The sequence below is a fragment of the Marihabitans asiaticum genome, from assembly GCF_007828725.1.
Lineage (GTDB): Bacteria > Actinomycetota > Actinomycetes > Actinomycetales > Dermatophilaceae > Marihabitans > Marihabitans asiaticum.
Genome location: NZ_VIUW01000001.1, coordinates 574,670 through 629,686, shown reverse-complemented (window position 1 = coordinate 629,686; position 55,017 = coordinate 574,670). Strand labels below are relative to the sequence as shown.

At 71.2% G+C, this 55,017-nt stretch carries 56 protein-coding genes, 1 tRNA gene and 1 pseudogene (2 of these 58 only partly in view); 14 read left to right on the top strand and 44 right to left on the bottom strand.

Annotated features, from left to right (window positions below):
• Both FB557_RS02990 and FB557_RS02985 read right to left on the bottom strand, forming a co-directional pair.
• A protein-coding gene (locus FB557_RS02990; protein WP_144855451.1) for an alpha/beta fold hydrolase crosses the window boundary here: on the bottom strand, positions 1-547 show its 5' portion. It extends 419 nt beyond the left edge of the window; only the first 547 of its 966 coding nucleotides appear in the window; the start codon lies at positions 545-547; its stop codon lies off the left edge, out of view.
• Positions 540-1,370 carry an esterase/lipase family protein gene (locus FB557_RS02985; RefSeq protein WP_144855450.1) on the bottom strand — a complete coding sequence of 277 codons (831 nt, stop codon included), beginning with the start codon at positions 1,368-1,370 and terminating at the stop codon, positions 540-542. Before FB557_RS02985 ends, FB557_RS02990 begins: the two co-directional genes overlap by 8 nt.
• 75 nt (positions 1,371-1,445) lie before the next feature.
• On the opposite strand from FB557_RS02985, the gene FB557_RS02980 reads away from it, so the two are divergent.
• The gene (locus FB557_RS02980; protein ID WP_144855449.1) at positions 1,446-2,210 is read left to right on the top strand and encodes an SDR family NAD(P)-dependent oxidoreductase; all 765 of its coding nucleotides are present in this window, start codon (positions 1,446-1,448) and stop codon (positions 2,208-2,210) included.
• Positions 2,211-2,278: 68 nt separating this feature from the next.
• Here the strand turns inward: FB557_RS02980 and FB557_RS14100 are convergent, their stop codons facing one another.
• The 14 genes from FB557_RS14100 to FB557_RS02915 all read right to left on the bottom strand — a co-directional run bounded on the left by FB557_RS14100 (position 2,279) and on the right by FB557_RS02915 (position 17,425).
• Positions 2,279-3,007 carry a class III extradiol ring-cleavage dioxygenase family protein gene (locus FB557_RS14100; RefSeq protein ID WP_170236160.1) on the bottom strand — a complete coding sequence of 243 codons (729 nt, stop codon included), beginning with the start codon at positions 3,005-3,007 and terminating at the stop codon, positions 2,279-2,281.
• Entirely contained in the window at positions 3,004-3,870 is an 867-nt protein-coding gene (gene folP, locus FB557_RS02975) for a dihydropteroate synthase (RefSeq protein WP_144855448.1), read from the bottom strand. Before folP ends, FB557_RS14100 begins: the two co-directional genes overlap by 4 nt.
• Positions 3,867-4,841: a glucosyl-3-phosphoglycerate synthase gene (locus FB557_RS02970; RefSeq protein WP_144855447.1), complete on the bottom strand. Its 975-nt coding sequence runs from the start codon at positions 4,839-4,841 to the stop codon at positions 3,867-3,869. Before FB557_RS02970 ends, folP begins: the two co-directional genes overlap by 4 nt.
• A 92-nt stretch (positions 4,842-4,933) precedes the next feature.
• The gene (locus FB557_RS02965; protein ID WP_211356465.1) at positions 4,934-5,512 is read right to left on the bottom strand and encodes a DoxX family protein; all 579 of its coding nucleotides are present in this window, start codon (positions 5,510-5,512) and stop codon (positions 4,934-4,936) included.
• 136 nt (positions 5,513-5,648) lie between these two features.
• The gene (gene gabT, locus FB557_RS02960; RefSeq protein WP_144855446.1) at positions 5,649-6,989 is read right to left on the bottom strand and encodes a 4-aminobutyrate--2-oxoglutarate transaminase; all 1,341 of its coding nucleotides are present in this window, start codon (positions 6,987-6,989) and stop codon (positions 5,649-5,651) included.
• A gap of 10 nt (positions 6,990-6,999) precedes the next feature.
• Positions 7,000-7,839 (bottom strand): glycosyltransferase family 2 protein, encoded by an 840-nt coding sequence (locus FB557_RS02955; RefSeq protein ID WP_144855445.1) that lies wholly within the window; start codon positions 7,837-7,839, stop codon positions 7,000-7,002.
• The gene (locus FB557_RS02950) at positions 7,832-8,824 is read right to left on the bottom strand and encodes a glycosyltransferase (RefSeq protein WP_144855444.1); all 993 of its coding nucleotides are present in this window, start codon (positions 8,822-8,824) and stop codon (positions 7,832-7,834) included. Before FB557_RS02950 ends, FB557_RS02955 begins: the two co-directional genes overlap by 8 nt.
• Positions 8,821-9,909, bottom strand: coding sequence for a glycosyltransferase (locus FB557_RS02945; protein WP_144855443.1), 1,089 nt, complete (start codon positions 9,907-9,909; stop codon positions 8,821-8,823). Before FB557_RS02945 ends, FB557_RS02950 begins: the two co-directional genes overlap by 4 nt.
• The gene (locus tag FB557_RS02940) at positions 9,909-10,667 is read right to left on the bottom strand and encodes a glycosyltransferase family 2 protein (RefSeq protein WP_246074342.1); all 759 of its coding nucleotides are present in this window, start codon (positions 10,665-10,667) and stop codon (positions 9,909-9,911) included. Before FB557_RS02940 ends, FB557_RS02945 begins: the two co-directional genes overlap by 1 nt.
• Entirely contained in the window at positions 10,664-12,118 is a 1,455-nt protein-coding gene (locus FB557_RS02935) for a PIG-L family deacetylase (protein WP_144855442.1), read from the bottom strand. The genes FB557_RS02940 and FB557_RS02935 overlap by 4 nt, the downstream gene beginning before the upstream one ends.
• Positions 12,115-13,146, bottom strand: coding sequence for an acyl-CoA dehydrogenase family protein (locus FB557_RS02930; RefSeq protein ID WP_144855441.1), 1,032 nt, complete (start codon positions 13,144-13,146; stop codon positions 12,115-12,117). The genes FB557_RS02935 and FB557_RS02930 overlap by 4 nt, the downstream gene beginning before the upstream one ends.
• 1 nt (position 13,147) lies before the next feature.
• Positions 13,148-14,137, bottom strand: coding sequence for an SDR family NAD(P)-dependent oxidoreductase (locus FB557_RS02925; protein ID WP_144855440.1), 990 nt, complete (start codon positions 14,135-14,137; stop codon positions 13,148-13,150).
• A complete protein-coding gene (locus FB557_RS02920; protein WP_144855439.1) occupies positions 14,134-15,315 on the bottom strand; it encodes a zinc-dependent alcohol dehydrogenase in 1,182 nt (393 codons plus the stop codon). Before FB557_RS02920 ends, FB557_RS02925 begins: the two co-directional genes overlap by 4 nt.
• Positions 15,316-15,331: 16 nt before the next feature.
• On the bottom strand, positions 15,332-17,425 hold the full coding sequence (locus FB557_RS02915) for a catalase (RefSeq protein ID WP_144855438.1): 2,094 nt from the start codon (positions 17,423-17,425) through the stop codon (positions 15,332-15,334).
• A gap of 161 nt (positions 17,426-17,586) precedes the next feature.
• On the opposite strand from FB557_RS02915, the gene FB557_RS02910 reads away from it, so the two are divergent.
• Both FB557_RS02910 and FB557_RS02905 read left to right on the top strand, forming a co-directional pair.
• Positions 17,587-18,285, top strand: a complete 699-nt coding sequence (locus FB557_RS02910; RefSeq protein ID WP_144855437.1) for a response regulator transcription factor — start codon at positions 17,587-17,589, stop codon at positions 18,283-18,285.
• Positions 18,286-18,355: 70 nt separating this feature from the next.
• Positions 18,356-18,431 (top strand) — tRNA-Thr (locus FB557_RS02905).
• Between the two features lie 42 nt (positions 18,432-18,473).
• On the opposite strand, the gene FB557_RS02900 is transcribed toward FB557_RS02905, so the two are convergent.
• From FB557_RS02900 to FB557_RS02885, 4 genes are all read right to left on the bottom strand, one after another.
• Positions 18,474-19,664: a site-specific integrase gene (locus FB557_RS02900; RefSeq protein WP_144855436.1), complete on the bottom strand. Its 1,191-nt coding sequence runs from the start codon at positions 19,662-19,664 to the stop codon at positions 18,474-18,476.
• A gap of 83 nt (positions 19,665-19,747) precedes the next feature.
• Positions 19,748-21,247 (bottom strand): replication initiator, encoded by a 1,500-nt coding sequence (locus FB557_RS02895; RefSeq protein ID WP_144855435.1) that lies wholly within the window; start codon positions 21,245-21,247, stop codon positions 19,748-19,750.
• A complete protein-coding gene (locus FB557_RS02890) occupies positions 21,247-21,528 on the bottom strand; it encodes a WhiB family transcriptional regulator (protein WP_144856040.1) in 282 nt (93 codons plus the stop codon). Before FB557_RS02890 ends, FB557_RS02895 begins: the two co-directional genes overlap by 1 nt.
• 104 nt (positions 21,529-21,632) lie before the next feature.
• On the bottom strand, positions 21,633-22,247 hold the full coding sequence (locus FB557_RS02885) for a hypothetical protein (protein ID WP_144855434.1): 615 nt from the start codon (positions 22,245-22,247) through the stop codon (positions 21,633-21,635).
• Positions 22,248-22,293: 46 nt separating this feature from the next.
• On the opposite strand from FB557_RS02885, the pseudogene FB557_RS02880 reads away from it, so the two are divergent.
• The 3 genes and pseudogenes from FB557_RS02880 to FB557_RS02870 form a co-directional block, all read left to right on the top strand.
• A pseudogene (locus FB557_RS02880) lies at positions 22,294-23,400 on the top strand (ISL3 family transposase); the annotation flags it as partial.
• 153 nt (positions 23,401-23,553) lie between these two features.
• A complete protein-coding gene (locus FB557_RS02875; RefSeq protein WP_144855433.1) occupies positions 23,554-24,393 on the top strand; it encodes a hypothetical protein in 840 nt (279 codons plus the stop codon).
• Positions 24,394-24,865: 472 nt separating this feature from the next.
• Positions 24,866-25,153, top strand: coding sequence for a transposase (locus FB557_RS02870; protein ID WP_144855432.1), 288 nt, complete (start codon positions 24,866-24,868; stop codon positions 25,151-25,153).
• Positions 25,154-26,331: 1,178 nt separating this feature from the next.
• Here the strand turns inward: FB557_RS02870 and FB557_RS14700 are convergent.
• The 5 genes from FB557_RS14700 to FB557_RS02845 form a co-directional block, all read right to left on the bottom strand.
• Positions 26,332-27,057: a transglycosylase family protein gene (locus tag FB557_RS14700; RefSeq protein ID WP_144855431.1), complete on the bottom strand. Its 726-nt coding sequence runs from the start codon at positions 27,055-27,057 to the stop codon at positions 26,332-26,334.
• Between the two features lie 194 nt (positions 27,058-27,251).
• Complete coding sequence (locus tag FB557_RS14695) at positions 27,252-28,022, bottom strand: transglycosylase family protein (protein ID WP_144855430.1); 771 nt, start codon at positions 28,020-28,022, stop codon at positions 27,252-27,254.
• Between the two features lie 151 nt (positions 28,023-28,173).
• Entirely contained in the window at positions 28,174-29,763 is a 1,590-nt protein-coding gene (locus tag FB557_RS02855) for a threonine/serine exporter family protein (protein WP_144855429.1), read from the bottom strand.
• Between the two features lie 26 nt (positions 29,764-29,789).
• Positions 29,790-31,547, bottom strand: coding sequence for a serine/threonine-protein kinase (locus FB557_RS02850; RefSeq protein ID WP_144855428.1), 1,758 nt, complete (start codon positions 31,545-31,547; stop codon positions 29,790-29,792).
• Positions 31,548-31,676: 129 nt separating this feature from the next.
• Positions 31,677-32,105, bottom strand: a complete 429-nt coding sequence (locus FB557_RS02845; RefSeq protein WP_144855427.1) for a CBS domain-containing protein — start codon at positions 32,103-32,105, stop codon at positions 31,677-31,679.
• 100 nt (positions 32,106-32,205) lie between these two features.
• On the opposite strand from FB557_RS02845, the gene FB557_RS02840 reads away from it, so the two are divergent.
• The 4 genes from FB557_RS02840 (at position 32,206) to FB557_RS02825 (ending at position 36,898) form a co-directional block, all read left to right on the top strand.
• The gene (locus FB557_RS02840) at positions 32,206-33,633 is read left to right on the top strand and encodes an alpha,alpha-trehalose-phosphate synthase (UDP-forming) (protein ID WP_144855426.1); all 1,428 of its coding nucleotides are present in this window, start codon (positions 32,206-32,208) and stop codon (positions 33,631-33,633) included.
• A complete protein-coding gene (gene otsB / locus FB557_RS02835) occupies positions 33,630-34,394 on the top strand; it encodes a trehalose-phosphatase (RefSeq protein ID WP_144855425.1) in 765 nt (254 codons plus the stop codon). The genes FB557_RS02840 and otsB overlap by 4 nt, the downstream gene beginning before the upstream one ends.
• Positions 34,395-34,559: 165 nt before the next feature.
• Positions 34,560-35,666 carry an ABC transporter ATP-binding protein gene (locus tag FB557_RS02830; RefSeq protein WP_144855424.1) on the top strand — a complete coding sequence of 369 codons (1,107 nt, stop codon included), beginning with the start codon at positions 34,560-34,562 and terminating at the stop codon, positions 35,664-35,666.
• Positions 35,667-35,677: 11 nt separating this feature from the next.
• Positions 35,678-36,898 (top strand): DUF4032 domain-containing protein, encoded by a 1,221-nt coding sequence (locus FB557_RS02825; protein ID WP_144855423.1) that lies wholly within the window; start codon positions 35,678-35,680, stop codon positions 36,896-36,898.
• Between the two features lie 131 nt (positions 36,899-37,029).
• Here the strand turns inward: FB557_RS02825 and rlmB are convergent, their stop codons facing one another.
• The 4 genes from rlmB to FB557_RS02805 all read right to left on the bottom strand — a co-directional run bounded on the left by rlmB (position 37,030) and on the right by FB557_RS02805 (position 41,268).
• Complete coding sequence (gene rlmB, locus FB557_RS02820) at positions 37,030-37,980, bottom strand: 23S rRNA (guanosine(2251)-2'-O)-methyltransferase RlmB (protein ID WP_144855422.1); 951 nt, start codon at positions 37,978-37,980, stop codon at positions 37,030-37,032.
• Positions 37,980-39,413 carry a cysteine--tRNA ligase gene (gene cysS, locus FB557_RS02815; RefSeq protein ID WP_144855421.1) on the bottom strand — a complete coding sequence of 478 codons (1,434 nt, stop codon included), beginning with the start codon at positions 39,411-39,413 and terminating at the stop codon, positions 37,980-37,982. The genes rlmB and cysS overlap by 1 nt, the downstream gene beginning before the upstream one ends.
• Before the next feature lie 107 nt (positions 39,414-39,520).
• Complete coding sequence (locus FB557_RS02810; RefSeq protein WP_144855420.1) at positions 39,521-40,180, bottom strand: MBL fold metallo-hydrolase; 660 nt, start codon at positions 40,178-40,180, stop codon at positions 39,521-39,523.
• On the bottom strand, positions 40,180-41,268 hold the full coding sequence (locus FB557_RS02805) for an S-(hydroxymethyl)mycothiol dehydrogenase (protein ID WP_144855419.1): 1,089 nt from the start codon (positions 41,266-41,268) through the stop codon (positions 40,180-40,182). The genes FB557_RS02810 and FB557_RS02805 overlap by 1 nt, the downstream gene beginning before the upstream one ends.
• Before the next feature lie 95 nt (positions 41,269-41,363).
• On the opposite strand from FB557_RS02805, the gene FB557_RS02800 reads away from it, so the two are divergent.
• Positions 41,364-42,086, top strand: a complete 723-nt coding sequence (locus FB557_RS02800; protein ID WP_144855418.1) for a type 1 glutamine amidotransferase — start codon at positions 41,364-41,366, stop codon at positions 42,084-42,086.
• Here the strand turns inward: FB557_RS02800 and FB557_RS02795 are convergent.
• The 6 genes from FB557_RS02795 to FB557_RS02770 form a co-directional block, all read right to left on the bottom strand.
• Complete coding sequence (locus tag FB557_RS02795) at positions 42,083-42,364, bottom strand: YrhK family protein (protein WP_144855417.1); 282 nt, start codon at positions 42,362-42,364, stop codon at positions 42,083-42,085. The two genes, FB557_RS02800 and FB557_RS02795, sit on opposite strands and share 4 nt — an antisense overlap.
• Positions 42,365-42,369: 5 nt before the next feature.
• The gene (gene ispF / locus FB557_RS02790) at positions 42,370-42,876 is read right to left on the bottom strand and encodes a 2-C-methyl-D-erythritol 2,4-cyclodiphosphate synthase (RefSeq protein ID WP_144855416.1); all 507 of its coding nucleotides are present in this window, start codon (positions 42,874-42,876) and stop codon (positions 42,370-42,372) included.
• A 21-nt stretch (positions 42,877-42,897) separates the two neighbouring features.
• On the bottom strand, positions 42,898-43,323 hold the full coding sequence (locus FB557_RS02785; protein ID WP_170236158.1) for an LppA family lipoprotein: 426 nt from the start codon (positions 43,321-43,323) through the stop codon (positions 42,898-42,900).
• Between the two features lie 74 nt (positions 43,324-43,397).
• Positions 43,398-44,918 (bottom strand): alpha/beta hydrolase, encoded by a 1,521-nt coding sequence (locus tag FB557_RS02780; protein WP_170236157.1) that lies wholly within the window; start codon positions 44,916-44,918, stop codon positions 43,398-43,400.
• Between the two features lie 108 nt (positions 44,919-45,026).
• On the bottom strand, positions 45,027-45,752 hold the full coding sequence (gene ispD, locus FB557_RS02775; protein WP_246074341.1) for a 2-C-methyl-D-erythritol 4-phosphate cytidylyltransferase: 726 nt from the start codon (positions 45,750-45,752) through the stop codon (positions 45,027-45,029).
• On the bottom strand, positions 45,749-46,231 hold the full coding sequence (locus FB557_RS02770) for a CarD family transcriptional regulator (RefSeq protein WP_144855413.1): 483 nt from the start codon (positions 46,229-46,231) through the stop codon (positions 45,749-45,751). The genes ispD and FB557_RS02770 overlap by 4 nt, the downstream gene beginning before the upstream one ends.
• A gap of 378 nt (positions 46,232-46,609) precedes the next feature.
• Here FB557_RS02770 and FB557_RS02765 point away from each other — a divergent pair, with 378 nt between their 5' ends.
• Positions 46,610-47,131 carry a hypothetical protein gene (locus FB557_RS02765; RefSeq protein ID WP_144855412.1) on the top strand — a complete coding sequence of 174 codons (522 nt, stop codon included), beginning with the start codon at positions 46,610-46,612 and terminating at the stop codon, positions 47,129-47,131.
• 63 nt (positions 47,132-47,194) lie between these two features.
• Here the strand turns inward: FB557_RS02765 and FB557_RS02760 are convergent, their stop codons facing one another.
• Together FB557_RS02760 and FB557_RS02755 are read right to left on the bottom strand one after the other, a co-directional pair.
• The gene (locus FB557_RS02760; RefSeq protein ID WP_144855411.1) at positions 47,195-47,875 is read right to left on the bottom strand and encodes a response regulator transcription factor; all 681 of its coding nucleotides are present in this window, start codon (positions 47,873-47,875) and stop codon (positions 47,195-47,197) included.
• A complete protein-coding gene (locus tag FB557_RS02755) occupies positions 47,872-49,059 on the bottom strand; it encodes a sensor histidine kinase (RefSeq protein ID WP_144855410.1) in 1,188 nt (395 codons plus the stop codon). Before FB557_RS02755 ends, FB557_RS02760 begins: the two co-directional genes overlap by 4 nt.
• A 185-nt stretch (positions 49,060-49,244) precedes the next feature.
• Between FB557_RS02755 and phoU the strand changes: the two genes are divergently transcribed.
• On the top strand, positions 49,245-49,901 hold the full coding sequence (gene phoU / locus FB557_RS02750; protein WP_144855409.1) for a phosphate signaling complex protein PhoU: 657 nt from the start codon (positions 49,245-49,247) through the stop codon (positions 49,899-49,901).
• Between the two features lie 39 nt (positions 49,902-49,940).
• Here phoU and FB557_RS02745 read toward each other — a convergent pair whose 3' ends face one another.
• The 4 genes from FB557_RS02745 to FB557_RS02730 are packed head-to-tail and all read right to left on the bottom strand — an operon-like array spanning position 49,941 to position 53,231.
• Entirely contained in the window at positions 49,941-50,672 is a 732-nt protein-coding gene (locus tag FB557_RS02745; RefSeq protein WP_144855408.1) for a phosphoglyceromutase, read from the bottom strand.
• 13 nt (positions 50,673-50,685) lie between these two features.
• Entirely contained in the window at positions 50,686-51,213 is a 528-nt protein-coding gene (locus FB557_RS02740; protein ID WP_144855407.1) for a type III secretion system chaperone family protein, read from the bottom strand.
• 19 nt (positions 51,214-51,232) lie between these two features.
• A complete protein-coding gene (mshA, locus tag FB557_RS02735) occupies positions 51,233-52,486 on the bottom strand; it encodes a D-inositol-3-phosphate glycosyltransferase (protein ID WP_144855405.1) in 1,254 nt (417 codons plus the stop codon).
• Complete coding sequence (locus FB557_RS02730; protein WP_144855403.1) at positions 52,479-53,231, bottom strand: hypothetical protein; 753 nt, start codon at positions 53,229-53,231, stop codon at positions 52,479-52,481. Before FB557_RS02730 ends, mshA begins: the two co-directional genes overlap by 8 nt.
• Before the next feature lie 67 nt (positions 53,232-53,298).
• Here FB557_RS02730 and FB557_RS02725 point away from each other — a divergent pair, with 67 nt between their 5' ends.
• Complete coding sequence (locus FB557_RS02725; protein WP_144855401.1) at positions 53,299-54,099, top strand: class I SAM-dependent methyltransferase; 801 nt, start codon at positions 53,299-53,301, stop codon at positions 54,097-54,099.
• A 12-nt stretch (positions 54,100-54,111) separates the two neighbouring features.
• Here FB557_RS02725 and FB557_RS02720 read toward each other — a convergent pair whose 3' ends face one another.
• The 3 genes from FB557_RS02720 to dtd form a co-directional block, all read right to left on the bottom strand.
• Positions 54,112-54,477 carry a phosphomannose isomerase type II C-terminal cupin domain gene (locus FB557_RS02720; RefSeq protein WP_144855399.1) on the bottom strand — a complete coding sequence of 122 codons (366 nt, stop codon included), beginning with the start codon at positions 54,475-54,477 and terminating at the stop codon, positions 54,112-54,114.
• Positions 54,478-54,547: 70 nt separating this feature from the next.
• A complete protein-coding gene (locus FB557_RS02715; protein ID WP_144855397.1) occupies positions 54,548-54,856 on the bottom strand; it encodes a DUF2516 family protein in 309 nt (102 codons plus the stop codon).
• Positions 54,853-55,017 carry the end of a D-aminoacyl-tRNA deacylase gene (dtd, locus tag FB557_RS02710; RefSeq protein ID WP_144855395.1) on the bottom strand. 294 nt of this gene lie beyond the right edge of the window, so the window shows 165 of its 459 coding nt (coding positions 295-459); the start codon falls outside the window, past its right edge — the gene reads right to left on this strand; the stop codon is at positions 54,853-54,855. The genes FB557_RS02715 and dtd overlap by 4 nt, the downstream gene beginning before the upstream one ends.

Here is a 55,017-nt window from a genome sequence, read left to right as displayed (position 1 = left end):
GCCCCAGGCGCTGGCGCACCGACCGGCGCACGGGCGAGCTGACCAGCGTGAGCAGGCTCTTGGCCGCGTCACCGGGCCGGCTCTTCGGTGCGGCCAGCGCCGGGGCGATGAGCACCACACCCCGGATGCCGTCGCCGGACCGGCTGGCCACCATCGAGGAGATGAGCCCGCCCATGGAGTTACCCACGAGGATGACGTCGTCACCGACGACCTCGTCGAGGAAGCGACGGACCAGCTTGGCGTTGTGCCGCACCGAGGCCGACCTCTCGTCGACCGCGCGGGTCAGGCCGAAACCCACCAGGTCCGGGGCCAGCACCCGGTAGCGCCGGGATAGCCGCTCGCCGAGGAGGACCCAGTTCAGGTGGCTGCCACCCAGGCCGTGCACGAGGACGACCGCGGGCGCCCCCTTCGGCCCCTCCCACTCGACGTAGTGGACATTCCCGTCCAGGTCGACGGTGCGGCTGACCCCGCCCCAGGGCTCGGCGAGCCCCATGCCCTGCCGGCCGACCTCCTGCTGCTGGTCGGGCTGTGCTGCGGCGTCACTCATCGAGGACCTCCTGGTGGGGGTTGTCGGGTGCGGGGAAGAGCGGAGCGAGCGCCTTCGGCGGGGCGAAGGGGGACCACTCCCCCTCGGGCTGCGCCAGCCGGTCGGCGATGGCGTAGAGCACGTGCGGGTCGAAGCCGATGCCGAGATGGCTCGAGCGCACCCGGAGGTTCTCGGACTGCTCGCTCTCGGGCTCGATGCAGTGCTGCCAGGCGACGATCCCGTCCATCCGTGAGTAGATCGAGGTCGACGGCACGCTGAGGGGGTGCGGGCTCATCCCGGTGACCTGGGCGGGGTCCCCCTCGACGGCGTGCAGGTGCGAGTAGCGGTGGTAGGCGTTGTGGGCCCGCGACTGGCCAGGGGTGCGCAGGCGGTAGGGGCTGGCCAGGGTGATCACCTGACGGATGTGCTCGGGGTGCTGGTGGGCCAGGTCCCGGGCGTAGATGCCGCCGAGGCTCCAGCCGATCACCGAGACCGTGGAGCGGTTGCGGCGGCTGATCCGCTCGATCGCCGCCGGCAGCTCGGCACGCACCGCCGCAGTCGGCCCGACGTTGCGCCCCAGGTGCCACTTGTAGGGGTGGAAGCCCTGACGGCGCAGGAACCGGCGCAGCGCCAGCGTCGACCAGTCCCCCGCCAGCAGCCCCGGCAGGACGAGCACCGGGTGCCCGTCACCGCGGGGTGCCAGTCGCAGCAGCGGGGAGGCCAGGACGTAGGCATCGACGGCCAGGACCACCCGCGGCACCTCGGCGGCCGCGACGAGCGTGCTCGGAGCAGCGGCGGCCTCGTCGGCGGCGGAGGGCCGGAACTCCTCGAGCGCGGTGTTCATGCCTTTGAGTAAACAACGGCCAGCGGCCCGGGGCACGCCTTAGCGATAACTGTCGTGTCACTATGCTCGGCTGACATGAAGATCACCGACTCGACCGTCGCGCTCGTCACCGGTGGGGCCTCCGGCCTCGGGGAGGCGACCGCACGCCAGCTGCACGTGCTCGGGGCCGCGGTGGTGATCGCGGACCTGCCCTCCAGCCCCGGGGAGCAGCTCGCCGCCGAGCTGGGCGATCGCGCGCGGTTCGTCCCGACCGACGTGCGGGACGAGACGCAGGTGCAGGCCGCGGTCGACGCCGCCGGTGAGCTCGGCGAGCTCCGGGTCGTCGTCACCTGCGCCGGCATCGGTACGCCGGGCCGCGTGGTGGGCCGCAAGGGCCCGCTGCCGCTGGAGACCTTCCAGCAGGTGATCGACGTCAACCTCGTCGGCAGCTTCAACGTGCTGCGCCTGACCGCCGCCGCGATGGCCGACAACGAGCCGGTCGACGACGACCGCGGGGTGGTCGTCATGACCGCCTCCATCGCCGCCTACGACGGGCAGGTCGGGCAGGCGGCCTACGCGGCGTCCAAGGGTGGCGTCGTCGGGCTGACCCTCTCCGCGGCCCGCGACCTGGCCGACAAGGGGATCCGGGTCGCGACGATCGCTCCGGGCACCTTCGCCACCCCGATGCTGACCGGCCTGCCCGAGGAGGCGACCAAGGCCCTCGAGGTGCAGGTGCCGCACCCCTCGCGGCTGGGCCAGCCCGCGGAGTACGCCAAGCTCGTCGGGCACATCGTCGACAACGGGATGATCAACGGCGAGGTCATCCGCCTCGACGGCGCCCTGCGCATGCCGCCGCGCTGACCCCTTCGCCCGCTCCCGGGCCTCTCGGGTCGCGACCTACCACGCAGTAGTGGTCGTGATCACGACCACTACTGCGTGGTAGGTCGCGATCTGGGGGGCGGGGTCCAGGTGGCGACGAGGTAGCCGACCCCGTACGGCGCCTCGTCGTGGTCGACCGAGGGAGCGAAGGGGGACCCGCCTGCCGCCCCGGCGAGGACCTGCAGGGCGGCGCGGCCGCGGCACCAGAGCTCGTCGGCCAGGACCGGGTCGAGCGCGGCCAGTGCATCGGCGTCTGCCGCCGCGAGCGCCCGTGACAGCCCGGCGTCGAAGCCCTCGGCCCGCTCGTCCAGGTGACCGGGGGCCTTGACCGTGCGCTTCGCGCTGCCGTCGGCGACGACGACGAGCACCGTCGGCCCATCGGCGACGAGGTCGGCACCGAGGGCCAGGCACTCGTGCGGAGCGGCGTCGTCGGCCACCGAGACCAGACGCGCCTCGGTGCCGTCAGCGAGCAGCTGGCGCCCGATCTCCAGACCGGTCGGCAGCGCACCTGGCGGCACCTGCCCGGTGGTGAACCGCTCCGCCCCTGACGGCGCGTCGAGCGGCCAGTCCCGGCGCACGGGGCGACGAGCGGCGCCTCCGCTGTCGCTGTGGCCCCATCCGCTCACCACGACCACCCCTGCCCCGGGAGCGCTCGCGACGGCGTCGGCCACGGCCTCGCGCGAGACCTGGCGAAGAGGGCGGAGCGGGTCGGCGGCGCCACCCATCCGGGGAAGGAGGGCCGGTGCGGCGGGGACGATGGCGGCGGCGACGAGCGTCATGCCAGGCCCCGGATCGTCCGGGTGGGCGGGCGGTCGCCGCGCATGGTGGCGACCATGTCGAGCACCTGCCGGGTCTCGGCGACCTCGTGCACCCGGTAGACCCGCGCGCCGAGCCATGCCGAGACCGCCGTCGTCGCGAGCGTCCCCACCACCCGCTCGTCGACGGGCCGGTCGAGCGTCTCCCCGACAAAGTCCTTGTTCGACAGCGACACGAGCACCGGCCACCCGGTGGCGACGTGCTCGTCGAGGCGCCGGGTGATCTCCAGGGTGTGGTGGGTGTTCTTGCCGAAGTCGTGCGCCGGGTCGATGAGGATCGACTCCTGGGCGACCCCGGCATCGAGGGCACGCTCGGCGTAGCGCACGACGCCCGCGACGACCTGCCCGACGACGTCGCTCTCGTAGCCGGTGCGGAACGGGCGGGTGCGCACCGCGGCGCCCCCGGTGTGCGTGCAGACCAGGGCGGCGTCGTGCTCGGCGGCGACGTCGACCAGCTCGGGGTCGGCGCCGCCCCACGCGTCGTTGAGCACGTCGGCGCCCGCGGCGAGGGCCTCGCGGGCCACCTCCGCTCGCCAGGTGTCGACGCTGATGACGAGGTCGGGATGGCGCTGGCGCACCGCCGCGACGAAGGGGACGACCCGCCCGATCTCCTCAGTGACACTCACCTCACCGCCGGGAGCCGCCTTGACCCCACCGATGTCGACGAGGTCCGCGCCCTGCTCGACGACGGCGTCGACCCGGGCCATCGCGGCGTCGTCGCCGAACGTCGCCCCCTTGTCGTAGAACGAGTCCGGCGTCCGGTTGACGATGGCCATGACGAGCAGGTCCGTGTCGGCGAAGGACCTGCGCCCGAGTCGCAGGGTCATCGCGCCTCCTCGGAGGTGGGGAGGGCACGGCGAAGGGGGCCGGCCGGCGGCCGTTGGACCAGCGGCACCGGCCGCTCGCGCCATCCGGTCTCTCGGGTGAACTGGTGGAGTGCCCCGCCGCGCACGCCGGGATCCTCGTCGCAGCGCGACCGGGCGACCGCGAGCAGCTCGGCGGCCATGACGGCGAGGTCGTGGTCCTTCTGGTGCTCGTGCGCCCGCGCCCCGAGGTCGACCTGGCCGATCGCCTCAAGACCGTGCGCGGCGTGGGTGTCGATGAGGGCGGCGATCTCAACCCCGTAGCCGGTCGGCACCTCGATCGACTCCATCAGCGGACGCCGGGCAGCCCACTCCCCCGCCAACGGCTGGATGACCCCGGCGAGCTCCGGCCACCACAGGTCGAGCACCGGTCTCGCCACGAGCTCGGTGACCCTCCCCCCTTCGACGCTGGGCTCCCCGTCACCGTGGTCGAGCACCCGGTCGTAGAAGCCCTTGACCAGCTGCACCGAGCTCTCCGCGAGGAGCGGACCGAGCAGCCCGGTGACGAAGTGGGGACCCCAGAGCCGCAGGTCGGCGTCGACGAAGACGAGGAGGTCGCCCGTGGTGACGAAGAGCGACTTCCACAGCGCCTCGCCCTTGCCCGGGTGCTCGCCCAGGTCCGGGCGGATCGCGCCGACGGCGTGCACCTGCGCCCCCGCTGCGCGAGCCACCTCGGCGGTCTGGTCGCGCGAGTGCGAGTCGATGACGACGAGCTCGTCGACCAGCGCCGCACCGTGGTCGGCATCTGCCGCGTCGATGAGCTCGCGACGGATCCCCGCGACCACATCGCCGACGGTCGCCTCCTCGTCCCGAGCAGGGATGACGACGCTGATCCGCGAGCCGAGCTCGGACTTGGCCCGCAGCAGCTCGGGCACGGTCCAGTCTGCGTGCGTCCAGGTGCGCGCGGTCAGCCACCGCGTGGTCTCCTCGCGCATCTCACCCCTTCGTCCGTCGTCGCGCCGGCCCGGCACGACGAAGCGGCCCGCCCATCGTAGGGCGAGCCGCTCCGTGGAGGCTGATCAGGTGGTCAGCGCAGGATGCCGTTGCCGACGATCTTGCCCCACCACTTGCCGAGGCCGAGGGTGTCACCGGAGTAGGTGTAGGCCAGCGCGAGGAGCGCGATGCCCTCGATCCAGTGGCTGTCGGTGATCGGGTTGGTGAAGCCCATGTCCGGGCGGCCGATGGGCAGCTCGGCGAGGTACATGAGGGCCATGAGCAGGGCGCCGCCCCAGGCCGCGATCTTCAGACCGCCGCCGAAGAGGAAGGCGATGCCGATGCCCGCCAGGGCGAACATGAAGAGCCAGTCCCAGAATCCCCCGGCGAAGTTGGCGAAGAAGCCGCCCAGCGGTCCCTCGACGACGACCGGGTTCTTGGTGAGGAAGCCGGTCGTAGGCGAGCCGCCGTCCAGCCAGCCGCGGCCGGCCTCGGTCGCGTAGCCGAGCCCGAACAGCTTGTCGATGAAGGGCCAGAGGAAGGTCCAGCCGAGGACGATCCGCAGTGCCGCGAGGAGGTACCGCGCGATGGGAGAGGTGACGACCTCTTCCTGGAAGATGACTCCGCGTCGGCCGTCGTTGACGCGATCCGTGGTGCGTGTTGTGGCGGTCATTCTGTGACTCCCTGTGGCTCGTTCCGCCTGGATGTCCCTGCGCGGCTTACCGTAGTACTACGGGGGTTCGTAGACCTAATCGGGGCACGGCGAAGGGGGAGCGTCGCCGCTCCCCCTTCGTCGCCGTCGGCGCGGGTCAGCCGAGCGCCTCCGCGAAGGCCTCGTCGAGCACGTCCATCGCCTCGCCGAGCAGCTCGTCGCTGATCGTCAGCGGGGGCAGGAAGCGGAAGACGTTGCCGTACGTGCCGCAGGTCAGGGTGACCACCCCGCGGGCGTGGCAGGCCTTGTTGACCGCGGCGGTCAGCTCGGCGGCGGGGGTCTTCAGGTCGAGGTCGCTGACCAGCTCGGCGGCGACCATCGCGCCTCGTCCGCGGATGTCCCCGATGACGCCAGTCTTGTCGGCCAGCGTCTGCAGACGGGCGGTCAGGATCGCCTCGATCTCCTTCGCGCGGGCGCACAGGTCGTCTTCTCGCATCGACTCGATGCTGGCCAGCGCGGCCGCGCAGGCGACGGGGTTGCCGCCGTAGGTGCCGCCGAGGCCGCCACCGTGCACGGCGTCCATGAGCTCGGCCCGACCGGTGACCGCGGCCAGCGGCATCCCGCCGGCGATGCCCTTGGCCGTCGTCATGAGGTCGGGCACCACCCCTTCGTGCTCGCAGGCGAACCAGTCACCGGTGCGGCAGAAGCCGGACTGCACCTCGTCGGCGATGAGCAGGATCCCGTGCTCGGTGCACCACTCCGACACCCGGCGCAGCCACCCCTCCGGCGGCACGATGAAACCCCCTTCGCCCTGGATCGGCTCGATGATCACCGCCGCTGTGTTGTGCTCACCGACCTGCGCGTGCACCGTCGAGGTGAAGGCCTCGAAGGCCTCGTCGGCGCACTGCTTCGGGCCGGTCGGCCAGCGGTAGGGGTAGGCCATCGGCGCGCGGTAGACCTCGGGGGCGAAGGGGCCGAAGCCGTCCTTGTACGGCATGTTCTTCGCGGTGAGTGCCATGGTGAGGTTGGTCCGGCCGTGGTAGCCGTGCTCGAAGGCGACGACCGCCGTCCGGCCGGTGGCGTGCCGGGCGATCTTCACCGCGTTCTCCACCGCCTCGGCACCGGAGTTGAAGAGCGCCGACTTCTTGGCGTGATCACCCGGGGTGAGCTCGGCGAGCGCCTCGCAGACCTGCAGGTACTCCTCGTAGGGGGTGACCATGAAGCAGGTGTGGGTGAAGTCCTCGACCTGACGGCGCACGGCCTCCATGACGCGGGGGTTGCGGTTGCCGACAGTCGTCACGGCGATGCCGGAGGCGAGGTCGATGAGCTGGTTGCCGTCGACGTCGCGCAGGATGCCGCCCTCGGCGCGCTCAACGTAGACCGGCAGCCCGGTGCCGACCCCGTCGGACACGGTCGCGAGCTTGCGTTGCTGCAGCTCGGCGGATCTCGGGCCGGGGATCTGCGTGGACAGGGTGCGCTGCTGGGTGATGTCGCTCACCCTCAGGAGCCTAGTCGGGCGAAGGGGGGTCCCTCAGCACCTTCACATCGTTCCCTTCCCACCGGATGAGTCCGCGCTCGGCGAAGGCGGTCAGCCAGCCGCTCATCGGCCAGCGTCCCCAGCGCCGGTGCGCGATGCGCGCGTTGCGGACGATGTCCTGAAGATGCTCGACCGGGGGCGCCGAGACGGGGTGCCACTGGTGGTAGGCGTGGGCACCGCCGACCCAGCACAGACCGACCCCCCGGTCGCGTGCGCTCCAGGCGAGGTCGGTGTCCTCGCCGCCGTAGCCGACGTACTCCTCGCAGAAGCCTCCGACCCGGGCCCAGGTCGCCGGGGTGACGGCGAAGGACAAGGACCAGAAGAGGTCGTGATCCGCGGTCCGCACGACCTGGTCGTCGGGCGGTGCCGGTCGGGCCGGGTGGGGTGAGGTGAGGGCGGTCAGCTCGGCCGCGCGGGTGGGCCTGACGCCTGCGGCGAGATAGGTCACCGGGCCGCAGAGCATGTCTCCAGGCGCGGCGCGGGCCGCCTCGGCGTACCGGCGAAGGAGATCAGGACCTGGCAGACAGTCGACGTCGAGCAGCACGACGAGCTCGGCCCCCTCGTCGATCGCGGTGGCGACGCCGAGGTTACGGGCCGCCGCGAGCGGAAGACCAAGCGCGTCTGCGGGGACCTCCCGCAGGACGACGTCCGGGTCGCCCTCGAGGAGGCGACCGATCTCGGGGTCCTCCATCGCCACGACGACGTGGGGAACCCCCGCTGCGACCTCGCGCAGCACCTCCCGCTGCCGGACGAGGTGATCGTGGCGGCCGTGCGCGATCGTCACGACCGTCACCGCGCTCTCGTCAGGCATGGCGGCCTTCTCCCGCCGCGAGGACGACCTCGGCGGCGCGGTCCGCCGCGCCCTCGGTGCGCCAGGACGGCCAGCGACGGGCTCGGGCGAGCGCGTTCTCGACCAGCCCGAGCCAGTCGAGGGTGTCGGGCTGCTCGGCAGCGGCACGCCCCACGGTCGCGCAGCACCCGAGAGCCTCGAGCGCGGCGACCATGTGCTCCTGCTCGGCGAAGGGGCGGGGCTGGGCGAGGACCACCGCGGCCGAACCGGTCGCAGCGAGGTCGGCCACGGCACCCTGGCCGGCGTGGCTGACGACGATGCCCGCAGCGGCCATCAGCCCGGCGACGTCGTCGACCCAGTGCTCGCCGCCGGCGAGCTCCCAGTGTCGGTCCGGGACCGCGGCGACGACCCGGCGGGTGAGGTCCGGCTGTGCCCAGCCCTCTCGACCGGCCAGCAGGAGCCCGTCGTCGGTCCGGGCTGGCGACGACCCGTGCCGCTCGAGGGCACTGAGGCCACCGACCCGCTCGACCTTGCCGGGCCAGCGGGCGAGGTGCGGAGCGGGGTCCAGGGGCAGCTCGGGCCACGGGGCGACGATCGCCGCAGCGAGGTCGTAGGCGAGGTGGTGGGCCGGGTCCTCGCGAAGGCCCGGCTGGGCGACGACGACCACCGGCACGCCGTGCAGCCGGACCAGGGCGGTGATCTCGACCGAGACGTCGACGACGACCACGTCGGGTCGGGACTGCGCGAGCCACCCCGACACCGCCGCGGCTCGGCGACGCAACCCGTCGTGCCCCAGAGGCACCCAGTGCAGCCGCCCGCCCCCGTCGGCGTCGACCGGTGAGTCCGCGGCCGGACCGTCGTCGTCCCGGTCGAGGGTGACGTCGACCCCGGGCCCTGAGCCGAGCAGGGTCACCTCGGCCCCGCGCTCCTCCAGGGCGGCGCGCAGGACACGGGCCCGGGCGTGATGGCCGCCGCCGTCGTGGTGGACGTAGACGCCGACCTTCACGGGGGACCCTCCGCACGCGCGCCCTCCGCGGACAGGACCTCTTCGAAGAGCCGCTCGTAGCGCTCAACCATCGTCTCGACCGCCCAACTCGAGCGGGCCCACCGGGCGACCTCGTCCCGGTCGCGCTGCTCTGCGGGCCCGATCGCGTCTGCGAGGCGACGGACGAGCTCGTCCTCGTCACCGTCGGGGACGAGCACTCCCCCTTCGGGTCGCACGACCTCGGTCAACCCCCCGCGAGCGATCCCGGCCACGGGGGTGCCGCGCACCATCGCCTCGGCCGCGACCATCCCGAAGGGTTCCTCCCAGCGTGGGGTGACCAGGCAGACCGCGCTCCGCCCGACGAGCTCGACCAGCCCGGCCGAGTCGAGGTGGCCGGCATGCTCGACGTCGGCTCCGAGCAGGGGACGCACCCTCTGCTGGTAGTAGACCTCCTCGCCCACCGGCCCGGCGAGCACGAGGCGTCGCCCCGCTGCCCGTGCGGCCGCGATGGCCAGGTCAACCCCCTTCTCCGGCGTGATCCGGCCGACCCACACGAGGTCGGGGCCACCGCGGCCCACCGGGCCGTGGCCCGGTACCCCGTTGGGGATGATCGTCGGCGGCGCGGGCAGGCAGGTCCAGTCCCGTGCGCTGGCCTCGCTGACGCAGACGTAGCGCACCCGCTCGTCCGCGAGGGCCACCCCCATCTCCATCCACGGGAAGGGCGGCGTGTGCAGCGTCGTGACGACCGGCGGGAGCACGGCGCTCATCGACAGCGGCAGGTGGTGCAGGCTCTGGTTGTGCACGAGGTCGATCCGGCCGTCCCGCAGCACGGAGGCCACCGCGTGGGTGAAGGCCGCATGGTCGCGGAGGAACTCCGGCTCAGGCAGGTGCGGGTCGAGCGCACTCACAGCCGAGAGCGGCGGGAGGTCGGGATAGGGCACGAGCTCGTCGGCGAGGCTGGCGTCGCTGCCGGCCCGCGCGTGCAGCACCACCTCGTGCCCACGCCTGCGCAACCCCGAGCAGAGCAGACCGGTGACCGCCTCCTGCCCGCCGGTCCACGGCTGGCGGAGACGGTGCCGGGATGTCGCCAGCACCGCGACGCGCATCAGCCGACCTCGCGCACGAGAGCTCCGAGGTAGTCGGCGAAGCCCCCCACGCAGCGGGCCTCCAGCCGTCCGGACGAGGCGACCCGACAGCGGTCGGTCGCCACCCATCTCGGCGAGGTCGACTTGATGCTCGCGACGAGGGTGACGTCCTCGTCACGAGCCAGCGGCGGGTAACCACCTGCGGCCCGGTAGGTCGCCGCACGGACCCCGAGGTTGGCTCCGTGGACGTAGGGGTGGCCCTCGGCGAGGCAGTGGCGCCGACGCCACTCGGCGAGCACCGCTGGGCTGGCGCCGGACGGCTCGACCGTGCCGAAGACGGCGTCGAGGCCGCTCTCAGCCAGCTCGACGTGCACCTGGAGCCAGTGCTCCGGCACCTCGCTGTCCGCATCGGTCGAGGCCAGCCAGAGCGCCCGGTCACCGACGCCGGCGGCCCGTGCCCGGGCGATCGCGTGCTGCGCACCAGCGGCCCGGGCGGTCCCGACGCCACCCTCCGCAGTCAGCGGCACCAGCCCCGCCGACCGGACGACCGCCTCGGTCCCGTCGACGCACCGGTCCAGGACGACCACCACGTCGACCACGATGTCGGGTCGGGAGCGGTGCAGCCGCGCACCGGCGCGCGCGATGGCGTCGAGGCAGGCGGCGATGCGCTCCTCCTCGTCGCGGGCGGGGACGACCACCCCCACCCGGGTGATCGCGTCGAGCGCCCGGGGTGCCCGCAGCGTCGACAGAGACGGGGTCGCCACCACCTGCTGGGTCATCGCACCTCACCGCCGTAGATCTCGAGCAGCAGGTCCGCGTCCCGGTAGACCACCCGCGGCTCACCGAGGACCGCGCGGGCCTGCGCGTGGACGAGCGGACCGTCCAGGGGGATCTCGCGGGTGGGGTGCCGCCAGTGCACGAGCGCGATCTCACCCCCGTCCACCACCAACCGCCGGACGGCCCGCAGCGTCGCGAGCAGCTCGGACCCGGTGAGGAAGTAACCGATCTCGGAGAGCACCGCGAGGTCGTGCTCCCCTGCCCCCGGCAGCCGGCCCAGGACCTCGGGGCAACGGCCCTGCACCCAGGAGATCCGCGAGTGCTCGGGGACCGCACGGCGGCTCGCCACCTCGAGGGCGCGCGCGCTGACGTCGACGGCGACGACCTCGTCGGCCCGGTCCGCGAGGCTGGCGGTCAGCTCACCACTGGCGCAGCCCACGTCGACCACCGAGCGGTAACGGGGGCGCGCCAGCGCGGCGAGCGTGAGTGCGCGCTTACGCAGCTCGTACCAGCTCTGGAAGCCCCAGGGGTCGTCGCCGGTCTCGTACATCGCGTCGAAGGGGGCTGCGGTCGCGTCGTCGTCGGCCGCCCCGGACGCCTGGCCGGCGCCGGGCCGGGAGCCGGCCGCACCGACCGGCTCCTGGCGCACGAGGGTCTCGACGACCCGCTCGAAGCGGGCCAGGACGTGCGTCCCGAGCAGCGCCTGGCCGCCTTCGTTCGGACCGAGGGGGAGGACCTGGCTGCGGTGGGCCGCGACCGCGTGCGTCTTCGCCGCGAGCTCCTCCGGGCCGAGGTCGACCAGCTCGAGGCGCTCCCAGGGCAGCTCGTCGGGCGTACCCCAGTGCCAGAACCACACCGGCGCGTGAGCGACGTCGAGGTCGGCTCGGCCCAGCAGGCTCATGGCCGCCTTGGCGACCGCGGCGTGGTCGTGGTGACCGTCCTGCGCCCACTGGGTCAGCACGAGCGTTCGTCTCGCCTCCGTGATCGAGGTCGACGACCCTGCTGCGGGGCCGAGGCCTTCGGCCGGCCCGACAGCCTCCTCGAGCGCGGCGACCAGTGCGGGCACGTGGTCGGGCAGCCGGCTGTCCGGCAGCCCGAGCCGTCTCAGGGTGATCGGGTGGCCACCGCCGAGCCGGCGGACTGCCTGCTCGACCTCCTCACGGCGGCGGGCAGCGATGGCCTGCGGGTCGACGTCGGAGTGGGGGTGCGAGCCCTCGCCGTCGGAGGCGACGAGCACGGTGACCCGAACACCCCGGGCGGCCGCTGCCGCGATAGTCCCACCGAGGCCGAGGCTCTCGTCGTCGGGATGGGCGGCGAGGACGACGACGTGCCCCACACCGGTGAGCAGCTCGTCGGGGCGGCGGGCCGGCACCTCGTCCCATCGCTGGTCGAGCAGCCAGGTCTGCTCGCTCGTGCCGGGGTCGTGGGGGTCGAAGGCGCGAGGGGCGCTCACCCGCCAGCCTCGTCGGGTAGCGACTCTTCCCGGATCATCGAGCCGAGACGTGCCAGGTCACGCTCCGCGTGGTGCTGACGGACGTAGACCGTGAGGTCGGCGGCCCGGCGGGCGTGCTCCTCGTCACCGGTGAGCGGTCCGGGGCCGAGGGCGTGGCCGACCACGGTGAGCAGCCTCTCGGCGACGTCGGCACACGCCGCCCGGACGCGTGCCGCGAGGACGGCACCCTCCTGCCCGGTGCCCTCCCCGGCGTCGATGCGTTGGGCCGCGTCGTCCAGCGCGGTGCCGGCGGCGTGGACCAGCACGTCGGCGTGGCCGAGGTGCGACAGGGCGATCTGGTCAGGCTCTCTGCGGCCGGCCGCGGAATGGAGGGTGTCACGCAGAGCCGCGGCGGCGCCCCACCAGGCGGCGGCGACACCGATGCCACCCCACGCGAAGCCAGGGCGGGAGAGGTACCACCCGTCCCCGCCGACAGGGACGGCCGGCACGCCGTCGAGCTCGAGGCTCGTCGAGCGGACCCGGCTCAGCCCCCGGGAGACCCACTTATCGTCGGGGTAACTGACCCCGGGGTGGTCCAGGGAGAGCGCGAAGGCGCGGGTCGTGGATGGCCCGGTGTGGGCGGTGATCACGGCGTGGCTCAGCTCCCGCGCCAGCGAGCACCATGGCTTGCGCCCGGTGAGGGTCCAGATCCCGTCGGCCTCGGCCGTCCCCGCGAGGTGGTGGCCTGGAGCGTGCGCGGCATAGACCCCCCACACACCCTCCTCCCCCGGCAACGGCGAGAGGTCGGTCTCGGCCTGGGCGAGGATCGCCTGGGCGTCGAGGTGCGGCTCGACGACCCGCGCGACGGTCAGGTCGCCGTGCGCGAGCGAGGCGAGGGTCGAGAGGTATCGCTGGCTGTCGTCCCCGAGGTCGACGGCCACCGGCGAGAGCTCCCGGGCGATCCTCAGCGCCGGGCCGAGGTCGCCCCCTGCCGCCAGTTCGGCGCCGATGGTGCGGGCTCGCTCGGAGAGCTGACGGTCGAGCTCCACCTCATGCCCCCGGTTCGTTGTTCCGGCGCGCGGCCCGGTCGCCGAGCGTCGAGAGTCCGTTCACCACCCGCGAGCCGAGTCGCCCGCGGGCCGTAGCACCCGTCACGCCAGGGGTGGCGTCCGACATGCCCGGACCGCGTCCGGGGCCGTCCGGGAGCGCCCGGGCAACCAGCCCCAGCACGCGGGTGGTCAGTCCTGGGGCGAGCCCGTGCACCCTGCGACCGATGATCGCCAGCGGGGTCAGCTCGACCTGCGGCTTGCCGGCCAGCACCCCGTCGACGATCCGGGACGCGGCCCGCTCGGCGTCGATCGAGACGACCGGCAGCGACGCGCCGGGAGCGAACCACGCGTAGTCGGCCGGCGCGTCGCCGGCGAACTCGGCGGCGAGGTGACCGCCGGTGCGCATCAGCCCGGGCAGCACGGCCGTCGCGGTGACCCCCGTCCCCTGGAGCTCGGCGGCGAGACCCTCTGCGAGGCCGACGGCGCCGAACTTGGCCACCGAGTACGGCAGCAGCCGAGGCACGCTCACCGCCCCACCGATCGAGCTGACGATGCCGATGTGCCCGGTCCGCCGCTCACGCATCGAGGGGAGCACGGCGAGGCTCAGGTGGACCGGCCCCATAAGCATGGTGTCGACTGCCTCCCGGACGTGCCCGAGGGTCACCGACTCCAACGGCGCCACCTGGATGATCCCGGCGACGTGGATGGCGACGTCGATCCCCCCTTCGTCCCGGATCACCGCCTCCACCCAGTCCTGGACGGCGTCGGCGTCCCGGACGTCGCAGACGGCGGGGACGAAGGGGGACGCGCCCCCTTCGCCGGTCCGGCCGGACCGGGCGGCGACGATCGCCGCCGCCCGGTCCAGGGACTCCCCGTCGCGGCCGCACCCGTGCACGCGGTAGCCGCGGCGGGCCAGCTCGGTGCTCACGAGGAGACCGAGCCCGCGCGACGCCCCGGCGACGAGGGCGACCCCGACAGGTGACGTGGTCACGGCTGGAGCACGACCTTGACGCACCCATCCTGCTTCTTCTGGAACATCTCGTAGCCGCGCGGCGCGTCCTCCAGCGGGAGGTGGTGCGTGGCCAGCGACTCCAGGCCGAGCACGTCGGCGCTCTCCTGCAGCACCGGGACGATGTCGTTGACCCAGTGACGCACGTGGCACTGACCCATCCGCAGGGCGATGCCCTTGTCGAACATCTCCATCATCGGCATCGGGTCGGCCATGCCTCCGTAGACACCGCTGACCGAGACGGTGCCACCGCGGCGGACCGCCCGGATGGCGCCCTTGAGCGCGGCGAGCCGGTCGATCCCGGCGGTCTTCATCATCGGCTTGGCCACGGCGTCGGGGATGAGCCCGACCCCCTTGATCGCGGTCTCGAAGACCGGGCTGCCGTGGGCCTCCATGCCGACCGCGTCCAGGGTCCCGTCGGCGCCCCGACCGTCGGTGAGGTCGAAGATCGCCGAGGGCACGTCGTCCACCTCGCGCATGTCGAGCACCTCGACGCCGTGCGCCTGAGCCGCCGCGAGGCGCTCGGGCACCCGGTCGACACCGATGACCCGGATCCCTCGCTGGTGGGCGATCCGGGTGGCCAGCAGACCGACCGGACCGAGCCCGAAGACCGCCAGGCTGTCACCCTCGGCGACCTCGGCCCATGCCACTCCCTGCCAGGCGGTGGGCAGGATGTCGGAGAGGTAGAGCCAGCGCTCGTCCGGAGCCCCCTCGGGCACCGGGACCGGGCCGAAGTGGGCCTGCGGCACGCGCAGGTACTCCGCCTGCCCGCCCGGGACCGAGCCGTAGAGCTCGGTGTACCCGAAGAGCGCGGCCCCCTTGTCCTGCGAGCGGACCTGGGTCGTCTCGCACTGGGCGGTGTAGCCGCGCTCGCACATCCAGCAGCGGCCGCAGGAGATGTTGAACGGGACGACGACCCGGTCGCCCGGCTTGATGTGGGTGACCTCCGACCCGACCTCCTCGACGACACCCATCGTCTCGTGACCGAGGATGTCGCCAGGCGACAGGAACGGGCCGAGCGGCTCGTAGAGGTGGAGGTCGGAGCCGCAGATCGCGGTCGAGGTCACCTTGATCACCGCGTCGGTGGGCTCCTCGATCCGGGGGTCGGGGACCTCTTCGACGCGGACGTCGCGCTTGCCATGCCAGGTGAGTGCTCTCATGGTGTGTCTCTCTCTCTCAGGCGGTGATGTCGCGGTCCCAGTGGCGCGGTCCCGCGCACCGGGCGACGAAGCTCGTGACGTCCTCGGCGGAGCCGAGGACGAGGATCGCCTCGTCGGTCTTGCCGTCCAGGCCGGTCGCGGCAAGGAGGGCGTCGGCGCCGTGCAGGCCGACGACCTTGAAGTGGTTGAAGGCGTCGGTGAGGAAGTCCCGGGCGGCGGGCTCGTCCGCGAGCTGCTGCCCGCCCTCCTCGCCGGCGAGGATCGCCACCGCGTCGAAGAGCACGGAGGGTCCACCGGCGACCGCGTGGTCGGCCTCGAGGGTCGATCCGTCGGAGAGGCTCTCGCCGCCGACGGCGACGGCGACGACCTGGGTCATGCCGCCGGCCTTCTCCACGGCCTTGCGGAGCCGGTCGACCTGCGCGGCGTCCGCGCCGCGGCCGACGAGGATGCCCAGCTTGCGACCTTCGAAGGTCTCCTTGGCGTTGCCGAGGATGCTCACCGCCGGTGAGGGGTCGAGGTCGACGGGCTGCACGGCGGCCTCGCTGGGTGCAGGCAGCTCCATCCCGAGGCCGTCGGCGACCCGGGAGGCGAGCTGCTCGTCGACGTTGCGCAGGTTCGCCATGACCTGGGTGCGGATCGCCGGGATCTCGCACTTGCCCAGCTCGAAGACGTAGGCCGCGACGATGTGGTCCTGCTCGACCGGGGTCTGACTCACCCAGAACTGCCGGGCCTGGCTGTAGTGGTCGGCGAAGGACTCGGCTCGGATCCGCCTCGTCGTCCCGCTCACCTCCTCGGCGAAGGGGACGTGGCCGGCGGCCCCGGCCTCCCGGGGCCCGCGGTCCTCACCGGTGAAGGAGTTGGGCTCGTAGTTCGCGCGGCCGCGCTGGTGGGCGGTCTGCATGTGCCCGTCGCGCTGGAAGTGGGCGACCGGGCAGCGGGGGGCGTTGATCTCCAGCTGGGTGAAGTTCGTGCTGCCGAGCCGCTTGAGCTGGGTGTCGAGGTAGGAGAAGTTGCGGCCCTGGAGCAGCGGGTCGTTGCTGAAGTCGATGCCCGGCGGGACGTTCTGGGTCATGAACGCGACCTGCTCGGTCTCGCTGAAGACGTTGTCGACCGTGCGGTTGAGGGTCATCGTGCCGAGCACGCGGACCGGGACCAGCTCCTCGGGGATGATCTTCGTCGCGTCGAGGACGTCGAAGTCGAACTCGTCGGCGAAGGCGTCGTCGAAGACCTGCACCCCGAGCTCCCACTGCGGGTGGTCGCCGGACTCGATGGCGTCGTACAGGTCGCGTCGGTGGAAGTCGGGGTCGGCGCCGTTGATCTTCAGCGCCTCGTTCCACACCACGGACTGCAGGCCGAGCTTGGGCTTCCAGTGGAACTTCACGAACGAGCTCGTCCCGTCGGCGGTGAGGAAACGGAAGGTGTGCACCCCGAAGCCCTCCATCATCCGGAAGGAGCGCGGGATCGCCCGGTCCGACATCTGCCAGAGGGTCATGTGGGTGGACTCCGGCATGAGACCGGCGAAGTCCCAGAACGTGTCGTGCGCGCTCTGCGCCTGAGGGAAGCCGCGGTCCTGCTCCTCCTTCACCGCGTGGACCAGGTCGGGGAACTTCACGGCGTCCTGGATGAAGAAGACCGGGATGTTGTTGCCGACGAGGTCCCAGTTGCCCTCGTCGGTGTAGAACTTCGTCGCGAAGCCACGGACGTCGCGGGCGAGATCGAAGGACCCCATGTTGCCGGCGACGGTGGAGAAGCGGACGAAGACGTCGGTCTTCTTCCCCTTCTCGGCGAAGAGAGAGGCACGCGTGATGTCGCTGTGGTCGCCGGAGGACTCGAAGACCCCGTGCGCACCGTAGCCGCGCGCGTGGACCACGCGCTCGGGGATGCGCTCGTGGTCGAAGTGGAAGATCTTCTCGCGGAACGCCATGTCGCTCATCAGCGTCGGGCCGCGCTCACCCGCGCGCAGCGAGTTCTGGTCGTCCTGGACCGGCACGCCGTGGGCGGTGGTCAGCACCTCGCCGTCACCGGCACGCTGGTGCAGCTCGCCACCCTGCCCACGCTCGCTGGCGGGACCAGCCTGGCGGGCATCGGACGTCTTCTTCGAGGGGGACATGCAGCTTCCCTTCCGGGTCGTCAAGGGCGGACGGGGTACGCGCCCTACGGCCACCATTGCACGGAGGGCTCGGGCTTGTGCCAGAGAAGAGCACCCACCTTGGGGTGTACCCCCTTAGCTTGCTCACCTGGCGTTTCGGGAGCACGCAGTAGGTTGCCCCTATGCCCAGGACCCTGAGCACCGAACCCGCTGCCGTGCGTGTCGCCGTCGTCAACGACCACGAGCTCGTGGTCCGTGGCCTCGCGGCGATGCTCGAGCCGTACGCGGAGCGGCTCGCGGTGGTCGAGCTCGACTCCGCGCTACCGGTGCGCTCCACGGTGGACATCGCGCTCTACGACTCCTACTCCATGCCCTCGGTCCTCGACGACCAGTGCGAGTGGATCGTCCGTGACCCCAGCGTCGAGCGCACCGTGCTCTACACCTGGGTGGTGGACGACGCCGTGGTCGACTCAGCGCGGCGCCTCGGCGTCTGCGCGGTGCTGCCGAAGTCCCTCGGGGCGGCAGAGCTCGTCGCCGCCCTGGAGCGGGTGCACGCCGGCGAGGAGCTCTTCGACCTGCGAACCCAGGGGGAGGCCGAGGACGAGGGGCAGCACGAGGGTGGGTGGCCCGGCAAGGCCGAGGGCCTCACCGCCCGCCAGTCCGAGGTGGTCGCCCTCATCACGGAGGGCTTGAGCAACCAGGAGATCGCCCGTCGGACCTACCTCAGCATCAACTCGGTGAAGTCCTACACCCGAGCGGCCTATCGCACGATGGGCGTCAGCTCGCGGACCCAGGCGGTTCTGTGGGGCATCGACCACGGCTTCCAGCGCGACCGGATGCGGACCGTCCTCGACCCGGCGGACCAGACACCGACCCCGTAGGAGCGGGGCGAGGGTCCGCCCTCAGTCTCGTAGGATCGTCGATGCGCACCGCGTGCTTCTCGGTGCGCCCGCTGGAGTGGCGCAATCGGTAGCGCACCTGTCTTGTAAACAGGTGGTTGAGGGTTCGAGTCCCTTCTCCAGCTCCATTTTCAGGGCTTCTCATCCCCGGCCGCCCCCTCGGAACCCGCTTAGTCATCGCTGAGGTCATCGCGTGAACCCAGGAGCGGCGGTGCTACCAGCTCCAACGCGGTCACCACACGAGGGTCCACCGAGCGCCGACCGAGGTACACGTCCTGGGTCATGGACACCCGCGAGTGGCCGAGCTGATCCGCGATGATCCGGGCGCTGATCCCGTGCCCGTCGAGGATGCTCGCCGTCGTCTTGCGCCACACGTGCGAGGTCACCCAGTCAAAGCCGGCCTTCGTCCTGGCCTCGGCCAACCAGCGGGAGACGTTGCGCGGGTCGCGGAAGGTTCCCCGCTCCGAGCCGAACACCGGCTCATCCGGGCCGACGCCCAACGCCTCACGACGACGGAGCATGCTCACGCACCACGACGGCAGGATGAGCGGACGTTGCCCCGCCTCCGACTTCGTGCGCTTGCGGATCAGCCCCTGCCCGGTCACCCGGATGAGGGTCGAGGTCACGTTGACCGTGCCGGTATCGAGGTCGATCTCGGACCAGATCACCGCCAGGGCCTCCCCGATCCGCAACCCGGTGGCCAGCATGAACGACGTCAGCTCGGGCAAGTCCCGACTGACCGCCTCCTCGTCAGCGGCCAGGGCCACGAACCATGCGGCGCGTTCCTCCTCGGTCATCGCCCGAGGCTGCCGCTTGGGCCGCGAGGACAGACGCCGCACGTCACGAGCCGGGTTCAGAGGCACCGCACCCTCACGCACGGCACGCCCCATCGCCCCAGAGATGATCGCCCGCGAGGTGCGAGCCGTCGCCGGACCCACCTCACCGTGCAGCCGCAGCAGCAGGCGATCCACGACCGGCACGCTGACCTGCGAGAGCCGCAGTCCACCAATCGCGGGCGAGACGTGCTTCTGCCAGGCGTGGCGGTACGTCGCGACCGTCGAGGGTGAGCGTTCGTCGAGGCGCACGAGAGCTTCGAGGTCGTCCAGCCACGCCCGCACGGCGTCATCAAAGGTGTCCGAGCGCGAGAGCGTGCCTTGCTCCTCCGAGGCAAGATCCGCCAAGGCTGACTCCAAGGACTCCCGTGCCGCCTTCTTCGTCCGTCCCTGCCTCTCGACCAGCCGGACGCGACCGTCGAATCCACAGAACCGGGCACGGCACCGGTAACGCACCCCCTTCGCCCGTGCGACACGGATGAAGTGGAAGTCGCCCCACTCCCCCGGCTCCAACCGCTCGAAACCCATGACTCAGGCAGCGGTCTGGTCATCGAGCCAGGCGATGACGACGCTCTCTCGATAGCGCAGGAAGCGCCCGACCTTGCACGCGGTCACGGTGTGGTGCGGTGCTGCTCGGCCTTCCACTGGTCGTACTCACGGGCACGGGTCGCAGCCGCGATCGCGAGGGCTTCTTCGGCGTTGTCGCGCCACCCGGTGCCGACGTAGGACCAGGAGCCGATGACCTGGGTGGTCTCCTCGGCATCGTCGGCCAGCAGGCGGGCTTCGAGGTCGCGGGTGTCCAGGGGCTGCCCCGTGCGGACCGCGTCGGCGTGCAGTGCCTGCCAGCGAGCACGGGCGCGACGCAGGGCACCGAGGGTCACCGAGTAGCGCCGTGACTTCGTGCCGAAGTGGCCACGGAAGCCCAGACAGCGCACCCACTTCCCCATCCGCTGGTAGTCGTGCGCGGGGTCATGGTGGCGGGCGGCTCGCTCGGCCAGGTCGTGACAGGTCCGGCGAAGGGCGGTGATGTGAGGGCGGCGCTGTCCTTCACCGTGCAGACCAGAGGCGTCCTTGGTGGCGTACTTGGCGAGGTAGCCAGCGACCTGCCCAGGAGTCAGCGGCCCGTCCGGGTCGTCGGTTCGGAACCCGTCCCGGACCACCCGAGCATCGACCTGTGAGCCGAAGGCGAGCACCCGGCTCTCGTCGGACGCATCGACCGGCTCGGCAGTGACCGTCACGGTCGGCACGGCCTGAGTCACCAGGTCTGCCAGGGCATGCCCGTCGAGACCGGCTGGGGCGGGAGAGCCGATGCCGTCACGGGCGGGACCGTCAAGGCGGATCAGCGCGTGGAAGTGGATCAGCCCCCGGGATTGATACTCGGCCACCTTCGCGTACTGGATCGACGCGACCTCACCGAGACGCGACTCGGGGATCGTGAGCCGGTGCGCCAGGAGCCTGCGCAGGGCGATGGTGAAGCGTCGCCACAGCTCGGGGGCGTGCCACTGCCACATCGCTGCCGAGGTCGTGTCGTGGCAGTCCGGGCACAGGGGCGCGCCGTTGGCCGGGTCGTCCTCGCCGTGGCGAAGGGAGCACCACAGCGGGCGACCATGCAGGCACCGGGTGCGGTCGTCGGCCCGTCGCGGTCGGCAGGCCCGGCCCTTGCGGTGGCCGTGGACGTGCCCGAACGAAGGGGCGGTGAGCGTGACGAAGAGCAGCGGGTTGTCCGCAACAACCTCGGGCACGCTCTTGCCTCCGGCGACCCCGGCATGGATCAGCGCGAAGGTGTCGCGGGCGTAGGTGCGCGAGCACGCCGGGCAGATGTGGGCGCGACGGTTGCCGCACGGGCGGTGGAGCACACCGAGCGGCAGGGACTCGGAGCTGAACGAGTCGAGCACCTCGCCCGTCGCAACATCGACCGTCTGCGAGGAGCCGGCGAGCCGGATCGGGCGGGCGCAGTTGTGCACGGCAGCGAGGGTGTCGGTGAAGTCGCTCATCGACCCGTCGCGGAAACGGTCGAGCAGCCCGACCACCTGGGCGGGGTCGGCGAGCACGGGCGCATCCAGCGGCGCGTTCTCGTCATACCCCGCGAAGGCGGATCCGGGCCGGGTCATCACGCGGCCCCTGCCGACCAATCCTCGAGGAGGTCGTCCAGCCGAGCACCGTCCCGCAGACGACGAACCAGCGGTAGCCGTTCACGAGGACCAAGACCTCCCCAGATACCGAACTCCTCCCCGTGCAGCAGCGCCGAGGCCAGACAGAGCTGGCGGACCGGGCAGGAGGCGCACAAGCGACGCGCTCGGGCGTTGGCCTTGCTGCCCTCGGGCGCGAACCACCACCGACCGAACGCCGGGGCACCCGTGCATCGACCCCTCAGCCGCCACGCCCACGTCATCAACCGCGACCGCAACGGCGACGAGCAACGGACCCCCTCGACAGGGACGCCGTACAGCCGCTGCATCACCGCCTGGCCGTCGCTGGTGCCGGTCTTGGCGCGAGTCATGCCGCCGCCCCCTCGTCCTCTCCAGGAACGTCCGACCCACCGAGCGGTGTCATCGCAGGGATGCCCGACGCCAGGCGCTGCACGTCCTCATCCGTGAGGTACGAAGCGCGGACGCGCCGGATCGCTCTGGTTCCCTCAACGCGGACGAAACCAACGCCCGGCGTCAGCTCGGAGACCTCATCGGCACGAGCGCCCATGTCGCGGGCTCCATCACCCAGCACCATGTCGACCTGGATCGGGTTATCGAGCCGAAGAGCGATCCGGGTCGGGAAGAGGTCCCGCCAGGTCACCACGTCCTTACCGGGGTCCTGCACCGCAGAGACCACCGAGATGCCCACCGCACGACCCTGAGTCAGGAGCAGCCCCAGAGACTGGTCGATCCGGCGCGTCACAGCCCGCTCAGCAAACGCCGTCAGGGTCGCCAACTCGTCCACGACGATCACCAAGTGCGGGTCCAACGGCGAGGGACGGTGGACCCGCTGACCTGTCGCCGCGAGGTGGCGAGCACGCCGGTCCTTCACCCTCACTGCTTCCTCTAGCAGCGCACACATGGCCTCGGGGTCACCGCCCTCGAACCGGGCGAAGCAGCCACGACCGAGGCCGAGCTCCATGCCGCCCTTGGGATCCAGCGCCCACACCTGTACCCACCCGGCACGGAAGTTGGTGTGGCGCAAGCGGACCTGGCGTTGCGAGGAGCCGTCATGCCCGACCAAGGTGTTCACCGAGCAGGACCCCGAGGTCGCGGCGCCGCGGGCGTTGTTGACCACGCGGGCGTGTTGGTGGGCGGTCAACCAGATCCGTCGCGAACACGCGAGCATCTCCGGGATCGCCCGGCAGCTGGGGACGACCTGGAACACGGTGTGGACCTCGATCGAGCCGCTGCTGCAGGAGATGGCCGACGACGAGACCCGGTTCGCCGGCGTCAAGCGCCTCGGCGTGGACGAGCACGTGTGGCACCACGTCAGCGAGTTCCCCATCGAAGACGGCGGCCGTGGCCCCAAGCAGCTGACCGGGATGGTCGATCTGACTCCGGATCCCGAGTCCGGCAAGCCAAGAGCGCGGCTGCTCGACCTGGTCCCCGGCCGGTCTGGGAAGGCCTACAGTGACTGGCTCGACGAGCGTGGCGAAGGCTTCAAGAACGGTGTCGAGGTCGCGACCCTGGACCCGTTCCACGGCTACAAGAACGCCATCGACGACCAGCTCGAAGACGCGACCGCCGTGCTCGACGCGTTCCATGTCGTCAAGCTCGGCACCCAAGCCGTCGACGAGGTCCGCCGCCGGGTCCAACAAGAGATCCACGGCCACCGTGGCCGCAAACACGACCCGCTCTACGGGATCCGCACGATCCTGCGTTGCGGTGCCGAGAAGCTCACCGACCGGCAACGCGCCCGGCTGGACCGGGCGATCGCGGTCGACGAACGCCACGACGAGGTCCTCGTGGCGTGGCTGTGCGCGCAGAAGCTCCGGTCTGCCTACAAGGCCACGAGCCCGCTCGAGGGGCGGCGTATCGCGGAGGACCTCATCCGGTCGTTGCCGACCTGTCCGATCCCCGAGATCAAGCGACTCGGGAAGACCCTGAAGCAGAGGCGCGAGGCGTTCCTGGCCTACTTCGACACCGGCCGCGCCAACAACGGCGGCACCGAGGCGATCAACGGCCTCATCGAGCTCCACCGCCGCATCGCCCGCGGCTTCCGCAACCGCGAACACTACCGGCTACGCATGCTTCTCATCGGCGGCGGACTCAACCACCCCCACCTCAGATAGGAAGAGCCACCAAAGGACGGCACCTCGTGGGGACAACCAGGCCGAGGTTCTCATGCACCGGTATAGACGCCGCACCCCACACAGGTCTAACCTCATGAGCACCCGACGCCGCCGGGGGGGGGCAGTGTAATTTCATTTGACAGGGGCTAGGTCATGAATTTCATTCGTATGGTGGGGGCAGGGGTAGCCATTACCTGCACAGCCCTACTTAGCAATACCGCAATCGCCGCTAGCCAACCCTCGACCCAGAAGATGGTTCCTAGTGGGTTCGACGTGAGACAAGACGGCTCATGGACGTACTACGACCGGGAACTTCCATCCGAATTCACCGTGCGCTCTGAGGACGGCGAACTCGACAGAGATGGTAAGTGCTCCTTCTCCTCCTCAATGGAAATGAGCGGGGACGAGGGGCTGATTGAAGGCGTCGAAATCGCCTACAACGCCAAGTCATGTCAGCGCAAGGTCGCAGAGCGAAGGGTTACAGCCGCTACAGCACGTGCCATCGAAGATGAGCACTATCGTGAGGTTGGAGCGCCGCAGCTCGAGAGCTCGCCCACAGAAGCGCCGGACTCCGGGTCAGCCGACACGGGAATGGCTCCCGCCGCTTCGCGTCGCGCACAGACGACGTCTTGGTTTGAGGACCCTCCGGGCATCGATGTGACGTGGACCAAGGTCACTACGTCATGGAACTACAATGGTTCCTGCGTGACCAGTCATTCGCCAACAGCCGCAGATAACTGGTTCAAGCCAAGCGGTTGGACGCGGATTGGCGACTCGTGGTCGCATCCCCTCTACTGCGCATACAGTAAGTCGAGCGCCTACCGAAACTTCCGGAACGGAAAGTTCTGCGCGACCATCGATACGTACAACAAGTACAACAACACCGAAGTGGTAGGCAAGGCAAACGGATCCTCCTCGTATCTGTGGAATAACCAGAAGTCGGGAGGGTGCACAAGTCTGCTTACGCACCGTTATCTGGCGGGAACGTACTGACGGTGGCGCGACCTGCTGCCATAGCAGCATGGGCAGGGCTCCTGGCCTCCATCGCTGCCTTGATCGTCACCGTGGCCTTGGGCTCTGGAGATGATTTGCATGTGGCCTCGTTTCTCTTGCCTATACCCGTCCTCGCGGGAGCAGTTGCCGTTGCAGTGGCCCGCCACTCGTTGTGGGCATGGCTGTTCCTAGCACTCGAGCTGGCCTTCATCGCGATGGCCATCCTGTCCGTAGGATTTCTCTTTCTCCCAGGGCTGCTCCTTGGTTTTCTTGGGTGCGTCCTCGTGGTGGTCGGGCAGCGATCCGATCTCAGGACGCGCGAGTAAGCGGGGGCAGCGCCCGGCCTCGGCCGGGCGCTCGTTTCGGGGACCATGTGCCTACCACGCCCGGCCCAAGGACACCCCACGCTGACCTGTCCTGGGGTTTCCGGACACCGAGCTTGAGGGGATGATCCCCTTGGGAAGGAGTCCAGATGCCTGCACCGAGGTCGCCGGAGTTCCGGCAGCGTGCTGTGGAGTTGGCCAGGCTGCGTGAGAAGCCGATCGCGCAGATCGCCAAGGACCTGTCGATCAGCGAGACCCGTCTGCGTCGGTGGATGCACCAGGCCGATGTCGAGGAGGGCCACAAGGAGGGCTTATCGCGGGATGAGCGGGCCGAGCTGGTGAGGTTGCGCCGGGAAAACCGGGTGCAGGCGATGGAGATCGAGACCCTCAAGCGGGCCTCGGCGTTCTTCGCCCGGGAGAACGTCCTCCCAAAATAGGGTTCCGGCTCGTCCACGAGCTCGCCGGCGAGGGGTTTCCCGTCGCGGTGACGTACCGGGTGCTGAGGGTCTCGACCTCTGGGTACTACGAGTGGCGCACCCGCGGCCCGTCCGCGCGTGACCTCGAGGATGCGCACCTGCTGGATGCGATCATCGCGGACTCGATAAACCTGTCCATTTGCGCCTTGGTCCAAACGAAGCCCCTCTGGAAACCAGCGGTATGAACATCTGGGCTAACAAGAGCGAACTGCGGAACAAGCATTGCCCGAGATTCCAGTCGCTTCACCAAACCGTCCACGGGGTAGTCAGTTGTCTGAAAGGTGACCTGGGCAGGCGTCGCCACCTCATCAGTCAAGTCGGCGAACTCCTCCTCAGAGAGCGTTCGCTCCATCACGCGTTCTAGCGCATCGTCTGCCTCAACCTCTCCCATGAGCCCCAACCTATCGCTACCCAAGCCCGTGAGGACTTTCCCTACTGACTCAAGGCGCGCCTCCGGCGCGCAGCCGTGCGGGCCTGCGGCCCGCCCGCCGTGCCGGGCATGCGGCCTCCGGCCGTTCCGGGCTCGGCGGGCGAACCTGGTCCCGGACGGCACACAGCAAGAGCGCCCCGGTCCAGTACCGAGACGCCCTCACCATCCGAGCCGCCGACCCGTCGCTACACGATCCGGCCTCCAGGCCACCGCATCAAGCGGCAACCGAGCACCGTGGTCAAGGAAGGTGCCGCACCTGCGCACAAGAGTTCTCCCAACGTGACCGCTTGACCCGGCACCCCTACGACCGACTCTGCTCCGCTATGGGATCGGTGGCTCTCTTTGGTCATCGCTGAGGTCATCGCGTGAGCGCACAGGCGATCACCAACACTCGTGAATGCCACCATCGAAAAGCGCCCAAGATGCCCGAAAAGTCGGGCCAGAGCGTGAGCGGCCAGAACCGTCAGCAAGAGCCCGAGGGCAAACAGGTGGTTGAGGGTTCGAGTCCCTTCTCCAGCTCCAGGTCGACCGACGGCCGACGCTGGGGGCGTGCGTGGAGGACTACCCCGTGTTGGGTGGGGAGCACCGATCGGGCATATAGGTATGCACCTCAGGAATGTCGATATGCCAGATCGGTGCTGCTCGGCGGAGAAGGGGTATCTGTCTGCGCGCTCCGGAGGGCGGTCTCGACAGGGCGAGGGCGGTGGCGTCAGCGCAGGACGTACTTGTTCAGCCAGCTCTGCAGCCGCGAGGTGGTCTGCGGCCCCCAGATGCCGTCGACGTCGGCACCGGTCTTGCGCTGCAGCGCGGAGGTCGTGATCGGCCCGACGATCCCGTCCTGGGCGACACCGAGCTTGCCCTGCATCTTGGCCTTGTCGGAGCCGTCCAGGTAGCCGTTGACCGAGCCACCCACCCAGGTCTCGATGCCGGCGTTGGTCTTGGGCCCGATGATCCCGTCGACGACGAGCGCGCCGCCGGTCGAGGTCACCCCGCCCCGGTCACTGTCCCGCGAGGCGGTCCCGGAGGTCGAGCCCGGGTCGACGGCGAGACCGTTCGCGGTGGTCAGGCCGGCACGGCGGGAGCAGACCGGCCAGGCGTTCGGACCCTGCACGCGCAGCACCTTCTGCGCGATCTCGATCTGCTGCGCCTTGGTGGCCTGGTGGGCGAAGGGCGCATAGCGACCGCCGCCGAAGCCGGTCCAGGTCTGCGGGTGGAACTGCAGCCCCCCGTAGAAGCCGTTGCCGGTGTTGATCGACCAGTTGCCACCGGACTCGCAGGCCGCGACCCGGTCCCACACCGTGCTGGACGCGCCGGCGCTGGTGGCCAGGCCGACCGCTCCGGTGAGAGCACCCGCTGCGGCGAGTGCGGCGACGCTGGTGCGGGCTCGACGCACCCGGGCGGTCTTGGGCGCAGGGAAGTCTGTCGTGGCGAACATCAGGAGGGGCCTTTCGCGTCAGCGTCGCGAGGGCAGGGGTGGCGCCTCGCGCTGTCGCGACGACGCTAGAACCCCTCAGGTCACACAAACAACATCTGCCCCATAAGTACAGACCTGTAACTCACCCGACCCAGAAGCACGGCGAAGGGGGCCGAGCAGCTGCTCGACCCCTTCGCCGGTGATCCTGGGCTGGCTCAGCCGAGGACGCGGTTGAGGTAGCTCTGAGTCATCCGGGTGGTCTGCGGGCCCCAGATGCCGTCGACGTCGGCACCGACGAGGCGCTGCAGCGCGCTGGTGGTGATCGGGCCGACGATCCCATCCTGGGCCACGCCGAGCTTGGCCTGGAGCGCCTTCTTGTCGGCGGTGTCGAAGTGGCTGTTCACCGACCCACCGACCCAGCGCTCGAGGGCGGCGTTGGTGCGCGGGCCGCGGATCCCGTCGACGGCGAGCGACCCGGCGCTCGAGCTGGAGCCGCTGGACTGCGCGGGTGCGGACGAGCGCTGGCTGCTGCGCTGCGCCGGGGGCTGCTGCTGCGCCGGAGCCTGCTGGGCGGGAGCCGCGCTGCCGCCACCGGCGGCGAGGCCGTTAGCGGTGGTCAGGCCGGCGCGCACGGAGCAGACCGGCCAGGCGCCGGGGCCCTGTCCCTGCAGGGTCTTCTTCGCGACCGCGATCTGCTGGCTCTTGCTCGCCTGGTGGGCCAGCGGCGCGTACTGACCGCCGCCGAAGGCGCGCCAGGTCGAGGCGGTGAACTGCAGACCGCCGTAGAAGCCGTTGCCGGTGTTGATCGACCAGTTGCCACCGGACTCGCAGGCGGCGACCCGGTCCCAGACGGTCTCGGCGGAGGCGTTGCCAGCCGTGGCGACCGAGCCGACGGCTGCGGTGGCCCCGGCCACGGCGACACCGGCGAGGCGGCGTCGAGCGGTGGAGCGTTTCGTGGGCTGGGCGTGCTTGGGGGCGTAGAACATCAGGGAGGTCCTTCCGGCAGTCAGGGGGACGCGGGCGGAGGATCGACGACCGCGACGCCCGGCACGTTACCGATCCGTGACCGCAAAGGTCAAGGAATGGTAACGAGACAATTCGGTCCGGCACCGACGCCGGGGTCGCCGCGGCCAGGCCCTACATGTCCGGGGTTGGGTCCTCCGCCGCATGGTTCGTGTGGCCCTGCCTCCCGACGAGCATCCGCCTCCGCCTGTTAACCGGGCTGTCGAGGGGCGCCGCGATGAGCTCCCCCAGCGTGGTGCCCGTGGCGAGCGCCATGAGCACGCCCAGCGCGGTCATGACGCTCTCCCACCCGCTGCCGCTGGAGGCCTGGTAGGTCGAGCCGTCGGGCACGGTCAGGTGATAGAGGCCGATGAAGATCGACAACCCGGGCATGAGCCCGAAGCTGGCCGGGAGGGACAAGGTGATCGGCGGCCAGTCGGCACGCAGCGCGAGGACCCGGGCGGCGAAGCCCATGACGACCGCGGCCAGGCCGGTCGCGGTGATCCGCCCGACGCCGCTCTGCGTCATCGCGGCCGCGACGACGACGGTGAGCACGGTGAGCACGGTCGCCGGCAGGAGCATCTGTCGACTGCAGTGCAAGGTCACCGCGCCCCCGAGGCCGAGGACCGCCGACCCGAGGACGACCGTCGGCGGGTTGGCGCTTGCCCAGGCGAGCTGGTCCACCTGGGGGGGCTCGAGGACGATCCCCAGCGCCCGCACGAGCTGCATCGAGATCCCCAGCCCTCCGGCTACGCCGACGATGAGCCCGAAGGAGTGCATGAGCACCGCGACCAGGCGCGCCGTCCCGGTCACCGAGTACCCGCCGATGATGTCCTCCATCGCCAGCTTGATCGACCGCGCGGGGAGCAGCGCGACGATGCCTCCGGCGACGACGAAGGCGAAGTCGGACGGCGACATCGGCATCCACTCCACCCGTCCGACGAGATACGCGCCGAAGGCGACGAAGGTCGCCACCGCCCCGCCGATCGCGCCGGTGTAGAAGTCCGGCAGGTAGAAGCGGGAGACGAGCCGGAGGGTGCGCTCGACGACGACGGCGGTGAGCAGCGCGACGAGCACGCCGAGTGCTCCGGCTCCCAGCGCCATCGCAACACCGGCAGCGAGCATTCCCTCACCGAGGACGACCATCCACCGGGCCCAGGTTCGCGGGGCCCGCCGGATCTCCCGGACCCGGGCCCGAGCCTGGTCGACCTCGACCTCGCCGGAGACGATGTCGTCGACGAGCGAGTGGATCGCCGCGAGTCGGGCGAAGTCCATCTGCGGCCCGTGCACCACCCGCAGCCGGGTGACGTTGCTGCCCGACGGGGTCCGCGCCTGGATGTGCAGCGACTGCATCGTCAGGTCGACGTCAAGGTGCTGGATACCGCCGGTCAGGGCAATCGCGTTGACCGCGGCCTCGACGGTCGGGGCGGCGGCACCGCTGCGCAGCATGACCTCGGCGATCCGCAGGCAGAGGTCGATGACCTCGGTGACGGCGTGCTCCTCGGCCACGGCACGGGTGACCCGGGGGTCGCGGTAGGGGCTGCCGCGCAGCGACCCGAGCATCGGCATCGACTCGGTCGGAGCCTCGCCGCGCAGCGTAGGTCGTCGCCGCGGGGGCGCCGGTCGCCGCGGAGTGCGTTCTCCGACGGCGGGGGGCGGGGAGAGGGGGATCTGGGTCGCCGCGTCGGAGGGCGAAGGGGTCGGCCGCGCGTCGTTCTCGGTCATCCAGCGTCTCGTGTCGTCAGGAGGCTCTACAGGGTGGGGAGGGTGGTTGAGCTCGGGAGCGGGGAGTCCACGAGCGGCCACCAGGTCTGGGGGGCGCCGATCTGCCAGGCGGCCCACCCGAGGGCAAGGCCGACGACGACGAGCCCGATGATCACGGCCACCCGCACGGGCTGCGGCCCGGTCACGGTGCGCACGATGCTGCGCGTCCCGCGCCGCAGTGACGGACCACCGGGGCCCCACCAGGCGGTGAGGCAGGCCAGCGCCCCGGCGCCGGCGAGGAGAGCCGGGTGGTCGAAGCTCGTCGGTCGGGTCGCGACGCGGGCCAGCACCGCGCCGCCGACGAGCAGCGCGCTGACGCCGACGAGCGCCGGCAGGATGCTCGCCCACAGGGTCGTCCAGATCGCCCCGAGCAGGTGCAGCGGAGACTTCGCTGCCGCCACGGCGGAGTCGCTGCGGCGTCGTCCGTGGGCGTACCGCCGCATCACCGTGGAGGTCATCGATCCGTCGATCGTGCGGGCCACGACGGCGCCGAGGAGCACGACGGCGAGGGTCAGCAGCGGGGCGATGGCGAAGCCCCCGGCGAGCGCGACGACCAGCGCGGCGAGCACCCCCGATCGCAGCGGCAGCCGGATGCGTGGGTCGCTCTCGCGGTCGTCCTGGCCCATGCCGGGCCACTGCTGCGGCGGCCCGGGCCGGGGTTGCTGGGGCGGCGGCCGGTAGGCCTCCGGGTGACGGGCGGGCGGACCCTGGGCCGCGTACGCCGGCGGCGCGGGCTGGTGCCGGACGGGCGAAGGGGACCCGCTCGGCTCGGCGTGCGGGAGGACCGTCGTGCCGCGCTGCGGCAGCACGGTCGTCGCCGACGACCCCGGCATGGGCCGGGCCCTGGCGGGCAGCGCGGAGGTGACGTCCTCACCGCGGGCGTACTGCTCCAGCGCGCGCAGCACCTCGTCGGCCCCGGGACGCCGGCTCTCGTCCGGGTTCAGCGCGGCGTAGAGCAGCGGCGCGAGCCGGTGGTCGACCCCGGTGAGGTCCACGTCGCCGCGGCAGACCCGGGCCAGCACCGCCTCCATTCCGCCGCGACCGAAGGGAGGGCGTCCGCTCGCCGCGAAGACCAGCGTTGCCGCCCAGCCCCACCAGTCGGTGGCGGCGTGCACCTCAGCCCCCTCGATGATCTCCGGGGAGAGGTACCCCGGGGTGCCCATGACCATGCCGGTCATCGTCATCCGGGACGAGTCGGCGTCGTGGGCGATGCCGAAGTCGATGAGCACCGGGTCGCCGTCGACAAGCAGGACGTTGCCCGGCTTGAGGTCTCGGTGGACGATGCCGCTCTCATGGATCGCGCGAAGCGCCTCGGCGAGGCCACGGGCGAGCCGCAGGAGGGAGTCGGGGTCGAGGGGGCCGTGCTCCTTGACGTGGGCGTCGAGCGAGGGTCCTGGCACATAGCGGGTGACGATGTAGGGCTGCTCGGCGTCCAGGTCGGCGTCGAAGACGGGGGCGACGCGCTCCGAGCGGACCCTCCCGAGGGTGGCCACCTCGCGGGCGAGGCGCTCCCGGGCGTCGGCGTCGTGGGCGACGTGGGGGCGCAGCGCCTTCAGCGCGACGGCGCGACCCTTGGTGTCCAGGGCGAGGTGGACGACACCCATCCCCCCTTCGCCCAGCTGCTGGACCACCCGGTAGGGACCGATCCGGGTGAAGTCCGAGACCGCGACGTCCTCTCCCCCGTCGTCCCGGGGGTCGCCGTCCACCGGCTCGTCGGGGTGGCTCCCCAGCAGCTCGGTGGTCATGGCCCCAAGGGTAGGGGTCGCGCCCTGTGCCGGTGAGGAGCGTTGCCTGGGCGTGCCCTGTGCGTCAGCCGTGAGGCCCGGAGCCCGGCCGTGGGACCGAGCGCCACGGACCGGGTGCGGCCAGGCGAGTCACTGGCTGATGTAGGCCTCAAGCTGGTCGCGCTCGGCGGAGAGCGCGCTGATCCGCCGCTTGACCACGTCACCGATCGAGACGATGGCCTGGAGCTGCCCGTCGCGCACGACCGGGACGTGCCGGATCCGGTGCTCGGTCATCGTCGCCTCGAGGCTCCCGAGGTCGTCGCCGGGATCGCAGGTGCGCACCTCGGCGGTCATGATGTCGCTCACCGGGCGGTCGATGATGCCGGCACCGTCGGCGTGCAGGCGCCGCACGACATCGCGCTCGCTGACGATGCCGTCGACCGCCGAGCCGTCGGCGGAGACGACGACGGCGCCGATCTTGTGGTCGGCGAGCAGGGCTAGCAGCTCGGCGACGGAGCGGTCGGGTGCGATCGTCACGACCTCGCCGCCCTTGTCCCGGATGACGTCAGTGATCTTCATGGACCGACGGTAGCCGCGCCCACCCTCGAGGGGAAGGGGTCACTAGGGTGAGGTCGTGGGCGGCTCGCCCACGCGAATCCGGACGAAGGGGTGCACGTCGGTGGACAAGCAGACGACCTTCGACTTCGTGGTAGCGGCCAACCGGCTGCCCGTCGACGCGGTCGAGCGGGAGGACGGCGAGGTCGAGTGGCGGCGCTCCCCGGGCGGCCTGGTCACCGCCATGGACTCGGTGATGCGCGGACGCGACGGCGCCTGGGTGGGCTGGGCCGGGACGCCCGGCGAGGCTCCCGCCCCCTTCGAGTCCGAGGGAATGTGGCTGCACCCCGTGCCGGTCTCGGCCGAGGAGATCGAGCACTACTACGAGGGCTTCAGCAACGACACGCTGTGGCCGATCTACCACGACGTCATCGTCCCGGCGCGCTTCCGCCGCACGTGGTGGCACGCCTACCGTCGGGTGAACGAGCGGTTCGCCGAGGCGGTCTGCGAGGTCGCCGCGAAGGGGGCGACGGTCTGGGTGCACGACTACCAGCTGCAGCTCGTCCCCGAGCTGGTCCGTGAACGCCGCCCCGACGTGCGGATCGGCTGGTTCAACCACATCCCCTTCCCGCCGGTCGAGCTCTTCGCCCAGCTGCCGTGGCGCGCCCCGCTGCTGCGCGGCCTGCTCGGTGCCGACTACCTCGGCTTCCAGCGCACCGCCGACGCGCAGAACTTCGTGCGGGCCTGCCGGTCCTACCTCGGGGCGACGACGAAGGGGGACCGGGTCACCCTCCCCGCCGAGGACGGGCAACCCACGCGGACGGTGCGGGCCAGCGCCGTGCCGATCAGCATCGACGTCGCCAGCCTGACCGAGCTGGCTCGCAGCGAGTCGGTCCAGCAGCGTGCCCAGGAGATCCGAGCCTCGCTCGGCGACCCCAAGACCCTGCTCCTGGGCGTGGACCGGCTCGACTACACCAAGGGGATCCGGCACCGGCTCAAGGCCTACGAGGAGCTGTTCGAGGACGGCGCCCTGTCCTGCCCGGACGTCACCCTCGTGCAGGTCGCGACCCCGAGCCGTGAGCGGGTCGACGCCTACAAGCGGCTGCGCACCCAGATCGAGACCACCGTGGGCCGGATCAACGGCACCTACTCCACCGTCGGGGCGACCGCCGTCCACTACCTCCACCAGAGCTACGACCGCGCGGAGATGGCCGCTCTGTACCTGGCCGCCGACGTCATGCTCGTCACCCCCCTTCGCGACGGGATGAACCTCGTTGCCAAGGAGTACGTGGCCTGCCGGCACGACCTCGGCGGCGCCCTCGTCCTCAGCGAGTTCACCGGCGCCTACCACGAGCTGAGCCAGGCCTTCATCTGCAACCCGCACGACATCGAGGGGCTCAAGCAGACCATCATGCGCGCGATCACCGGCGACGAGAGGACCAAGCGCCGGATGATGTCGGCCCTGCGCAAGCGGGTGACGCACAACGACGTCACCCGGTGGGCCAACCACTTCCTCGCCAACCTCGAGGCCTCGCCGGAGAAGCCGGCGTGAGCGACCCCGCCGCGCTCGGCGAGGACCTCGTCCGCGTGTGCGCCGTCGGCTCGCTCGTCGTGGCGAGCGACTTCGACGGGGTCCTCGCCCCCTTCGTCGACGACCCGCTCGACGCCCGGCCCCAGCCCGGCACGCTGGAGGACCTGCGCGCCCTGGACGCCCTGCCCTCGACCACCGCCGTGCTCGTCTCCGGCCGTGACCTGAGCACCCTGACGGCCCTGACTGACGGCCCCGAGGACGGGTTGGTCCGCATCGGCAGCCACGGCGCGGAGTCCAGCCGGGTCGCCCAGACGCGCCTCACCGACGAGACGTCCGCGCTGCTCGCGCGCGTCCGGTCCGAGGTCACCGCCGCGTTGCGCGACCGGGGTGTATCGGCCCGCGTCGAGGACAAGCCCGCCGCGGTGGTGCTGCACTCCCGTGGGGTGAGCCCGGCAGATGCCGAGGTCGTCGCCGGCATCGCCGAGGAGGTAGAGCAGATCGACGGCGTGCGCCTCCTGCGGGGCAAGGACGTGCACGAGCTCGCGGTCGTCACCGCCGACAAGGGCAGCGCGCTACGCGCCCTCACCGACGAGCTCGGCGCCGACGCCTTCGTCTACCTCGGCGACGACGTCACCGACGAGCACGTCTTCGAGGTCGCCGGCCCCGCCGACGTGACGATCAAGGTCGGGCCGGGGAGCACCGCAGCCCGCCACCGGGTCGAGCGGGTCGAGGACGTTCCGGCCGTCATCGCCAAGGTGAGGCGACTGCGCGAGGCGCGCTGACCCCCCTTCGCCCCGCTGCTGCGCCGGCCGCCCCGCTGCCAGCCGCGAGCTTCGACACCCTCTCGCGCATCTCGTCGCCATCGGTCTAGGATCACCTCACCGTTACATCCCTTTACAACGGATCGTCCGGCACGTTCCTGCCGGTGAAGGAAAGGCAAAGGCGCCATGGCAACAGTCAAGTTCGACAACGCGACGCGGGTCTACCCGGGCAACGACAGCCCGAGCGTGGACCAGCTCAACATCGACATCGAGGACGGCGAGTTCCTCGTCCTGGTCGGTCCCTCGGGGTGTGGCAAGTCCACCTCGCTGCGCATGCTCGCAGGCCTCGAAGAGGTCAATGACGGCAAGATCTGGATCGGTGACCGGGACGTCACCGACCTTTCCCCCAAGGACCGTGACGTCGCCATGGTCTTCCAGAACTACGCCCTCTACCCGCACATGTCGGTCGCGGAGAACATGGGCTTCGCGCTGAAGATCGCCGGCGAGGACAAGGCCCAGATCCGCGAGCGGGTCGAGGAGGCCGCGAAGATCCTCGACCTCACCCAGTTCCTCGACCGCAAGCCGAAGGCGCTCTCCGGTGGTCAGCGTCAGCGTGTCGCCATGGGCCGCGCGATCGTCCGCTCGCCGCAGGTCTTCCTCATGGACGAGCCGCTGTCGAACCTCGACGCCAAGCTCCGCGTCCAGACCCGGACCCAGATCGCCTCGCTGCAGCGGCGCCTCGGGGTCACCACCGTCTACGTCACCCACGACCAGGTCGAGGCCATGACGATGGGCGACCGGGTGGCGCTGCTCAAGGACGGCATCCTTCAGCAGTGCGACAGCCCGCGCCGGATGTACGACCACCCGGACAACGTCTTCGTCGCCGGCTTCATCGGGTCCCCGGCGATGAACCTCGTCTCGACCCCGGTCGTCGACGGCGGTGTCGACTTCGGCACGACCACCCTGCAGGTCGAGCGCGACGCGCTCGCCGAGGCCGGGAGCCGGGTCATCGTCGGCATCCGTCCCGAGGACGTCGAGCTGACCTCCGAGGGTGACGGCATGGCGATCGTCGTCGACGTCGTCGAGGAGCTGGGCGCCGACGCCTACATCTACGGCTCGGCCGAGGACGCGGCCCAGGTCGACAGCGGCGAGGACGACGATGGCGTCAAGCCCTTCATCGCCCGCGTCGACGGCCGCCGGCCCCCGCGCAAGGGCGAGACGATCTACATCAAGCCCCAGGAAGGCCACCTGCACGTCTTCAACGCCGAGTCCGGCCACCGCATCGGCCACTGACGGAGGCGGGCATGCCGCTGGAGATCTCGGCGGCCCGGCCGGACCCCGCGCTGCTCGACCTGCCGTGGAGCATCCCGCTCGAAGAATGGCCGCAAGACCTCCTTGCGGCCCTCCCTCGCGGGATCTCCCGGCACGTCGTGCGGTTCGCCCGGCTGTCCGGCAGCGTCATCGCGATCAAGGAGATCAAGGCCGACATCGCGCGGCGTGAGTTCCAGATGCTGCGTCAGCTCGGGCGGCTCGACCAGCCCTGCGTCGAGCCGCTGGGTGTGGTCACCGGACGGACCGATGCCGCCGGCGAGCCGCTCGATGCCTGCCTCATCACCCGGCACCTGCAGTTCTCGCTGCCCTACCGGGTGGTGTTCAGCCAGCACCTGCGCGAGGACACCGCGGTCCGGCTCCTCGACGCCCTGGCCGTGCTCCTCGTCCGGCTGCACCTCGTGGGCTACTGGTGGGGCGACGTCTCGTTGTCCAACACCCTCTTCCGCCGCGACGCGGGAGCCTTCGCCGCCTACCTCGTCGACGCCGAGACCGGTGAGCTGCACGAGCAGCTCACCGATGGTCAGCGCGCCCACGACATCGACATCGCCCAGGTCAACATCGCCGGGGAGTTCATGGATCTCGAGGCCAGCGGGGTCCTGCCCGAGGGCCTGGACCCCGTGGTCATGGCGCAGGACATCGTCACCCGCTACGAGACGCTGTGGCACGAGCTCACCGAGGACGAGTGGTTCGACAGCGGCGAGACCTGGCGGGTCGATCAGCGCATCCGTCGGCTCAACGCCCAGGGCTTCGACGTCGACGAGCTGGCCATCGCCACCGACCTCGACGGCACGCGCATCCGCATCCAGCCCAAGGTCGTCGACGCCGGCCACCACAGCCGACGTCTACTGCGACTCACCGGCCTGGACGTCGAGGAGAACCAGGCCCGCCGGCTGCTCAACGACCTCGACAGCTACACCGCCGCGACCGAGCGCCAGGGCGAGGACGAGGAGATCGTCGCCCACGACTGGCTGAACCGGATCTACGAGCCGACGGTCCGCGCCGTCCCCGCCGAGCTGCGTGGCCGGCTCGAGTCGGCGGAGATCTTCCACGAGGTGCTCGAGCACCGGTGGTTCATGGCCGAGCGGCTGGGCCACGACATCGACATCCGCGAGGCGCTCGACGACTACCTGCGGCACGTCCTGCCGGGCAAGCCGGAGGAACGCTCGGTCATCGACGAGGAGCGGTCCTCCTGATCCGACCCCTCCTTCGCAGATCCCCGGGGAACCTCAGACCAACGGCTCCCCACCCCCTTCGCAGATCCCCGGGGAACCTCAGACCAACCGCTTCCCACCCCTTCGCAGATCCCCCACCGGCGCGCCGCCGGTCAGGCGTGCTCCCTGCGGCGGGCCACCTCGTAGAGGGCCACACCCGCGGCGATGCCGGCGTTGAGCGACTCGGTGCCGCTCGCCATCGGGATCGAGACCACCTGGTCGCAGGTCTCCCGGACCAGCCGGGAGAGGCCCTTGCCCTCGCTGCCAACGACGACGACGAGCGGCTCGGTCGCCAGCTCGAGGCCGGGCAGCTCGACATCGCCGTCCATGTCGAGCCCGACAACGAAGAGGCCCTGCTTGCGGTAGTCCTCGAGGGCCCTCGTGAGGTTCCCCGCCTGGGCGACCCGGACCCGCGCCGCGGCACCGGCGGAGGTCTTCCACGCGGACGCGGTCATGCCGACCGACCGCCGGCTCGGCACGACGACACCGCTGCCGCCAAACGCCGCGACGGATCGGATGATCGCCCCGAGGTTGCGCGGGTCGGTGATTCCGTCCAGCGCGACGACGAGGGCCGGTCCGTCCTGACCCGTGTCGACGAGGTCGTTGGGGTGGGCGTAGTCGTAGGGCGGCACCTGGATCGCCAGGCCCTGGTGGGCCGCACCGTCGGTGATCCGGTCGAGCTCGGTGCGGGGGGTCTCGAGCACCGCCAGTCCCCGGTTCGCCGCGATCGTCAGTGCCTCACGCACGCGGTCGTCGCTCTCGATCCGACCGGCCACGTACATCGTCGAGACGGGGATGCCGGCTCGCAGCGCCTCGACCACGGGGTTGCGCCCGGCCACAACCTCGGTCCCACCGGTCTTGCGACGAGGCGCCGGCCGGCCGGAGGCCTTGCGCCCGGCGGGACGCTTCTGCTTGTACGCCTTGTGGTTGGGGCGGTCGGACGCCTTGGGCGTCGGGCCCTTGCCCTCGAGCCCCTTACGGCGCTGGCCGCCTGACCCGACGACCATGCCCTTCTTCGTGCCGCTGCGGCGCACCGCGCCCTGACGCCTGCTGCTGCCCGCCATCAGCTGTCCTTCCCGGTAAGTGTCCACCGGGCACCGCCGGCGGTGTCGGCGACGCTGATCCCGGCCTCGGTCAACGCGTCGCGGATCCTGTCGGCGGTCTCGAAGTCGCGTGCCGCACGGGCCTGCTCGCGGGTCTCGATCTGCAGGCGGACGAGGGCGTCGAGCGCTGCATGCAGCTGGGCGTCATCGCCCGATGGTCCACCGGTCCACGCGGACGCCAGCGGGTTGATCCCGAGGACGTCGGTCATCGCGACGACCCGGTGGGCGATGTCCGCCGCCTCCTCGTCGTCCCCCTCGTCGAGGGCGATGTTGCCCGCGCGCACGAGATCGTGCACGGCGGCCAGGGCGCTGGCCACGCTGAGGTCGTCGTTCATCGCCTCGGCGAAGTCGTGGGGGATCTCGACCTCGACGTCACCATCGAGGACGCTCACCCCCGGCAGCGCCCGGCGCAGGAAGCCCTCGATCCGCTCCACCGCGGACTCCGCCTCGTCCAGCGACCCCGGGTGATACTCGATCGTCGAGCGGTAGTGGGCGGCGGTGAGGAAGTAGCGGATCGTCAGGGGCGAGTGCTCCTGGGTCAGCACCGAGACCTCGAGCGCGTTGCCCAGGCTCTTGCCCATCTTCTCGCCCTGGACCGTCACCCAGCCGTTGTGCATCCACAGCCGGGCGAAGTCGAGCCCGGCGGCGCGGGACTGGGCCTGCTCGTTCTCGTGGTGAGGGAAGCGCAGGTCGATCCCCCCGCCGTGGATGTCGAAGGTGTCGCCGAGGTACTTGCGGGCCATCGCGGAGCACTCGAGATGCCATCCCGGGCGACCGCGACCGAAGGGGGTGGGCCAGCTCGCGGTGGCCGGCTCCTCTCCCTTCGCCCCCTTCCACAGCGCGAAGTCGCGCGGGTCGCGCTTGCCCCTCGGGTCGGCGTCGTCGGCGGCGACCATGTCGTCGAGGTCCTGGTTGGACAGCTCGCCGTAGCGCGACCAGCTGCGCACGTCGAAGTAGACGTCGCCGCTGCCGTCCTGCGCCGGGTAGGCATGCCCGGCGTCGACGAGCAGCTCGATCAGCTCGACCATCTCCGGGATGTGTCCCGTCGCCCGGGGCTCGTAGGTGGCCGGGAGGACGCCCAAGGTGTCCAGGGCCTGCGAGGTCAGCCGCTCGTTGCGGTAGCTCAGGGCCCACCACGGCTCGCCGGTGTCGGCCGCCCGGCGCAGGATCTTGTCGTCGATGTCGGTGACGTTGCGGACCAGGGTGACCTCGAGGCCGTGCCCGCGGACCAGCCAGCGGCGCAGCACGTCGAAGGCAACGGCGAAGCGCAGGTGCCCGATGTGCGGTGCGCCCTGGGTGGTCAGGCCGCAGATGTACATGCCGACCCGTCCGGGGGTCAGCGGCTCGAAATCCCTGAGCTCACGGGTGGCGGTGTCGTAGAGGCGCAGCGTCACCCGGTCAAGCCTACGTGGCATCTCGCCTCACCCCCTTCGCCCAGTCGAAGAAGGATCGTCACCTCGAGGTGACGATCCTTCTTCGAACCAGCCCGGGAGCGGCGAGCTCACTCCCCCCGGTCGATCCACTCCTGCAGGTGCGGGCGCTCGTCACCGATGGTCGTGCGCTCGCCATGGCCGGTGAGCACGACCGTCTCATCGGGCAGAGCGAAGAGCTTGTCCTTGATCGACTCGATGATCGTGTCGAAGTCGGAGAACGAGCGCCCGGTCGCCCCCGGCCCGCCCTGGAAGAGGGTGTCGCCGGAGAAGAGCACCCCGAGCGCCGGCGCATGCAGGCAGCACGCGCCCGGTGCGTGCCCAGGGGTGTGGAGCACGTGCAGCTCGACGTCACCGACGGTGATCACCTGTCCCTCAGTGAGGTCCTCGTCGGGGACCCGGTCGGGATAGGTCATCTCCCACAGCTCCCGCTCGTGCGGGTGCACGACGATCGGGGCGCCGAGCGCGTCGGCGAGCTCGGCGGCGGCGTTGACGTGGTCGTTGTGCGCGTGGGTGCAGACAATCGCCTCGAGAGTACGCTCCCCCACCGCTTCCCGGATCGGCTCGACCTCGTGCCCGGCGTCGAGCACGACGCAGACCTCGTCGTCACCGACGAGCCACACGTTGTTGTCGACCTCCCACGAGCCACCGTCGAGCTCGAAGGTCCCCGAGGTCATGACGCGCTCGACCCGGACCCCGCCCGGGCTGGTCGGCAGCTGCTCGTCGGCCATCAGAGGATCACCACCGAGCGCAGCACGTCACCGGAGTGCATCTTGTCGAAGGCGGACTCGACGTCACCGAGACCGATCCGCTCGGTGATGAAGGCGTCGAGGTCGAAGCGGCCCTGCTGATAGAGGTCGACGAGCATCGGGAAGTCCCGGCTTGGCAGGCAGTCGCCGTACCAGCTGGACTTCAGCGCGCCGCCGCGCCCGAAGATGTCGATCATTGGCAGGGTCACCGTCTTCTCCGGCGTCGGCACCCCGACGAGCACGAGGGTCCCGGCGAGGTCGCGGGCGTAGAAGGCTTGCTCGTAGGACTCGGGCAGCCCGACCGCATCGATCACCACGTCGGCGCCGAAGCCTCCGGTCAGCTCCCGGATCCGCTCGACGACGTCCTCCTCCCCACCGTTGATCGTGTGGGTCGCGCCGAAGCCCTTCGCGGTCTCGAGCTTGCGCGGGTCGAGGTCGACCGCGATGATCGTCGTCGCCCCCGCGAGGTGCGCGCCCGCGATCGCCGCGTCGCCGACACCGCCGCACCCGATCACCGCGACCGAGTCACCCCGGGTGACCCCGCCGGTGTTGACCGCGGCACCGTAGCCGGCCATCACCCCGCACCCGAGCAGCCCGACCGCCGCCGCGTCCGCGGACTCGTCGACCTTGGTGCACTGCCCCGCCGCGACGAGCGTCTTCTCGGCGAAGGCGCCGATGCCCAGCGCCGGGGTCAGCTCCTCGCCGCTGTCGGCGATCCGCATCTTCTGCTCGGCGTTGTGGGTGTCGAAGCAGTACTGCGGCTCCCCCTTCGCGCAAGCGCGGCACTCCCCGCACACGGCTCGCCAGTTGAGGACGACGAAGTCGCCCGGGGCGACCTCGCTCACCCCTTCGCCGACGGACTCGACCCGGCCGGCCGCCTCATGGCCGAGGAGGAAGGGGAAGTCGTCGGTGATCCCCCCTTCGCGGTAGTGCAGGTCGGTGTGGCACACCCCGCAGCTCTGCACCGCGACGATGGCCTCCCCCGGGCCGGGATCGGGCACGACGATGTCGACGATCTCGACGTCGGCCCCCTCCGACCTCGCGATGACTCCTTGGACTGTCTGCGGCATGCCTGGCTCCTTCACCTGATCGCGTGCGTGCCCCCATCCTTGCGCGAAGGGGGCGCTGGTCGGCAAGTGCGGGGTGGGCTCGTTAGCATCCGCTTATGACGCGTGTCCTTGTCGTGGAGCACCAGGAGAGCTGCCCGCCGGCAGCGGTCGGGCGCTGGCTCGAGGGCGAAGGGGTAGAGCTGGCGATCGTGCGGCCGTACCTCGGCGACGTGGTCCCGGAGGACCTCGGGGAGTGCGACGGCCTCGTCGTGCTCGGCGGGTCGATGGGTGCGGACGAGGACGAGCGGGCGCGGTGGCTGCCTGCGGTGCGCGCGCTCATCACCCGTGCGGCCCGAGAGCGGCATCCGGTGCTGGGCATCTGCCTCGGGCATCAGCTGGCGGCACTCGCGCTGGGCGGTCGCACCGGGCGCAACCCCGTGGGTCAGACGGTCGGCGCCCGCACGGTGACGCGTTGCGAGGAGGCGGCGACGGACCCGGTCGCCGCTGCGCTGCCGCACTCCGCCTGGGTGCCGCAGTGGAACGACGACGCCGTCCTCGCGCTCCCCGACGGCAGCACGGCGCTCGCGGTCAACGACCGCGGTGACCTGCTCATGGCCCGCTTCGCCCCGACGGTCTGGGGGATCCAGGGCCACCCCGAGGCGGGGCGGGAGCAGGTGGAGCGCTGGGCGGCGACCGATGCGGGCGAAGGGGGACTGACCGGCTGCGCCGTCGAGGAGCTGCCCTCGGTCCTGGGCGAGGTCGAGCGCCGCGAGCCGGAGGTCGAGTCCGCGTGGCGGCCGGTCGTCGCGGCGTGGGCCGGGCTGCTGGGGGCCGGCTAGAAGTCCCGCGCGGTCTCCGGCGCCTGCGCGCCGATCCGGCCGAGATGGATCCGCCGGGCGAGGCGGATGGCGGGGCGCAGGCAGAAGAGCACCGATCCGATGACGAAGAGCCAGACGGCCAGGGTGGTCGTCTCGGACCAGAAGAAGAGGATGCTGCCGACGAGGAAGAGCAGACCCGCGCAGAAGTCGTTGATGATCGAGAGGGTCTCGTAGCCGCGGCGGATCTGCAGCTCCTCGCGCCCTATCCGGATGGTCAGCTCGCGCGGTGCTTCGCCCATGGCGCTCAGTCTGCGGCCCGGGCCGGGTCGGTCGCAACGACGAGGGCGGTCGCGATCGCCGCGCACCCCTCACCGCGCCCGGTGAGGCCGAGACCGTCGGTGGTGGTGCCGGCGAGCGATACCGGGGCGCCGCAGGCCTGGCTCATCGCCGCCTGGGCCTCGTCGCGGCGAGTCCCGATCTTCGGCCGGTTCCCGACGACCTGGACCGCGACGTTGCCGATCTCGAAGCCTGCGGCTCGGACGAGCCGGGCAGCCTCGGCGAGCAGGGTCACCCCGCTCGCACCGGAGAGCTCGGGGCGGGCGGTGCCGAAGTGGGCGCCGAGGTCCCCGATGTTGGCCGCCGAGAAGAGCGCGTCGCACGCGGCGTGGCAGGCCACGTCGGCGTCGGAGTGCCCCTCGAGCCCCACCTGGTCCGGCCAGGCGATCCCCCCGACCCACAGCGCGCGGCCGCTGTCCTCCGCGGCGAAGGCGTGGACGTCGACCCCGATCCCGACCTGTGGCAGCTGCGTCATGCCGTCAGTCTCCCGGATGGGTCATGGGAGGGCGCACGCACCGACGATCGACGACGCGACCCGGACCTCGGCGCTGACGCTGAAGTCGCTGCCGTACTCGTCGAACCACGAGACCTTGTGGTAGTCCGCGTCGTCCGCGATGACGACCTTGTCGGCCGTGAACCCGTGCTGCCTCATCACCGCCTCCGCGACCTGCTCGACCTGCGGCCACCGAGAGTGGTCGAAGTCGTCGGTGCTCGCCCCGCCGAGATAACTGCGTGACACGCCGCCCAGCCCGTCGAAGGGTGCCTGGCAGCCTGCCTCGGTCTCCGGGGCCGGGTCCTGGTCGAACGACACCCCCGGCACCTGCGAGCTCAGCTGGGTCTGGAGGTCGTTCATGGCTGCGAGGTATCGCTCGTGGAGCTCCGCGGCGCGCGGTCGCGACTCCAGCTCCTGCTTCGGCTCCATGGCTCCGTCCTTCCCGTCCGTCGTCTGCCCGCACGCGGCAATCAGGCACAGCATCATCACCAGCGCCGCCCGCCTCACCTCTGGACCATCCTCGTACCTCCGATGACGACCTGGGACATGTTGTGCTGGGACGTCGACCGCTCCTCCAGGTAGGAGCTGTGGCCAATCGTGCGGTGACCGTAGTCCGAGTCCTGCGTGCTCAGGTGGGTATAGCCGTGTGGATCGCGTGAGGGGTCCCGCCCGAAGTACTCGAGGTCGGCCACGACGTCCCTGTCGTTCTCCAGGACGTAGATATGCTGCTGGTCGAGCCGATGGTCCGGTGTCGAGCCGAGGAACCAGTCACGCCAGCCGCTGTCCGGACCGGGCGAGCCGAAGAGGACGGCGTCGTCGACGGACTCTGTGCGTTGCAAGCCGGAACTCGTCGTCGTCGAGCCGTAGGAGTGCCCGAGGTTCGTCAGGTGGGGGTCGTCACCTGGACGTGCGGCCACGATTCCGTCGTCGAAGGCCGCGAGCTGCACGCCTCCCTCGCGTGCCATGGCGTTGCTCGTGACCGAGCGGTCTTCACCGAAGACCACGCTGCCGTCGAGCTGGGGCGCCTGATAACCGATCCAGGTGACGGTGGCGATGCTCTCGTCCCCACGTCCTGCGGCTCGAAGGTCCTCCATCGCCTTGGTTCGAAGGGAGGCCATGGCGCCGTCATATCCTTCGAGGCTGCCCTGGACCGTCGAGGTGAGCCCGGGTGTGAAGACGGCGACATGGTCGGCCGTCTGCATGTTCCCGACCGAGATGGCTGCCTCCATCCGGTCCCGGGATGCGTCGAGCTCGACGAGCTGACGGTCTGGCAGCGCCGCGGTGCGCTCGACGGCGTCGAGCGAGGCGATCTTGTCATCGAGCTCGCTGCGGATGAGCGGGTCACCGCTGAGCCAGGTCTCAGCGCCGTCCCAGCGCTCTTGCAGCCACCGGTACTGGTCGCCGACCCCCACCCAGTTCGCGACGGCGTCGTCGCCCCCCTGGGTCAGGGCTGCCCGCTGCGCCTCGAGATCGGCGCGCAGCACCGGCAGGTAGGCCCGGTTCGCCTGGTCGCGGACGTCGAAGGGGATCCCGTCCCGGTTGCCCAACCACTCCGGGTGGGCGGCCAGGACCGATGCGCGCTCTGCTGGCATGAGGCCCGCCCACCAGGTCGCGTTGTCGACCGGAGCGGATCCGGACGCGGGAGGGGTCAGCTGGTCGAGCGGCCGGGGCGACGCCGCACCGCCGGAGGTGGCACCCGAGCGCTGCGATGCCGGACCACCGAACCCGCCACCGACGAATGCCCCTGCCGTGCTGCCCGTACTGGCCTTCTCCTGCGCCTCGGCCTGCCCGCGCAGGTCTCTGGCAGCGATCCGGATGGCGTCGACGGCGATCTCGATGTCCCGCCTCGCGGCCCGAGAGCGCGCGGCGAAGTCAGCGGCGTCCGGCCCCTGCCAGGCGTCACGCAACCGCGCGCCAGCCCGAGCGACGTCGTTGCCGGCCGTCGTTCCCCGCTGCGCGAGACGGTCCAGGGTGACGGCCGAGCGCCGAAGCGCCTCGGTATCGGCACCGTGCGTAAGCGTCATCGCACCTCTCTCCCCTGGCGCACGGTACGACCGATGACCGCCATGCGCCATGGGGACGACTCCCCTTCGCCCGGACGCAGCACGAGGGCGCTCCGCCGGGCGCCTCGCTCAGTCCGCTCGGGCCGCGCTGAGAGCTCGCGCCCGATGCAGGTCCTCGGGGGTGGTGATCTTGGCGGCCAAGGGGTGGCCCTCGACGACCACGACCTCGTGGCCCAGCGCCTCGACGAGCGCGGCATCGTCGGTGGCCTGGATCCCCGCGGCGTGCGCCGCCCGAAGCACGGGCGCCGAGAAGCCCTGCGGCGTCTGCACCGCGCGCAGGTCGGCGCGGGCCGGCGTCCCGGTGACGACCCCCCGCGCGTCGACGATCTTGATGGTGTCGACGACCGCCAGTCCGGGCACGGCGCCCGCCGCACCGCCGCGCACGGCGGCGACCACCCGGCCGAAGAGCTCCGGCGGGGCGAGGCAGCGGGCCGCGTCGTGCACGAGGATCACGTCGAGATCGCCGGATAGCGCCGCCAGGCCGGCGGCGACCGAGTCGGTGCGCTCCGCGCCACCGGTGACGACCGCCGTGCGGTGGGCGCACGGGCAGGAGGCCGCGAGGTCCACGCACTCCTGGGCCCGGGCCTCCCACCCCGCAGGAGCGACGACGACGATCTCGTCGACCACGCCCGACGCGAGCACCCCGTCCAGGGCTGTCTCGAGGAGCGTGACGCCGTCGATCTCGACAAACGCCTTGGGGACGTCGGCGCCCAGCCGGGTGCCTGAGCCGGCCGCCACGACGACGACGCCCACGCCGGATTCGGCGTGGGCGTCGTCGGTGCGAGCGTCGGTCAAGAAGCGAGGACCTCGTCGAGGATGACCTCGGCCTTGTCCTCGTCGGTCTTCTCCGCCAGCGCGAGCTCGGAGACGAGGATCTGCCGGGCCTTGGCGAGCATCCGCTTCTCACCGGCGGACAGGCCGCGGTCCTTTTCGCGGCGCCACAGGTCACGGACCACCTCGGCGACCTTGATGACGTCGCCGGAGGCAAGCTTCTCGAGGTTGGCCTTGTAGCGGCGGGACCAGTTCGTCGGCTCCTCGACGTGCGCCATACGGAGCACCTCGAAGACCCGGTCGAGGCCCTCCTTGTCGACGACATCGCGGACGCCGACGAGATCGCAGTTCTCCGCCGGGACCTCGATGGTCAGGTCGCCCTGGGCGACCTTCAACCTCAGGTACTGCTTCTCCTCGCCCTTGATGGTGCGCGTCTTGACTTCTTCGATGAGGGCCGCCCCGTGGTGCGGGTACACGACCGTCTCGCCGACCTGAAAGCTCATATGAAGGAAACCCCTTTCGCGGCCATCAGAATACCACGGCGTGTCGCTTGACTCCCGGGCCGCGAAGGCGCGCTGCCCCCTTCGCGCCCAGCCTGACCGAGCCGGGCGAAGGGGGTGACGTCCTTTTGTTGTCACCGGGTCGTCGCGGGCCGGACGACATAAGTGCGTCCGCTGCGTCGGTGATCTCGCCGTCGAGGCCGGGGCGGCAGGGCTCGGGGCGGGACCTGTGTCGTCGTACCCGCGAGTCACCTCGGGCAGGGGCGGCGAGGGCTGACGGTGTCACGTCCCGGTGGTGTCACGTCCCGGTGAGGCACGGGCGATCACCGAGGTCGGGCGACCACCTCATCCGCCACGCCTCGCGCCGGTAGGCTGTCCCGCGTGAAGCCGTCATCACTCCGCGCCCGCAAGGTCACCGCCGCGCTCGCCGCTGCCGTCTCCGTCGGCGCCGCCTCCGCCTGCAGCGCGACCTCACCCGTCGAGACCATGAACACCATGGAGCCCTCCGACGGGGTGCCCGTCGACCTCGGCCCGGTCCAGGTCCGCAACCTCGCGCTGGTCAGCGCGGGCGCCGGCAAGGCAGCCACGGTGACCGGGGTGGTGGAGAACTCCTCGAGCGAGGACGCCACCGTCACCATGGCCGCGGCCGGTGGCAAGGAGGTCGAGGCGAGCATCCCCGCCCGCTCGCTCGTGGTGCTGTCCGAGGACGGCGACCCCATCACCCTCGACGCTCTGGAGCAGGGCCCGGGCGATGTCCTCCCGATGTCGGTCGCCGTGGACGGGTCGGACAGCACCCCGGCCAACGTCCCGGTCCTCGACCCGACCGGCTACTACGAGGAGTACGCGCCCGAGGGCTGGACTCCGACGCCCACCGAGTCCGAGTCGCACGACGAGGAGCACTGACGGGCGCTCCTGAGCGTCCGCGGGCACTCACGACCGGCACCCGCCGGCGCCCGGCAGCGGACGTCAGTCCTCGAACTTGTAGCCCAGCCCTCGCACCGTGACGATGTGGCGGGGGGCGGCCGGGTCCGGCTCGATCTTGGCCCGGAGTCGCTTGATGTGCACGTCGAGGGTCTTGGTGTCCCCGACGTAGTCGCTCCCCCACACCCTGTCGATCAGCTGCACGCGGGTCAGGACCCGGCCGCAGTTGCGCAGGAGCATCTCGAGCAGCTCGAACTCCTTGAGCGGGAGCGAGGTCTGCTCGCCGTTGATCGAGACGACGTGGCGCTCGACGTCCATCCGGACCGGCCCGCCCTCGATGCTTGAGGGGAGCAGCTCCTCGGGCTCGCTGTTGCGTCGCAGCACCGCCTTGATCCTGGCGAGCAGCTCGCGGGAGCTGTAGGGCTTCGTCACGTAGTCGTCGGCCCCGATCTCGAGACCCACGACCTTGTCGATCTCGCCGTCCTTGGCGGTCAGCATGATCACCGGCACGTTCGAGCGCTGCCGCAGCGCCCGGCACACGTCGACCCCCGACAGCCCGGGGAGCATGAGGTCGAGCAGGACGAGGTCGGCACCCTCGCTGTCGAAGGCGGTGAGGGCGTCGGGGCCGTTGTCGGCCACCTCGACGTCGTAGCCCTCCTTGCTCAGGAGGTAGGACAGCGGGTCGGAGAACGAGATCTCGTCCTCCACCACCAGGATGCGGGTCATCGGGCGTGCTCCCTCTCGTGCTCTCCGGACTGGTCCTGCTCACGGTGGGCCGCGATCGTCTCAGGTGCGGCGGGCAGCCGGACGGTGAAGGTCGATCCCTCGCCCGGCTCGCTCCACACGGAGATGTCCCCTCCGTGATTGGCGCAGACGTGCTTGACGATCGCCAGGCCCAGGCCCGTCCCCCCGGTGGCGCGCGAGCGGGCCGCGTCGATGCGGTAGAAGCGCTCGAAGATGCGCTCCTGCTCGTGCTCGGGAATGCCCGGACCCTGGTCGGTGACGGTGATCTCGACCATCTCCCCGACGAGCCGCGCGCCGACACCGACGCGGGTCCCCTCGTCGGAGTAGGCGATGGCGTTGCCCACGAGGTTCCTGATCGCGGTGACGAGCAGCGCGTGGTCGCCGAGCACGTACAGCTCGTCGGCGCACTTGTCGGCCAGGCTGATCCGCCTCGCGTTGGCAGTGACGCGAAGGTGGTCGAGCGCCTCGTCGACCACCCTCTCGATATCGACCCGCTGGGCAGTACTGAGTACCTCCGCCCCCTGCAGTCGGGAGAGGTCGACGATCTCCTTGACCAGGCTCGACAGCCGCTGGGACTCGACCTGCATCCGGGTCGCGAACCGGGTCACGGCCTCGGGGTCGTCACGGGCGTCGAGAACGGCCTCGGCGAGGAGGCCGAGACCCCCCACCGGGGTCTTCAGCTCGTGCGAGACATTGGCCACGAAGTCGCGTCGGACCGCCTCGACCCGGCGGGCCTGAGTCATGTCCTCGACGAGCAGGAGCACGTGTCGGTCACCGAGCGGGGCGACCCGGGCATGGACGAAGGTGCCCGGCGCCCCCTGCGAGTCACCCGGGCGGTGCAGCTCGAGCTCGACCTCTCGGATCACGCCGTCGGCGCGTGCCGCCTCGGTCAGCTCGGCGAGGGCGGGGTGGGCGAGCCGACGGTTGCGGACCAGCCCGTGGGCGACCGCGGCCGGCGAGTTGTTGACCACCCGGTCCTCGCCGTCGACGACGATCCCGCTCGAGCGCAGGACCGCCAGGACATCCCCGACGCCCGCCGGCAGCGAGGGCGCCGTCGGCGCGGGCTCGGAGCGTTCCCGATCGCTGGAGGTCAGTGCCCACCAGGCGAGCGCGGCGATGACAAGCCCGGCGACTCCACCGAGAATTGCCGCGATCGTCGGGTCCACGTCACCGAGAGTACGCGTTGGCTGGTCATACTCTGAGGCGCTGCCGCGGTCAGCGGCAGCGGCCCGGCCTGATGTTCATCTGCGCGCCGACACCCGTTCATATCGGTGCGCCAGCATGCACGACGTCGATCGCGACGCAGTCGACCCGACCCCTCCCGCCTCCCGACCAAGGAGCACACCGACCGATGCGCGAAGTCTTCCACGACGAGCTCCAGCAGATCACCGACGACCTCGTCGGCATGAGCAGCAGCGTCCGGGTCGCGATCCAGCGCGGCACCGAAGCGTTGCTGCGCGGCGACGTCAAGCTCGCCGAGCAGGTCATCGACGAGGACCGCGGCATCGATGACCTGCGCACCATCCTCGACGCCCACGCGGTCGACCTGCTGGCCCGGCAGTCCCCGGTCGCGACCGACCTGCGCACCATCGTCACCTCCATGCGCATGTCGGCCGACCTCGAGCGGATGGGGGACCTCGCGCGTCACGTCGCCAAGCTGACCCGCCTTCGCTTCCCCGACATCGCGGTGCCCGAGCCGATCCAACCGATCGTGCGGGAGATGAACCAGATCTGCCTGCGGATCGTCGACCAGGTCGGTACCTGCCTGCGCACGCAGGACCTCGATGTCGTCGAGGACCTCGAGCGGATCGACGACGAGCTCGACGAGCTGCACCGCCGGCTCTACGAGCAGCTCGTCGACGGTCACTGGGAGCACGGGACCGAGTCGGCCGTCGACATGGCCCTGCTGGGCCGCTACTACGAGCGGTTCGGCGACCACGGCGTCTCGGTCGCTCGCCGGGTGCGCTACCTCGTCACCGGCGAGGAGTTCCAGGACCGCGACGACTGACTCCTCGCCCGTCGTCCCCCTTCGCGTTATCGAAGGGAGTCAGCGGCCCTGGCTGGCCACCTTGGCCGCCTCGGCCTCGGCGACGGCGGGGTCGAGGTACTCCGCCGGTCGGGTCGGCAGGTAGTCCTCCCCGAGGTCGTAGACGAGGGGCATGCCCGTCGGGATGTTGAGGTCGGCGATGTCGTCGTCGCTGATCTGGTCGAGGTGCTTGACCAGGGCCCGCAGGCTGTTGCCGTGGGCGGTGACGAGCACGGTGCGCCCGGCGTCGAGGTCCTCGCGGATCGGACCCTCCCAGTACGGCATGAGCCGCTCGATGACGTCCTTGAGGCACTCGGTGCGGGGGATCTCGATCCCGTCGTACCGCGGGTCGTCGGTCTGGGCGTACTCGCTGTCGAGCTCGATCGGGGGCGGCGGGGTGTCGAAGCCGCGGCGCCAGGTCATGAACTGCTCCTCGCCGTACAGCTCGCGGGTGGCGGCCTTGTCCAGCCCCTGGAGCGCGCCGTAGTGGCGCTCGTTGAGCCGCCAGTCCCGCCGCACCGGGATCCAGTGCCGGTCGCACACGTCGAGGGCGATGTTGGCCGTGGTGATCGCCCGGCGCAGCAGCGAGGTGTGCACGACATCGGGCAGGTGTCCCGACTCGGCCAGGAGCTCGCCCCCGCGGACGGCCTCCTCGCGGCCGGCGTCGATGAGGTCGACGTCGACCCACCCGGTGAAGAGGTTCTTCTCGTTCCAGTCGGAACGGCCATGACGCAGCAGGATCAGAGTGGACATGGCGCCAGCCTAGTCACGAGGCGTCCGCGGCTGACGGGTCACCGGGGCGCTCCAGGATCGAGCGGAACGCCTCGAGGTTGCGCAGCGACTCGCCGTTCTTGACCCGCCAGTCCCACTCCTTGCGCATCGAGGTGAGGAACCCGAGCACGAGCAGCTCGTTGAACGGCTGGTCGGCGGCCTCGAGCACCACCCCGAGGACAGTGTCGAGGAGGTCGTCATCGACACCGCGAAGGGGGACCTGCCCCTTGACGTAGACGTCACCGGAGGCGTCGACGGCGTACCCGAGCAGCGGCATCCGCAGGTTGCGCTGCAGGAGGTAGCGGTAGACCTTCGCGTGGCCCTCGTCCGGGTTGCGGATGACGAAGGCCGACACCGAGAGGTCGCGCTCGCCCACGACGAGCGAGGCCACCGTCTTGAGCTTCTTCTCTCCGGGGAGGGTGACGACGAGCTCGCCGTCGCGGGCGCCGGACTCCCACTCCAGCTCGGCCTCTTCCAGATAGCGCTCCGCGAGCTGGAGCACCCGGGTCGTGTCCTCGTTCATCGCCTCTCCTCACCTGTGGTCATCCGCGGGCCTCGGCCTGCTCGACCGCCGAGGTGTAGACCTCGAGCAACCGGTCGGTGGTGGCCGACCATCCCATCGTCGCCGAGTGCGCGAGCGCCTTCTCGCGCAGGTCGGCCATGGTCGCCGGGGAGTCGAGCAGGTCGAGCATCTGCCGCGCCCACTCCTGCGGGTCGTGGCTGTCGACGAGCACCCCTCCGTCGCCGACCGCGGTGGGCAGACCGCCGCGCCGCGCGGCGACGACGACGGCGCCGCTGGCCGCCGCCTCGACGGCGACGAGCCCGAAGGACTCGTTGTGGCTCGGCACGGCGACCAGCGAGGCCGCGCGGAACCACTGCGCCAGCGCCGGTCGGTCGACCGGCGGGGCGAAGCGCACCGCGTCGCTGATCCCCAGCTCGTCGGCGAGATCGTCCAGGCTGTGCGGCTCGGCCATCCCGCTGCCCGACGCGCCTCCGAGCACGGCGACGACGAGGCGCTCGCGCAGGTCGGGGCGCTCCTGGACCATCTGCGCAGCCGCTCGAAGCAGCACGTCGGGCGCCTTGAGCGGCTGGATCCGCCCGACGAAGAGAAGGAGGACCGCGTTCTCGGCGATCCCGAGCGCGCGCCGCGACTGCGCCTGGTCGCCGGGGGTGAAGGTCTCCAGGTCGACGCCAGGGGGGACCACGCTCACCTGCCCCGGGTCGGCGTCGTAGAGCTCGATCAGCTCGCGCGCCTCCTGCTCGGTGTTGGCGACGAGCCGGTCGGCGACCTCGACGACCTGGGTCTCCCCAATCTCGCGGCCCGGCGGCTCGGGTCGGTCCCCGTCGGCGCGCTGGGCGTTCTTGACCCGGGCCATCGTGTGCATGGTGTGCACGAGCGGCACGCCCCAGCGCTCGGCGACCAGCCACCCGACCTGCCCGGAGAGCCAGTAGTGGGAGTGCACGACGTCGTAGTGCCCCTCGGCCCGACCGGCCAGCTCACGCATGAGACCGGCAGCGAAGGCGCACAGCTGGCCCGGGAGGTCTTCCTTGAGCAGGCCCTCGTACGGGCCGGCGACGACGTGATGGACGGATACACCCGGCGCGAGCTCGACGACGTCGTCCTCTCCTGCCGAGGTGCGCCGGGTGAAGATGTCGACCGCCACACCTCGCCGGGCCAGCTCCTTGGCCGTCTCGACGACATAGACGTTGAGCCCCCCGGCGTCGCCGGTCCCGGGCTGCTCCAACGGGGAGGTGTGGACGCTGAGCATCGCGACCCGGTCGATCTGATCAGCCATCACCGTCTCCACCCGCGATGGGCTCCTCCTCCGGGATCGCGGTCACCACGATCTCCTCGGACCAGGCGTGCAGATCGGTATGCCCGCGCCGCCTGAGGTCTACCGCCCGGGCCACGCCCTCGGGCCCCACCGCCAACCCGCTGGTGAAGGACGAGCGCATCACCACCTCCTCGGCCGACACGTCCCGCTCCAGCCACCAGGCCCTGCGCAGCAACGAGTCCTGCGGCAGCGCCGCGCCCGTACCCGTGCTGCCCGGCTCCTGGTACCCGTGGACGACGACGGCATCGGCCCCCTTCGCCGCCGCGGTCACCGAGACCTCAGGTCCATCGACCCTCACGGTGATCGTCGCCGGCAGCTCACCCTCGGACGAGGCGACGGTGCCGACGTAGCGCGCCAGGCCCGGCTCGACCTCGACGTCGGTGATCGTGAGGTTCGAGCGGACCTCGTCCACCCGCTCGCGGTACGGGTCGTCCTCGACGACGCTGCCCACCAGTGCCGACATCACCGAGCCGCTGCGCACCGTCCGGAAGAGGATCTGCGAGCCGTCGGCCACGGTCAGTCCCGAGCTGTCCAGCGACACCGACCGGCCGTCGCCGAGCGTGACCACCCCGACCGCGTCGCTGCTGACCTTGAGCAGGCCCGGGGTGATCTGCTCGACCCCACTGTCGGCACCCAGCAGCCCCGGCAGCCACGAGGCGAGCGCGATCCCGGCCGCTCCGGTCAGGGAGGTCAGGAGCGCGATCATGCTCCAGCTCACCCTGCGCTCGCGGACCGACACCCTGCAACCCTAAGTCTCCGCCTAGCCTGGTGCGGTGCCGAGCCAGCGCCCCGTCGGAGCAGTCACGCGCGGCACGACGAACCCCAACCGCCTGCGCCGCGCCGATCGGTGGTTGATCTCGACCCACGCCGCCCGGCTCCGCGGCGGGCCACCGCCGGTCCTCGTCGACCTCGGTTACGGGAGCGCGGGCGTCACGACCCGCGAGTGGGCGGAGCGCGTGGCCGCGGTACGGGCTAATACCCAGGTCGTCGGCGTGGAGATCGACCCAGAGCGGGTGGCGGCGGCCCAACCCCTGTCCCGGCCGGGCCTGTCCTTCGTCCTCGGCGGCTTCGAGCTGCCGGTGCCCCCGGCGCGGGTGATCCGCGCCTTCAACGTGCTGCGGCAGTACGACGAAGGGGAGGTGCCGCCGGCCTGGGAGCGGCTGCGGCAGGGGCTCGATCCGGCCGGGATCGTCGTCGACGGCACCTGCGACGAGCTCGGCCGCCTCGGCGCCTGGGTGACGCTGGACCGATCCGGTCCGCTCACGCTCACCCTGTCCTGGCGGCTGAACGACCTTGATCTTGATACCCGGATGCCGTCGGTGGTGGCCGAGCGGCTGCCCAAGGCGCTGATCCACCGCAACGTCCCGGGCGAGCCGGTCCACGCCCTGCTCGGCGATCTCGACGCCGCCTGGGCGCGCAGCGCCCCGTACGCCACGTACGGCGCGCGAGCGCATGCGGTTGAGGCCTTCGCCCACCTCGCCCGGTCGTGGCCGGTCATCGGCGACGCCCGCCGCTGGCGGCTCGGCGAGCTGACCGTGCGCTGGTCCGCGGTCGCGCCGACGTCGCAGCCGTAGGTGCTGGGTTGCTCAGCGCTGGTAGTCGTCCTCGAGCCGGACGATGTCGTCCTCGTCGAAGGTGCCGTAGCCGATCTCGAGGATCCGGCCCGGGACCTGCCCGGAGTTGCCCATCCGGTGCTTTGCTCCCTGCGGCACCCAGATCTGCTCCCCGGGCTGGGCCGACCAGGTCTGGTCGTCGACGGTGATGTCCAGCGGCACGTCGAGCACCTGCCAGAACTCGGCGCGGTGCTCGTGCGTCTGCAGCGACAGGCGCTGCCCGGGCGCGACGGTGATGATCTTCACCGTGGTCTGCTCGTTGAGGGTGAACTGCTCGAAGGCGCCCCACGGGCGCTCCGAGACAAACATCGCCCCACGCGGATCGTCGATCTGGCTCATCGCTCCCCCTCGTCCTGCGACTTCTCGTACGGCTGTGAGGGCACAGGATGACCCACGACGCGCAGGTCCGTCACCTCCAGCGGTTGTCCCGCGCCCGGCCGAGCACCGTCTCGATCGCCGGCTTCACATCAGCCAGGTACACCCCGGCAGCGACGACCGCGAGGATCATCCCGAGCAGCAGCCCGCCGAAGCTGGCGACCGCGAGCAGCAGCGCGACACCGAGGATCGCCAGCCACTTGGTCTTGGTCAGCTTGCCGGCCGCCACGAAGGCGTCCGGCCGCTGGGTGGCTGCATGGATCAGGGCGTAGACCGCCACCCCGAGCACGATGCAGCTGAGGGCGAAGATCGCCCAGTCCTGGATCTGACCGACGACGCTCATGCGCTCGAGCCTACGGTGGGGACGTCGAGGACGATGGTGACGGGGCCGTCGCCGACGAGCTCGACCTCCATGTGCGCACCGAAACGTCCCGTCGCCACGGCGACCCCCAGCTCGCGCAGCCGCTTCGCGACCGCGTCGACCACCGGCTCGGCGACCGGGCC

What these genes read in the sequence shown, in the direction of transcription:
- FB557_RS02780 (WP_170236157.1), bottom strand. Translation starts at nt 44,918, where the DNA reads ATGACGCTTACGCACGGTGCCGATACCGAGGCGCTTCGGCGCTCGGCC.
- phoU (WP_144855409.1), top strand. Translation starts at nt 49,245, where the DNA reads ATGCGCGAAGTCTTCCACGACGAGCTCCAGCAGATCACCGACGACCTC.
- FB557_RS02740 (WP_144855407.1), bottom strand. Translation starts at nt 51,213, where the DNA reads ATGAACGAGGACACGACCCGGGTGCTCCAGCTCGCGGAGCGCTATCTG.
- FB557_RS02985 (WP_144855450.1), bottom strand. Translation starts at nt 1,370, where the DNA reads ATGAACACCGCGCTCGAGGAGTTCCGGCCCTCCGCCGCCGACGAGGCC.
- FB557_RS02870 (WP_144855432.1), top strand. Translation starts at nt 24,866, where the DNA reads ATGCCTGCACCGAGGTCGCCGGAGTTCCGGCAGCGTGCTGTGGAGTTG.
- FB557_RS02940 (WP_246074342.1), bottom strand. Translation starts at nt 10,667, where the DNA reads ATGACCCAGCAGGTGGTGGCGACCCCGTCTCTGTCGACGCTGCGGGCA.
- FB557_RS02850 (WP_144855428.1), bottom strand. Translation starts at nt 31,547, where the DNA reads ATGACCACCGAGCTGCTGGGGAGCCACCCCGACGAGCCGGTGGACGGC.
- FB557_RS02965 (WP_211356465.1), bottom strand. Translation starts at nt 5,512, where the DNA reads ATGACCGCCACAACACGCACCACGGATCGCGTCAACGACGGCCGACGC.
- FB557_RS02980 (WP_144855449.1), top strand. Translation starts at nt 1,446, where the DNA reads ATGAAGATCACCGACTCGACCGTCGCGCTCGTCACCGGTGGGGCCTCC.
- FB557_RS02970 (WP_144855447.1), bottom strand. Translation starts at nt 4,841, where the DNA reads ATGCGCGAGGAGACCACGCGGTGGCTGACCGCGCGCACCTGGACGCAC.
- FB557_RS02910 (WP_144855437.1), top strand. Translation starts at nt 17,587, where the DNA reads ATGCCCAGGACCCTGAGCACCGAACCCGCTGCCGTGCGTGTCGCCGTC.
- FB557_RS14700 (WP_144855431.1), bottom strand. Translation starts at nt 27,057, where the DNA reads ATGTTCGCCACGACAGACTTCCCTGCGCCCAAGACCGCCCGGGTGCGT.
- FB557_RS02770 (WP_144855413.1), bottom strand. Translation starts at nt 46,231, where the DNA reads ATGAGCTTTCAGGTCGGCGAGACGGTCGTGTACCCGCACCACGGGGCG.
- FB557_RS02760 (WP_144855411.1), bottom strand. Translation starts at nt 47,875, where the DNA reads ATGACCCGCATCCTGGTGGTGGAGGACGAGATCTCGTTCTCCGACCCG.
- FB557_RS02730 (WP_144855403.1), bottom strand. Translation starts at nt 53,231, where the DNA reads ATGATCGCGCTCCTGACCTCCCTGACCGGAGCGGCCGGGATCGCGCTC.
- FB557_RS02920 (WP_144855439.1), bottom strand. Translation starts at nt 15,315, where the DNA reads ATGAGAGCACTCACCTGGCATGGCAAGCGCGACGTCCGCGTCGAAGAG.
- FB557_RS02715 (WP_144855397.1), bottom strand. Translation starts at nt 54,856, where the DNA reads ATGAGCGTCGTCGGTCAGATCCAGGACTGGGCGATCTTCGCCCTCAGC.
- FB557_RS02825 (WP_144855423.1), top strand. Translation starts at nt 35,678, where the DNA reads ATGCCGCTGGAGATCTCGGCGGCCCGGCCGGACCCCGCGCTGCTCGAC.
- FB557_RS02830 (WP_144855424.1), top strand. Translation starts at nt 34,560, where the DNA reads ATGGCAACAGTCAAGTTCGACAACGCGACGCGGGTCTACCCGGGCAAC.
- mshA (WP_144855405.1), bottom strand. Translation starts at nt 52,486, where the DNA reads ATGGCTGATCAGATCGACCGGGTCGCGATGCTCAGCGTCCACACCTCC.
- FB557_RS02955 (WP_144855445.1), bottom strand. Translation starts at nt 7,839, where the DNA reads ATGCCTGACGAGAGCGCGGTGACGGTCGTGACGATCGCGCACGGCCGC.
- FB557_RS02890 (WP_144856040.1), bottom strand. Translation starts at nt 21,528, where the DNA reads ATGACGTGGGCGTGGCGGCTGAGGGGTCGATGCACGGGTGCCCCGGCG.
- FB557_RS02800 (WP_144855418.1), top strand. Translation starts at nt 41,364, where the DNA reads ATGACGCGTGTCCTTGTCGTGGAGCACCAGGAGAGCTGCCCGCCGGCA.
- rlmB (WP_144855422.1), bottom strand. Translation starts at nt 37,980, where the DNA reads ATGGCGGGCAGCAGCAGGCGTCAGGGCGCGGTGCGCCGCAGCGGCACG.
- FB557_RS02805 (WP_144855419.1), bottom strand. Translation starts at nt 41,268, where the DNA reads ATGCCGCAGACAGTCCAAGGAGTCATCGCGAGGTCGGAGGGGGCCGAC.
- FB557_RS02785 (WP_170236158.1), bottom strand. Translation starts at nt 43,323, where the DNA reads ATGGAGCCGAAGCAGGAGCTGGAGTCGCGACCGCGCGCCGCGGAGCTC.
- FB557_RS02720 (WP_144855399.1), bottom strand. Translation starts at nt 54,477, where the DNA reads ATGAGCCAGATCGACGATCCGCGTGGGGCGATGTTTGTCTCGGAGCGC.
- FB557_RS02885 (WP_144855434.1), bottom strand. Translation starts at nt 22,247, where the DNA reads ATGGAGCTCGGCCTCGGTCGTGGCTGCTTCGCCCGGTTCGAGGGCGGT.
- FB557_RS02795 (WP_144855417.1), bottom strand. Translation starts at nt 42,364, where the DNA reads ATGGGCGAAGCACCGCGCGAGCTGACCATCCGGATAGGGCGCGAGGAG.
- FB557_RS02945 (WP_144855443.1), bottom strand. Translation starts at nt 9,909, where the DNA reads ATGCGCGTCGCGGTGCTGGCGACATCCCGGCACCGTCTCCGCCAGCCG.
- FB557_RS02875 (WP_144855433.1), top strand. Translation starts at nt 23,554, where the DNA reads ATGAATTTCATTCGTATGGTGGGGGCAGGGGTAGCCATTACCTGCACA.
- FB557_RS02855 (WP_144855429.1), bottom strand. Translation starts at nt 29,763, where the DNA reads ATGACCGAGAACGACGCGCGGCCGACCCCTTCGCCCTCCGACGCGGCG.
- FB557_RS02745 (WP_144855408.1), bottom strand. Translation starts at nt 50,672, where the DNA reads ATGTCCACTCTGATCCTGCTGCGTCATGGCCGTTCCGACTGGAACGAG.
- FB557_RS02845 (WP_144855427.1), bottom strand. Translation starts at nt 32,105, where the DNA reads ATGAAGATCACTGACGTCATCCGGGACAAGGGCGGCGAGGTCGTGACG.
- ispF (WP_144855416.1), bottom strand. Translation starts at nt 42,876, where the DNA reads ATGACGCAGCTGCCACAGGTCGGGATCGGGGTCGACGTCCACGCCTTC.
- FB557_RS14100 (WP_170236160.1), bottom strand. Translation starts at nt 3,007, where the DNA reads ATGACGCTCGTCGCCGCCGCCATCGTCCCCGCCGCACCGGCCCTCCTT.
- FB557_RS02895 (WP_144855435.1), bottom strand. Translation starts at nt 21,247, where the DNA reads ATGACCCGGCCCGGATCCGCCTTCGCGGGGTATGACGAGAACGCGCCG.
- FB557_RS02900 (WP_144855436.1), bottom strand. Translation starts at nt 19,664, where the DNA reads ATGGGTTTCGAGCGGTTGGAGCCGGGGGAGTGGGGCGACTTCCACTTC.
- FB557_RS02915 (WP_144855438.1), bottom strand. Translation starts at nt 17,425, where the DNA reads ATGTCCCCCTCGAAGAAGACGTCCGATGCCCGCCAGGCTGGTCCCGCC.
- FB557_RS14695 (WP_144855430.1), bottom strand. Translation starts at nt 28,022, where the DNA reads ATGTTCTACGCCCCCAAGCACGCCCAGCCCACGAAACGCTCCACCGCT.
- folP (WP_144855448.1), bottom strand. Translation starts at nt 3,870, where the DNA reads ATGACCCTGCGACTCGGGCGCAGGTCCTTCGCCGACACGGACCTGCTC.
- FB557_RS02810 (WP_144855420.1), bottom strand. Translation starts at nt 40,180, where the DNA reads ATGGCCGACGAGCAGCTGCCGACCAGCCCGGGCGGGGTCCGGGTCGAG.